This is a genomic window from Stenotrophomonas sp. Ste86, assembly GCF_024519465.1.
GTDB lineage: Bacteria > Pseudomonadota > Gammaproteobacteria > Xanthomonadales > Xanthomonadaceae > Stenotrophomonas.
The window spans coordinates 171705-228758 of the sequence record NZ_JALJRW010000004.1; the positions used below are offsets into that span (position 1 = coordinate 171705).

54 protein-coding genes and 3 tRNA genes (2 of these 57 running past the window's edge) are annotated in these 57054 nt (G+C 65.8%); 17 read left to right on the top strand and 40 right to left on the bottom strand.

The window, feature by feature from the left end:
• From NR101_RS06015 to NR101_RS06030, 4 genes are all read right to left on the bottom strand, one after another.
• On the bottom strand, window positions 1–765 hold the beginning of the coding sequence (locus NR101_RS06015) for an amidohydrolase family protein (RefSeq protein WP_256774686.1). Its footprint begins 1056 nt before the window's first position; the window shows 765 of its 1821 coding nt (coding positions 1–765); its start codon is at window positions 763–765; the stop codon falls past the left edge of the window.
• A 13-nt stretch (window positions 766–778) separates the two neighbouring features.
• Complete coding sequence (locus NR101_RS06020; RefSeq protein ID WP_256774685.1) at window positions 779–1780, bottom strand: FecR domain-containing protein; 1002 nt, start codon at window positions 1778–1780, stop codon at window positions 779–781.
• Window positions 1764–2348: an RNA polymerase sigma factor gene (locus tag NR101_RS06025; protein WP_256774684.1), complete on the bottom strand. Its 585-nt coding sequence runs from the start codon at window positions 2346–2348 to the stop codon at window positions 1764–1766. Before NR101_RS06025 ends, NR101_RS06020 begins: the two co-directional genes overlap by 17 nt.
• A gap of 61 nt (window positions 2349–2409) precedes the next feature.
• On the bottom strand, window positions 2410–5769 hold the full coding sequence (locus NR101_RS06030; RefSeq protein WP_256774683.1) for a TonB-dependent receptor: 3360 nt from the start codon (window positions 5767–5769) through the stop codon (window positions 2410–2412).
• Window positions 5770–6551: 782 nt separating this feature from the next.
• Here NR101_RS06030 and NR101_RS06035 point away from each other — a divergent pair.
• The 4 genes from NR101_RS06035 (at window position 6552) to dxs (ending at window position 11916) form a co-directional block, all read left to right on the top strand.
• On the top strand, window positions 6552–7040 hold the full coding sequence (locus NR101_RS06035; RefSeq protein ID WP_256774682.1) for an LEA type 2 family protein: 489 nt from the start codon (window positions 6552–6554) through the stop codon (window positions 7038–7040).
• Between the two features lie 45 nt (window positions 7041–7085).
• Window positions 7086–8879 (top strand): acyl-CoA dehydrogenase C-terminal domain-containing protein, encoded by a 1794-nt coding sequence (locus NR101_RS06040; protein WP_256774681.1) that lies wholly within the window; start codon window positions 7086–7088, stop codon window positions 8877–8879.
• Window positions 8880–9233: 354 nt separating this feature from the next.
• On the top strand, window positions 9234–9893 hold the full coding sequence (locus tag NR101_RS06045; RefSeq protein WP_256774680.1) for an HNH endonuclease: 660 nt from the start codon (window positions 9234–9236) through the stop codon (window positions 9891–9893).
• 112 nt (window positions 9894–10005) lie between these two features.
• On the top strand, window positions 10006–11916 hold the full coding sequence (dxs, locus tag NR101_RS06050; RefSeq protein WP_256774679.1) for a 1-deoxy-D-xylulose-5-phosphate synthase: 1911 nt from the start codon (window positions 10006–10008) through the stop codon (window positions 11914–11916).
• A 205-nt stretch (window positions 11917–12121) separates the two neighbouring features.
• Here the strand turns inward: dxs and NR101_RS06055 are convergent, their stop codons facing one another.
• The 3 genes from NR101_RS06055 to NR101_RS06065 form a co-directional block, all read right to left on the bottom strand.
• The gene (locus tag NR101_RS06055) at window positions 12122–12325 is read right to left on the bottom strand and encodes a hypothetical protein (protein WP_256774678.1); all 204 of its coding nucleotides are present in this window, start codon (window positions 12323–12325) and stop codon (window positions 12122–12124) included.
• A gap of 172 nt (window positions 12326–12497) precedes the next feature.
• Complete coding sequence (locus tag NR101_RS06060; RefSeq protein WP_256774677.1) at window positions 12498–13034, bottom strand: DUF3011 domain-containing protein; 537 nt, start codon at window positions 13032–13034, stop codon at window positions 12498–12500.
• Window positions 13035–13158: 124 nt separating this feature from the next.
• Window positions 13159–14331 (bottom strand): NAD(P)/FAD-dependent oxidoreductase, encoded by a 1173-nt coding sequence (locus tag NR101_RS06065; protein ID WP_256774676.1) that lies wholly within the window; start codon window positions 14329–14331, stop codon window positions 13159–13161.
• 78 nt (window positions 14332–14409) lie between these two features.
• Here NR101_RS06065 and NR101_RS06070 point away from each other — a divergent pair, with 78 nt between their 5' ends.
• Window positions 14410–14847, top strand: coding sequence for a MarR family transcriptional regulator (locus NR101_RS06070; protein ID WP_256774675.1), 438 nt, complete (start codon window positions 14410–14412; stop codon window positions 14845–14847).
• A 12-nt stretch (window positions 14848–14859) separates the two neighbouring features.
• Here the strand turns inward: NR101_RS06070 and NR101_RS06075 are convergent, their stop codons facing one another.
• Window positions 14860–15066: a hypothetical protein gene (locus NR101_RS06075; RefSeq protein WP_256774674.1), complete on the bottom strand. Its 207-nt coding sequence runs from the start codon at window positions 15064–15066 to the stop codon at window positions 14860–14862.
• 136 nt (window positions 15067–15202) lie between these two features.
• Complete coding sequence (locus NR101_RS06080) at window positions 15203–16261, bottom strand: linear amide C-N hydrolase (protein WP_256774673.1); 1059 nt, start codon at window positions 16259–16261, stop codon at window positions 15203–15205.
• Between the two features lie 174 nt (window positions 16262–16435).
• Between NR101_RS06080 and NR101_RS06085 the strand changes: the two genes are divergently transcribed.
• Window positions 16436–16678 (top strand): peptidase, encoded by a 243-nt coding sequence (locus NR101_RS06085; RefSeq protein WP_256774672.1) that lies wholly within the window; start codon window positions 16436–16438, stop codon window positions 16676–16678.
• 25 nt (window positions 16679–16703) lie between these two features.
• Here NR101_RS06085 and NR101_RS06090 read toward each other — a convergent pair whose 3' ends face one another.
• On the bottom strand, window positions 16704–18059 hold the full coding sequence (locus NR101_RS06090) for a HAMP domain-containing sensor histidine kinase (RefSeq protein WP_256774671.1): 1356 nt from the start codon (window positions 18057–18059) through the stop codon (window positions 16704–16706).
• Window positions 18056–18730: a response regulator transcription factor gene (locus tag NR101_RS06095; RefSeq protein ID WP_256774670.1), complete on the bottom strand. Its 675-nt coding sequence runs from the start codon at window positions 18728–18730 to the stop codon at window positions 18056–18058. Before NR101_RS06095 ends, NR101_RS06090 begins: the two co-directional genes overlap by 4 nt.
• A 112-nt stretch (window positions 18731–18842) precedes the next feature.
• Between NR101_RS06095 and NR101_RS06100 the strand changes: the two genes are divergently transcribed.
• The 4 genes from NR101_RS06100 (at window position 18843) to NR101_RS06115 (ending at window position 21242) form a co-directional block, all read left to right on the top strand.
• Entirely contained in the window at window positions 18843–19685 is an 843-nt protein-coding gene (locus tag NR101_RS06100; RefSeq protein ID WP_256774669.1) for a MipA/OmpV family protein, read from the top strand.
• Window positions 19686–19687: 2 nt separating this feature from the next.
• Window positions 19688–19927 carry a hypothetical protein gene (locus NR101_RS06105; RefSeq protein ID WP_256774668.1) on the top strand — a complete coding sequence of 80 codons (240 nt, stop codon included), beginning with the start codon at window positions 19688–19690 and terminating at the stop codon, window positions 19925–19927.
• A 43-nt stretch (window positions 19928–19970) separates the two neighbouring features.
• Window positions 19971–20396 carry a hypothetical protein gene (locus tag NR101_RS06110; RefSeq protein WP_256774667.1) on the top strand — a complete coding sequence of 142 codons (426 nt, stop codon included), beginning with the start codon at window positions 19971–19973 and terminating at the stop codon, window positions 20394–20396.
• A 75-nt stretch (window positions 20397–20471) separates the two neighbouring features.
• Window positions 20472–21242 carry a transporter gene (locus NR101_RS06115; protein WP_256774666.1) on the top strand — a complete coding sequence of 257 codons (771 nt, stop codon included), beginning with the start codon at window positions 20472–20474 and terminating at the stop codon, window positions 21240–21242.
• Between the two features lie 64 nt (window positions 21243–21306).
• On the opposite strand, the gene NR101_RS06120 is transcribed toward NR101_RS06115, so the two are convergent.
• Window positions 21307–21480 carry a DUF1328 domain-containing protein gene (locus NR101_RS06120; RefSeq protein ID WP_256774665.1) on the bottom strand — a complete coding sequence of 58 codons (174 nt, stop codon included), beginning with the start codon at window positions 21478–21480 and terminating at the stop codon, window positions 21307–21309.
• Window positions 21481–21576: 96 nt separating this feature from the next.
• Window positions 21577–22047, bottom strand: coding sequence for a GNAT family N-acetyltransferase (locus NR101_RS06125; RefSeq protein WP_256774664.1), 471 nt, complete (start codon window positions 22045–22047; stop codon window positions 21577–21579).
• 115 nt (window positions 22048–22162) lie between these two features.
• Between NR101_RS06125 and NR101_RS06130 the strand changes: the two genes are divergently transcribed.
• Window positions 22163–22636, top strand: coding sequence for a hypothetical protein (locus tag NR101_RS06130; protein ID WP_256774663.1), 474 nt, complete (start codon window positions 22163–22165; stop codon window positions 22634–22636).
• A gap of 367 nt (window positions 22637–23003) precedes the next feature.
• Here the strand turns inward: NR101_RS06130 and panB are convergent, their stop codons facing one another.
• Together panB and NR101_RS06140 are read right to left on the bottom strand one after the other, a co-directional pair.
• Window positions 23004–23855 (bottom strand): 3-methyl-2-oxobutanoate hydroxymethyltransferase, encoded by an 852-nt coding sequence (panB, locus tag NR101_RS06135; protein ID WP_256774662.1) that lies wholly within the window; start codon window positions 23853–23855, stop codon window positions 23004–23006.
• A gap of 107 nt (window positions 23856–23962) precedes the next feature.
• Entirely contained in the window at window positions 23963–24223 is a 261-nt protein-coding gene (locus tag NR101_RS06140) for a hypothetical protein (protein ID WP_256774661.1), read from the bottom strand.
• 464 nt (window positions 24224–24687) lie between these two features.
• On the opposite strand from NR101_RS06140, the gene NR101_RS06145 reads away from it, so the two are divergent.
• A complete protein-coding gene (locus NR101_RS06145; protein WP_256774660.1) occupies window positions 24688–25458 on the top strand; it encodes a hypothetical protein in 771 nt (256 codons plus the stop codon).
• Between the two features lie 762 nt (window positions 25459–26220).
• Here the strand turns inward: NR101_RS06145 and NR101_RS06150 are convergent.
• From NR101_RS06150 to thrS, 10 genes are all read right to left on the bottom strand, one after another.
• Window positions 26221–26424, bottom strand: coding sequence for a hypothetical protein (locus NR101_RS06150; RefSeq protein WP_256774659.1), 204 nt, complete (start codon window positions 26422–26424; stop codon window positions 26221–26223).
• Window positions 26425–26597: 173 nt separating this feature from the next.
• Window positions 26598–26674 (bottom strand) — tRNA-Pro (locus NR101_RS06155).
• 67 nt (window positions 26675–26741) lie between these two features.
• The gene (locus NR101_RS06160) at window positions 26742–27098 is read right to left on the bottom strand and encodes a MerR family transcriptional regulator (RefSeq protein WP_068853353.1); all 357 of its coding nucleotides are present in this window, start codon (window positions 27096–27098) and stop codon (window positions 26742–26744) included.
• Window positions 27079–27378, bottom strand: coding sequence for an integration host factor subunit alpha (locus NR101_RS06165; protein ID WP_005410432.1), 300 nt, complete (start codon window positions 27376–27378; stop codon window positions 27079–27081). Before NR101_RS06165 ends, NR101_RS06160 begins: the two co-directional genes overlap by 20 nt.
• Before the next feature lie 26 nt (window positions 27379–27404).
• On the bottom strand, window positions 27405–29786 hold the full coding sequence (gene pheT, locus NR101_RS06170; RefSeq protein ID WP_256774658.1) for a phenylalanine--tRNA ligase subunit beta: 2382 nt from the start codon (window positions 29784–29786) through the stop codon (window positions 27405–27407).
• Window positions 29787–29879: 93 nt separating this feature from the next.
• Complete coding sequence (pheS, locus tag NR101_RS06175) at window positions 29880–30875, bottom strand: phenylalanine--tRNA ligase subunit alpha (RefSeq protein WP_256774657.1); 996 nt, start codon at window positions 30873–30875, stop codon at window positions 29880–29882.
• A gap of 196 nt (window positions 30876–31071) precedes the next feature.
• Window positions 31072–31431, bottom strand: a complete 360-nt coding sequence (rplT, locus tag NR101_RS06180) for a 50S ribosomal protein L20 (RefSeq protein ID WP_017355264.1) — start codon at window positions 31429–31431, stop codon at window positions 31072–31074.
• Window positions 31432–31441: 10 nt separating this feature from the next.
• The gene (rpmI, locus tag NR101_RS06185; protein ID WP_017355265.1) at window positions 31442–31639 is read right to left on the bottom strand and encodes a 50S ribosomal protein L35; all 198 of its coding nucleotides are present in this window, start codon (window positions 31637–31639) and stop codon (window positions 31442–31444) included.
• A 471-nt stretch (window positions 31640–32110) separates the two neighbouring features.
• Window positions 32111–32650: a translation initiation factor IF-3 gene (gene infC, locus NR101_RS06190; protein WP_256774732.1), complete on the bottom strand. Its 540-nt coding sequence runs from the start codon at window positions 32648–32650 to the stop codon at window positions 32111–32113.
• Between the two features lie 48 nt (window positions 32651–32698).
• Entirely contained in the window at window positions 32699–34603 is a 1905-nt protein-coding gene (thrS, locus tag NR101_RS06195) for a threonine--tRNA ligase (RefSeq protein WP_256774656.1), read from the bottom strand.
• A gap of 366 nt (window positions 34604–34969) precedes the next feature.
• Here thrS and NR101_RS06200 point away from each other — a divergent pair, with 366 nt between their 5' ends.
• From NR101_RS06200 to NR101_RS06215, 4 genes are all read left to right on the top strand, one after another.
• Complete coding sequence (locus tag NR101_RS06200; protein WP_256774655.1) at window positions 34970–35299, top strand: hypothetical protein; 330 nt, start codon at window positions 34970–34972, stop codon at window positions 35297–35299.
• The gene (locus tag NR101_RS06205) at window positions 35299–35562 is read left to right on the top strand and encodes a hypothetical protein (RefSeq protein WP_256774654.1); all 264 of its coding nucleotides are present in this window, start codon (window positions 35299–35301) and stop codon (window positions 35560–35562) included. The genes NR101_RS06200 and NR101_RS06205 overlap by 1 nt, the downstream gene beginning before the upstream one ends.
• 10 nt (window positions 35563–35572) lie before the next feature.
• Entirely contained in the window at window positions 35573–37153 is a 1581-nt protein-coding gene (locus NR101_RS06210) for a PepSY-associated TM helix domain-containing protein (RefSeq protein ID WP_256774653.1), read from the top strand.
• A 132-nt stretch (window positions 37154–37285) separates the two neighbouring features.
• Window positions 37286–38362 (top strand): serine hydrolase, encoded by a 1077-nt coding sequence (locus NR101_RS06215; protein ID WP_256774652.1) that lies wholly within the window; start codon window positions 37286–37288, stop codon window positions 38360–38362.
• On the opposite strand, the gene NR101_RS06220 is transcribed toward NR101_RS06215, so the two are convergent.
• Window positions 38331–39902 carry a winged helix-turn-helix domain-containing protein gene (locus tag NR101_RS06220; protein WP_256774651.1) on the bottom strand — a complete coding sequence of 524 codons (1572 nt, stop codon included), beginning with the start codon at window positions 39900–39902 and terminating at the stop codon, window positions 38331–38333. The two genes, NR101_RS06215 and NR101_RS06220, sit on opposite strands and share 32 nt — an antisense overlap.
• A gap of 122 nt (window positions 39903–40024) precedes the next feature.
• Here NR101_RS06220 and NR101_RS06225 point away from each other — a divergent pair, with 122 nt between their 5' ends.
• The gene (locus NR101_RS06225; RefSeq protein WP_256774731.1) at window positions 40025–40408 is read left to right on the top strand and encodes a VOC family protein; all 384 of its coding nucleotides are present in this window, start codon (window positions 40025–40027) and stop codon (window positions 40406–40408) included.
• Here the strand turns inward: NR101_RS06225 and NR101_RS06230 are convergent.
• The 14 genes from NR101_RS06230 to nuoL all read right to left on the bottom strand — a co-directional run.
• Window positions 40396–41580, bottom strand: a complete 1185-nt coding sequence (locus NR101_RS06230) for a glycoside hydrolase family 18 protein (RefSeq protein ID WP_256774650.1) — start codon at window positions 41578–41580, stop codon at window positions 40396–40398. The two genes, NR101_RS06225 and NR101_RS06230, sit on opposite strands and share 13 nt — an antisense overlap.
• A 304-nt stretch (window positions 41581–41884) precedes the next feature.
• Entirely contained in the window at window positions 41885–43996 is a 2112-nt protein-coding gene (gene pnp, locus NR101_RS06235; RefSeq protein WP_256777714.1) for a polyribonucleotide nucleotidyltransferase, read from the bottom strand.
• A gap of 147 nt (window positions 43997–44143) precedes the next feature.
• Window positions 44144–44404 carry a 30S ribosomal protein S15 gene (gene rpsO, locus NR101_RS06240; RefSeq protein WP_128097467.1) on the bottom strand — a complete coding sequence of 87 codons (261 nt, stop codon included), beginning with the start codon at window positions 44402–44404 and terminating at the stop codon, window positions 44144–44146.
• 161 nt (window positions 44405–44565) lie between these two features.
• Window positions 44566–45489, bottom strand: a complete 924-nt coding sequence (truB, locus tag NR101_RS06245; protein ID WP_256774648.1) for a tRNA pseudouridine(55) synthase TruB — start codon at window positions 45487–45489, stop codon at window positions 44566–44568.
• A 118-nt stretch (window positions 45490–45607) separates the two neighbouring features.
• Window positions 45608–46033 (bottom strand): 30S ribosome-binding factor RbfA, encoded by a 426-nt coding sequence (gene rbfA / locus NR101_RS06250; protein ID WP_256774647.1) that lies wholly within the window; start codon window positions 46031–46033, stop codon window positions 45608–45610.
• Window positions 46034–46108: 75 nt separating this feature from the next.
• Entirely contained in the window at window positions 46109–48754 is a 2646-nt protein-coding gene (gene infB / locus NR101_RS06255; RefSeq protein WP_256774646.1) for a translation initiation factor IF-2, read from the bottom strand.
• 95 nt (window positions 48755–48849) lie between these two features.
• Window positions 48850–50361, bottom strand: a complete 1512-nt coding sequence (nusA, locus tag NR101_RS06260) for a transcription termination factor NusA (RefSeq protein WP_256774645.1) — start codon at window positions 50359–50361, stop codon at window positions 48850–48852.
• Between the two features lie 4 nt (window positions 50362–50365).
• Entirely contained in the window at window positions 50366–50956 is a 591-nt protein-coding gene (gene rimP, locus NR101_RS06265) for a ribosome maturation factor RimP (protein ID WP_256774644.1), read from the bottom strand.
• Window positions 50957–52072: 1116 nt separating this feature from the next.
• Window positions 52073–52149: transfer RNA gene (locus NR101_RS06270), tRNA-Met, on the bottom strand.
• 113 nt (window positions 52150–52262) lie between these two features.
• Window positions 52263–52601, bottom strand: a complete 339-nt coding sequence (locus NR101_RS06275) for a hypothetical protein (RefSeq protein ID WP_256777715.1) — start codon at window positions 52599–52601, stop codon at window positions 52263–52265.
• A gap of 26 nt (window positions 52602–52627) precedes the next feature.
• Window positions 52628–52704 (bottom strand) — tRNA-Met (locus NR101_RS06280).
• Window positions 52705–52825: 121 nt separating this feature from the next.
• A complete protein-coding gene (gene nuoN / locus NR101_RS06285; RefSeq protein ID WP_256774642.1) occupies window positions 52826–54286 on the bottom strand; it encodes an NADH-quinone oxidoreductase subunit NuoN in 1461 nt (486 codons plus the stop codon).
• A 36-nt stretch (window positions 54287–54322) separates the two neighbouring features.
• Window positions 54323–55831, bottom strand: a complete 1509-nt coding sequence (locus NR101_RS06290; protein ID WP_256774641.1) for an NADH-quinone oxidoreductase subunit M — start codon at window positions 55829–55831, stop codon at window positions 54323–54325.
• Window positions 55832–55854: 23 nt separating this feature from the next.
• On the bottom strand, window positions 55855–57054 hold the 3' portion of the coding sequence (gene nuoL / locus NR101_RS06295) for an NADH-quinone oxidoreductase subunit L (RefSeq protein ID WP_256774640.1). The gene runs 990 nt beyond the window's last position; only the last 1200 of its 2190 coding nucleotides appear in the window; the start codon falls outside the window, past its right edge; it ends in the stop codon at window positions 55855–55857.

Here is a 57054-nt window from a genome sequence, read left to right on the forward strand (position 1 = left end):
GTGCGCCAACGCATCCACGCCGGCCCGCGCGGCGGTCTTGCCGCGCTTGACCATCACCGTGTGGGTGAACACGCGCAGCTGCTGGCGGTGCGCCTCTTCCACGAGTGCGGCGAGGGTGTCCTCATCCATGCTGCTGTTGTCGGCTGCATTGGAATACCGCCAGCCGTCGGTGAAGGCCTTGATGAAGTCCGGCTTGTAGGCCGCCACCTGCTTGACCGCCGCCGTGGCCGATGCCGGCGAGTTGACCCAACGCGTGGTGTTCTCATCGCCCCAATCCGCGCCATGGCCGAGGGGCGTGCTCATTCGCGCGGCGAACTTCACATCCGGTGCGGCGATGCTGTGCAACCAGGCGCGGCGCGGTGCGTAGGCTTCAGGCGGCTGGTGGAAGTCGCTGACCGTGGTGACCCCGGCAGCGAGATAACGGTTGGCGATCTGCGGCAACGTCGATGGCTGCGCGTTCGGGGTCCAGTGGGTGTGCAGGTCGAACAACCCAGGCAACAGCGCCTGGCCCTTCGCATCGACCTGCCGGGTATGCGCCGGCGCCTTCAGGTCGGCCCCGATCGCGGCGATGCGGCCGCCCTGCACCAGCACGCTGGCTGCATAGGGCGCGCGTCCGGTGCCATCGAAAATCATCGCATTGCGGATCAGCACGTCATCGTCGGCGGCACTGGCCACCTGCATCGCCTGGCCACTGGCCAGCAGCAGGCCGGTCAACAGTGCCAGCCGACGGACGCGGCGCAGGGTGGACATCGAGGTCGGTTTCATGGGGCGTCCTGGTTCATTGCAGTGAGCGCGGCGCGCTGTAGGCGGCGTTGTGCGGTGCCCGCAGCCAGACATCGTTGCCCTCCTGCTCCACCGCCAGCCCCAGGCTGAGCGCGACGCTGCGCGCGAAACCGATCGGGTCGTTGGCCGAGTAAAGGCCGACGATGCGGCGGCTGCCGACCAGCGGGTCGTCGATCATGATGCGCACATCGCTGTAGCGCAGGAACTGCGCCGCCGCCACCGACAGCGTGTCGCCGTTGAAGGACAGCATCCCCTCGCGCCACGCCAGCTGGTGGTCCAGGTCATCGTGCTCGACGCTCTCGATGCGGATGCCGTGGGTGCGGTTGGCCAGCGCGCGGTGGTTGGCCTGCAGCCGGGTCGGTGCGATCGCGCCACTGGCATTGGCCACATCGACGATGCCCTCGCGCACCAGTACCTCCACCCCGCGTGTGCGCTGCTCGTTGAGGCTGACCGAGAAGCTGGTGCCCACGGCGGTCACGGCGGTATCGCGCGCCACCACCACGAAGGGGCGCGCGCGGTTCTTGGCGACATCGAACAGCGCCTCACCGCGCAGCAGGGTGATTTCGCGACGCTGCGCGGTGTAGTGCACCCGCACCGCCGCGCCCGAATCCAGGGTCACTGCCGAACCATCGGCCAGTGGCACACGCAGGATCTCGCCCTTGCGGGTCAGGTGGTAATCACCGGCATCGCTGTGCTCATGCACGCCCAGCGCCAGCAGGCACAAGCTGGCGGCGAGCCCGAACGCCCATTGCAGGGGCGGTCGCGGCCGCGCTGCGCGGGTGGCGGGCGGTACGCGGTCGGCACTGCCCAGCGCGCGTGCGCGTCCGGTACGCGCATACACCGCGTGTGCCCGCGCGTAGGCGCCGAAGTGGCGGCGGTCGGCCTCCAGCCAGCGGTCGCGCTCGGCCAGCTCGGCCGGCTCCAGTGCACCGCGATCTTCGCGGGCCACCCAGCGGGCGGCCTGGTCATCGATCGGGTTTTCAGCGGCGCCTTGCATGGACGGCCTCCGTATTGTCCGGTTTCCCTGTGGACCCTGCATCACCCGCATCCTGTTTCATCGACTCCATCAACAACCGAATACCCTTGCAAACGTGCTTTTCCACCGTGTTCTCGCTGATCTGCATTCGCTCGGCGATCTCGCGTTGCGAGAAGCCTTCCACGCGCCGCAGGATGAAGGCCTGGCGGCACTTGTCCGGCAGCTGCGCGATCAGCGCGGTGACCTTGTTGAGTTCCTGGCGCGAAGACGCCAGCCGTTCCGGTGAAGCATCCTCACCGGTGATCGGCAGCCGATCGAAGTCGGCCACCATGTCCATCGATACCACCTGGGCGCGACGCAACTGTTGCAGCACCACCGATTGCGCCACCTGGTAGACGTAGGCACGCGGTTGCCGCACGTGCGACACGTCGGCCAGCGCCGCCAGGATCGCGTAGGTCTCCTGCACCACATCGTCCACGTCCTGCGCCTGCGCCATGCGCCGCCGCAGCCAGTCGCGCAGGCCCCGCTCGTACGGCAGGACATGCTCGGCCAACCACAACGCCCGCTCTGCTGCCAATGTTGCGCCCATTCAAACTCCTGCTGCGCTGCCCGGCATTGGCCGGGCAGCGATGTAAGGATGAAACCGCGGATCAGAACGCCTTGGTCACGCTCGCATACCAGTAACGCGGGTAGGCCTGGTACACCGCCGAGGAATACCCGTAGCTGTCATCGGACACCGGCGGCCGCTTGTCGGCGATGTTGTTGGCGCCCAGCTTGACCGACACCCCGTTGAACACGCCCTCGCGGTTGAAATCGTACTTGACGAAGGCGTTGGCCAGGGTCTGCGACGTCACCGTCCACGGCGTGCCATCGGCCAGGGTCAGGCTGGTTTCATGGTAGCTGCTGGCATAGCGCGCGCTCGCCCCGACGGTGATGTTCTGGTACCGCCAGGTGAGATTGCCGCTCCATTTCCACTGCGGGTTGCCGCCGTCACCGATCAGGTCGCCGCCCCCGGTGATGGCGATCGAAGGATCGACCAGGCCGGTGGCCTTGGCGTCTTCCAGTGCCTGCAATGCCGGCGAACGATCGCGGTAGAACTCGATCAGGCGGGTGCCGTTGATGCCGATGTCGAAGCGGCCGACGCGGGTTTCCGGCGACGTCCAGGCCATGCTGTAGTCCACCCCGCGCACGGTCTGCGGCTGCATGTTGACGTACTGGTCGGTGACATAGAGCACCTTGCCGGCCGGGTCCAGACCGGTGCCGGCGAAGCGGGCAATGTCATCGGCGGTCGGTGCGGCACGCACCACGTTGGCATTGCTGCCGCCCTGCTGGCGCAGCAGGTAGTCCAGGATCAGTCCGTTGCCTTCGCCGAACAGGCCGATGATGCCTTCCTGCGCGTACTTGTAGTAATCCACCGCGAAGGTGAAGCGGCCGAAGTCTTCCGGAATGAACTGCGGCTGGAACACGATGCCGGCACTGGTGTTGGTCGAGGTTTCCGGCTTGAGGTCCGGGTTGCCCGATCGCCGCGCGGTGGTGGAGGAACGGTAGGTGGTGCCACAGGCGTTGATCGAGGCCAGCGCGCCGGAGCGCACATCGGCTTCGCACTGGATGTAATCGGTGCGCGTGTTGGAGCGGCTGACCACCGTGGCGTTGACCTGTTCCAGGTTCGGCGCGCGGAAGCCCTTGGCCCACGATGCCCGCACCGTCAGCCCGTCGACCACCGTCCAGCCCAGCGCCAGTTTCGGCTTGGTGACGTTGCCGAAATCGCTGTAGTGCTCGGCGCGACCGGCCACCTGCAGGTCCAGCGCGCGCACCAGCGGAATGCCCATCTCACGCGATACCAGTGGCACCGAGAATTCGGCGAACAGGCCGGCGACGGTGCGCGAGCCTTCAGTGTCCGGGGTCGGGCTGACGCCGTACATGTCGCTGGGATAGGCGATGCCGGTGATGCGGTCGGTGTAGGTAAGTGTACCGTCCACGCGGGCATCGCGGTCGTCGCGCTGGGTTTCGCGACGCACTTCCAGCCCGGTGGCCATGCCGACATCGCCGGCCCAGGTGCGGAACAGGTCCGGACGCGAAGCCTTGATGTCCCACAGGTACAGCTCGGTCTGGCTCTTGCGCGTGGCCTTGTAGAAGAAGCTGTCGAGCTTGCTGTAGTCGTTGCAGCCGCCGCAGAACGGGTTGTAGGCCGCCGACGTGGCATCGGCCAGCGCCTGCTGGAACAGGGTCATGCTGACCGCATCCTGGGTGTCCACCACCTTGGCCTTGGAATACAGTGCCGCCGTTTCCCAGTCGAAGCCGAAGTGGAACCCGCGCAGGCCGCCGAGCGCACGCAGCTGGGTGTTTTTCACCTCGATCTGGGTAGGACGCTCGAAGCGGTAGCTGCTGATGCTGACCGGAATACCGCCTGCGGCGACGTTGAGATTGGCCAGCCGGTTCGGGTTGACGCTGCCGTCGGGCAGGCGGGTGGCACCGAAGGGGTTCCAGTAACTGCTGGCAGCCACGGTCATCGGCAGCGCGGCGATGGTGTTGACGCCCGATTGCAGGCTGCGCGCCTCCGACTGGTACCAGCCAGCTTCGCCGAAGGCGGTGATGCCGTTGTCGAAATCATGCTTGCCGGTCAGGAACAGATTGACCCGGCGCACGTCCGGGGTGATCGACAGCGGGAACTGCGCCTGCTGGTTGTCCAGCAGGTTACGGTCGGCACCGGCAGTGGCCTTGCTGCCGGACTGCACGCACAGGCCCTGGCCAAGGCTGGCGTTGCAGCCTTCGTTGGTACCGGGCTGTACATGGAACGCGCCGGCGGCAGTGGTCAGGAAGGTGGTGCCCTGGCGCACGCGCGGACCGATCGCGGTGAAGTTGCCCCACGGGCTGTTGCTGTTGCGGTTGTCGGTGCCGCTGAGCCCTTCGAACGGGGTGCCGACGAAATCGGCGGCGCGGTCGGCGCTGCGGGTCCAGTCCTGGTCCAGCGAGTTCAGGCCGGTGGTGGTGTAGTAGTTGAACGCCAGGGTGACATTGCTGCGCAGGTCGTCGGAATTCCTGCCAACCAGGCCATTGATGCCCAGATCGCGCAGATTGGTGCCCTCGCCGATCCCACGCTGCACGCTGACGGTGCCGCCGTGGACGTCGTCGCGCAGCACGTTGTTGACCACACCGGCCACCGCGTCGGTGCCGTAGATGGCCGCCGCGCCGTCGAGCAGGACTTCAACGCGACGCAGGTTGGCGACCGGGACGGTATTGGCGTTGTAGGTCAGCACCGGGACGAGGTTGCCGTCGGCCTGGCTGGTGGGGTGGACCACGGTGCGTCGGCCGTTGATCAGCAGCAGCGTGTTGCCCACACCCAGGCCGCGCAGGTTGACCGAGGCGATGTCGCCGCGGGCGTAGTTGGAGCTGTTGCCGCCGTTGGTGCCACTGAAGGACACATCGCCCATCTGCGGAATGGAGCGGTACAACTCGTCGCCGGATACCGCGCCGGTGGCCTCGATCTGTTCGGCCTGGAGCGTGGCGACCGGCAGCAGGGCAGCGGTTTTTGCGCCCTTGATCTGGGTGCCGACGACAGTGACCGAATCAAGCGTGACCGGCACATCGCGGGCCGGTTCGGCCGGCGGCGGCTCGGCGGCGACGGTGCTGGCCGAGGACTGCGCAGCCAGCAGCGCGCCCGAACCCAATGAGGCGAGCAGCGGACGATCGGCACGCAGTGTAATGGTACGGCCATCATCGGAAGCCACACTGAGCCCGGTCCCGACCAACAGCTGGCCCAGCGCCTGACGGGCGTCCATCTGGCCCTTGAGCGCGGGGACGGCAGCGGCTTTTTCGCGGTCGCCGACGGCCGGGCTGATGATCTGGATGCCCGCCTGTCGCGCGAACTCCGGCAATGCGTCTTCGATACGCCCCCCGGCGATATCGAAACTGGCCTGCTGTGCCAGCGCGGGCGTGACCATGCCCAGCACCGACACCATCAGGCCTCCGCGGATGGCGCGGGCCAATGGCTGCAACTTGTACGAACGCATGGATACTTCCCCGTGAAAGTGAACATGAGCGGCGATGTTTCGTACCCCCCTGAACAATCCAGATGCACCGGCGCGCGTGTTCCGCCATCGCGGTGTGGATGTTCGTTGCTCCCAGGTCGACTTTACGGGGTTCGGTTCTGGAGCGGTGAGCTGAAGAGCCGAAGCGCGCTGCTGCAGGGGTACTGCCCTGGGTCGGGCCGCATGGGCAGGCAGGACACGCCGTAAACCCATCCTTGGGGGCTCGCAGGCGCCCTCCATGGCGCCTGACGGTCCCGCCTACCCACGCGCCCCAACCCTCGACAGTTGCCGGATACGCAGGCGCGAGCGTCGGTCATTCACTGCTGTGAGCGGCGTGCAGTGCTCTGTTTGTTGATCCATGCCGAGCATGGCTCGGCACTACAGAGCCCTCTCCCAGCCCCCGTCTCCATCGGTAGTCCGCCCCACTACCCGTCCATCGCCGTTGCCCTCCCAACCGCGTCCGTAACGTCTGCGGGGTGGGGCTGGGTGGGTTGGCGGGACCGTCAGGCGCCATGGATGGCGCCTGCGAGCCCCCATGGACGGGTTCACGGCGTGTCCCGCCAACCCACCCAGCCCCACCCTCCCCCAGCAACCCGGAAGCCGCGCTGGCTCCGGCCCTGGCTCCGGCCTTGGCCTTGGCCTCGAAAAAAACAATCCAACCCCCACACCCACTACCCTTTACAACACCGACCTCAACGCCGGCACAACCACCATACGCCGTAGTATGCTTTGACCCACGCAGCACCCGCCCAAGGATTGCGCCCATGCACCACCGCCTCCGTACCTCCCTCACCGTCGCCCTGCTCGCCGGCACCGCCCTGGCCCTGGCCGCCTGCAACAGCGGCGTCGTCAAGCGCGTCTCGCCCCCGGCCGCCAGCGTCCAGCAGCTCACCGTGCGCGCCGATGGCGGCTGGGATATCGCCCTGCGGCTGCAGAACTTCAGCTCCATGCCCATGACCTTCGACAGCGTCAGCCTGACCCTCAGCGTCGGCGACGAAGCGGCCGGCACCCTCACCACCCGCCCCGCCCTGTCCATCGGTGGCGTCTCCGCCGACGTCATCAACGTGCAGCTGCAGCCCAGCTCCAACGCCCGCCTGGTCGTCGCCGATGCCCTCGCCGGCAACCGTACCCTCGCCTACGCGCTCAAGGGCACGGTCAGCGCCACCCCGCAGGAAAAGAAACAACGCAGCTTCGACGTCGACAACCACAGCACCCTCAACCAGGCCCCCGGCCTGCCCGGCGTGCTGCGCTGACCGGCGCACTTCCCGTATCCCTTTGCACCTGATCGAGACCTGACGATGAGCAGCTACACCGCACCGCTTTCCGATATCCGTTTCGCCCTGCATGACGTGCTCAAGGTCGAACCGCTCTTCGCCCGCCTCGGCTTTGCCGACGCCACCGCCGACGTGGTCGACGCCGTGCTCGAAGAAGCCGGTCGCTTCAGCACCACCGTGCTGGCACCGCTGAACAGCGTCGGTGACGAAATCGGCTGCGCGCTCGACCAGGCCACCGGCGAAGTGACCACGCCGCCGGGCTTCAAGCAGGCCTACGCACAGTTCGTCGAGGGCGGCTGGACCGGCCTCACCGCCGCGCCGGAACTTGGCGGCCAGGGCCTGCCGCACACCCTGGGCGTGCCGCTCAATGAAATGATCAACGCCGCCAACCTGGCCTGGGGCAACTTCCCGCTGCTCTCCCACGGCGCCATCGAAGCGCTCAAGCAGCACGGCGATGCCTGGCAGCAGGACGCCTTCCTCAAGCCGCTGATCGAGGGCCGCTGGACCGGCACCATGTGCCTGACCGAACCTCACTGCGGCACGGACCTGGGCCTGCTCAAGACCAAGGCCGAGCCCAACGCCGATGGCAGCTACGCCATCACCGGCACCAAGATCTTCATCACCGCCGGCGAGCACGACCTCACCGACAACATCGTCCACCTGGTACTGGCCAAGCTGCCCGACGCACCCGCCGGCGCCAAGGGCATCTCGCTGTTCGTCACCCCCAAGTTCAAGGTCGACCGCGACGGCAAGGTCGGCGAGCGCAACGCGCTGCGCTGCGGCTCGATCGAACACAAGATGGGCATCAAGGGCTCGGTCACCTGCGTGATGAACTTCGACGGTGCCCAAGGCTACCTCGTCGGCCAGCCGCACAAGGGCCTGCAGGCGATGTTCACCATGATGAACACCGCGCGCCTCGGCGTCGGCCTGCAGGGCATCGGCCTGTCCGAGCGCGCCTACCAGAACGCGCTCAAGTATGCCCGCGAGCGCCTGCAGTCGCGTTCGCTGAGTGGCCCGAAAAACCCGGAAAAGCCGGCCGACCCGATCCTGGTCCACCCGGACGTACGCCGCATGCTGCTCACCATCAAGTCGCTGGTCGAAGGCAGCCGCCTGCTGGCCCTGCACGCAGCCACGCTGGTCGATGTCGCCCACCACGCCGAGGATGCCGGCGAGCGCGAGCGCGCCGACACCCTGGTGAGCTTCCTGACCCCGATCTCCAAGGCCTGCCAGACCGAATGGGGCATCGAAAACACCTACAACGCCCTGCAGTGCTTCGGCGGCCACGGCTACATCCGTGAACACGGCATGGAGCAGCTGGCCCGCGACGCGCGCATCACCACCCTCTACGAAGGCACCACCGGCATCCAGGCGCTGGACCTGATCGGACGCAAGACCGCCTCCAGCCAGGGCGCCGGGCTGAAGCTGATGCTGGCCGAGATCGAAACCTTCGCCAAGGCCAATGAGGGCAATGAAGCGCTCGCCGAGTTCATCGCTCCGTTGCGCGCCAAGGCCGACGAATGGGGCAAGCTCACGATGGCCACCCTGCAGCGCGCCGCCGGCAACCCCGAGGAACTGGGCGCGGCCAGCTTCGACTACCTGTTCTATTCGGGCTACGTGGTGCTGGCCTACTGGTGGGCCCGCAGCGTCGCCGCCGCCGATGCCTCCGCGCAGAGCGAGGCGTTCAAGCAGGCCAAGCGCGAAACCGCCCGCTTCTACTTCGCCCGTGTCCTCCCGCGCACCCTCAGCCACGCCGCCGCGATCCAGTCCGGCGCCGCCCCGCTGATGACCATGGAAGACGCACATTTCGGCGAGGCCTGAGCACCGCACCGGCCCACCGACCCACCGACCCACGGTCGGTGGCCATTGGGCGATTCGATCCACCGACCAACGGTCACTGAATACCGCCACCGCTGTGACTCCGACAGGTGCCGACCGCTGGTTGGTACCACCGACACCCCATCTGGAGAAAAGCCCCCTTTTTGTTAAAGGGGGCGCGCCAACGGCGCGGGGTTTAGGTGGAATGCGCGGAACGCGGTCGCCACCGGCGGCCGCGTTGGGCGCGCCAACGGCGCGGGGTTCAGGTGGAAGGCCCAACCGAATCGTTGCATTTTGTGTATGGGCGCAAGCGCCTATACACAAAATGCAACGATTCGGGTATAAGCTGTTTTCCCGATGGAGACAGACACTACACGCTTAGGTCTGATCGATACCGGAGCCTCGTCCGCCCCGGTCGACGAAGTGTCGCCCATTGCCACGCTGCATCGGCCCGGCAGCGTCCGCCTGCTCTCGCTGGATGCCCACGGCAGAGTCCTCGACTGGATCAACTGGCAGGATGCGGCCTGCCTCTACGCCCGTGATGCCGTCGCCTGGACCCTGGGCGATCCCTGCCTGCACATCCATGGTGGCATCAGCCGCCTGACCGGCACGCGCAGCGGCATGGACCTGCACCCGATCATCGCCGCGCGCGGCCACGCCCGTTCACGGTCGCTCGATCCCACCCCCAATTTGTCCAACCAGGCGCTGTTCGCCCGCGATGCGCACCTGTGCCTGTACTGCGGCCAACAGTTCCACCGCCCCCAACTGACCCGCGACCACGTCATGCCGATCTCCAAGGGCGGCCTGGATGTCTGGGAGAACGTGGTCAGCGCCTGCTTCCACTGCAACTCGCGCAAGAGCGACCGCACCCCGCAGCAGGCCGGCATGCCGCTGCTGGCGGTGCCGTACCGGCCCAGCTGGATCGAGCACATGATCCTGTCCAACCGCAACATCCTGGCCGACCAGATGGCGTTCCTGCGGGCACAGCTGCCCAAACGCTCCAAACTGGCCGCCTAGCCTGCGACCAACTGACGCAGGCACCGTCACCGTTTAGTCACTGAAAAGGCGGTTTGCTTGCCCCACCCGTATTTGGGGGGGAAAATAGGCGCTCAGAAGAAGCGCGATAAACATGATCGATTCCGCACGCTATCCCCGCCTGTCGCGCATCCAGTCACCGGATGACCTGCGCAGGTTCGACGAGTCCGAACTCCCCGCCATCGCGGATGAACTGCGTGCCTACCTGATCGAATCGGTCGGCAAGAGTGGCGGCCATTTCGGCGCCGGGCTGGGCGTGATCGAACTGACCGTCGCGCTGCACTACCTGTACCAGACCCCGGTCGACCAGCTGGTCTGGGACGTGGGTCACCAGACCTACCCGCACAAGATCCTTACCGGCCGCCGCGACGAGATCCATACCGTCAAGCAGAAGGACGGCGTGGCGCCGTTCCCCAAGCGCGAGGAAAGCGAATTCGACACGTTCGGCGTCGGCCATTCCTCAACCTCGATCTCGGCCGCGCTCGGCATGGCCATCGCGCGCCAGCAGCAGGGCGACGACCGCAAGGTGGTGGCGGTGATCGGCGACGGCGCGATGACCGCCGGCATGGCCTACGAGGCGCTCAACCATGCCGGTGGCATGGACAGCGAACCGAACCTGCTGGTGATCCTCAACGACAACAACATGTCCATCTCCGAGGCCGTCGGCGGGCTGACCAAGATGCTCGGCCGCGCCACCGGCAGCCGCACGCTCAACGCGCTGCGCGAAGGCGGCAAGAAGATCCTCGGCGACAAGAAGAACAACCCCACCGCGCGTTTCGTCAAGCGCTGGGAAGAACACTGGAAGGGCATGTTCGTGCCGTCCACGTTCTTCGAGGAGATGGGCTTCCACTACACCGGCCCGATCGACGGCCACGATGTGCCGGCACTGGTGGCCACGCTGAAGACGCTCAAGGGCCTCAAGGGCCTCAAGCTGCTCCACGTGATGACCACCAAGGGCAAAGGGTATGAGCGCGCCGAGGGCGACCAGATCGGCTACCACGCCGTCGGCCCGTTCGATCCGGACAAGGGCCTGGTCTCCAAGGGCGGCGCCAAGAAGCCAACCTACACCGATGTGTTCAGCGACTGGCTGTGCGATGCCGCCGCCGCCGAACCCAAGCTGATGGGCATCACCCCGGCGATGCGCGAAGGCTCGGGCCTGGTGCGTTTCAGCAAGGAATACCCGGAGCGCTACTTCGACGTGGCCATCGCCGAGCAGCATGCAGTGACGTTGGCGGCGGGCATGGCCACCCAGGGCGCCAAGCCGGTGGTGGCGATCTATTCCACCTTCCTGCAGCGCGCGTATGACCAGTTGGTCCACGACGTGGCGGTGCAGCAACTGGACGTGCTGTTCGCGATCGATCGCGCCGGCGTCGTCGGGCCCGATGGCGCCACCCACGCGGGCAACCTCGACCTGAGCTTCCTGCGCTGCGTGCCGCACATGGTGGTGATGGCCCCGGCCGATGAAGCCGAATGCCGACAGATGCTGAGCACCGGCCTGCGTTACGCCGGTCCGGCCGCGGTGCGCTATCCGCGCGGCAGCGGCACCGGCGTGGCCGCCGGCACCGACCTGTCCACGCTGGAGATCGGCAAGGCCGACCTGCGCGTGCAGGGCAGCCGAGTGGCGCTGCTTGCCTTCGGCAGCACCGTGCCGGCCGCCGAAGCGGTGGGTCGCGAACTGGGCCTGAGCGTGGTCAACATGCGCTTCATCAAGCCGCTCGACCGCACCCTGCTGCTCGAACTCGCGCGCACCCACGATGGCTTTGTCACCATCGAAGACAACGTGGTGGCCGGTGGCGCCGGCTCCGGCGTGGCCGAGCTGTTCAATGCCGAGGACGTGCTCAAGTCGATCCTGCACCTGGGCCTGCCCGACAGCTTCCAGCACCATGCCAGCCGCGAAGACCTGCTTGCCGAAGCCGGTATCGATGCGGTCGGCATCCGCGCGGCGGTGCTCAAGCGCTGGCCGGCGCTGGCCGGGCAGTCCCATCCGCTCAGCGCTGCGGGCTGAGGTACGGCAGCCGACCAACGGTCGGCTCTACGCGGAACGAGCGGTCGACCAACGGTCGGCTCTACCGGGAACGAGCAGCCGACCAACGGTCGGCTCTACGCGGAACGAGCGGTCGACCCGCGGTGGGGTCGATGCCCGACGTCGAAAGGCCGCGTCCCATCGACGCGGCCTCCTGGTTTGCGGTCTGTCCTGCGCCGCGCTGGCCTCAGCCGTAGCGCACCGCCTCCACGTAGGCCCCGCTCGCCTCCACCCGCACCGAACTGCGGTGGCCGGTCTCGGCATGGTGCAGGCGCGCCAGCGCATCGGCGAAATCAAAGGCTTTGGCGCTGTCGTTGAAACGGAACGACTCCAGCTTGTCCGGATGCAGCACCCGCCACAGGCGGTGTTCCAGTTGCAGGCGGATCAACATGCGGTGCTCTCTCCATGAGGCGGCATATCGGGCGAGGCCGGCGCCCGCCATCGCGACGGACGCTGCCCCTGTCATTGGTGAAGCCGGGACTTCCCGCTCCGGACAATACCCAATCAAAAGTGTGATCTGTATCAGATTTTTCTGATTTAGCGCATCACTTGAACCAGACGGATCAATTGACTTGGAATTGGCCGCGGCAGCCGCCGTCCACCCAGACGCCCGTCCGGTCCCAGCCCCAGGTGCGCCCCTCGATGCAGGCAGTGCGCGAGGTCTGGCGCACCAGTCGCGCGTCCCGACGGACATTGGCGACGCAGCGCTGACGGCGATGATCATTGGAATCGCAGGTCAGGATCTGGCCGCGACCGCCGCCATTGTTGCCCCAGCCGCCGCCGCCGCCATTCCAATGACCACCGCGGCCGCCTTCGGCGATGAACTCGGCCCGGCAGCCCTGGGTCACCCAGACACCGCCACGGGCCTGGCCCCAGGTCTGGCCCTCCACGCAGGGCGTCCCCGAAATCTGCCGCACCAGGCGTGCGCGTCCCTCCAGCGGACACTGCTGGGTGCGGCCCTTGTTCGACTCGCAGCGCACCGGCCCGCTGTTGTACCCGTCATCGCGATAGCGGTCGTACTGCTGCGCGTGCGCGGTGGCGCCCAACAGCAGCATCGAGGGCAGCAGCGCCCACAGCCATTTGTGCTTTCCGTGCCCCATTGCCTTGCTCCTCATGCCTGCCTCATAACCGTGTGTGGTGGTGGCGCACAGGATGTGGCAAAGCGCCCGCGCGCGACATAGGCCGAAAGTCGCTGATTTCATGCCCTATTTAGGTAACCGACGCTTACCTGACTGGGGGTGCCTGGGCTAGGTCACATCCGATTTGCGCCGCCACCGGGCCAGAGCTAGCGCGCGCGACGGTCTCCAGATCGCCGCGCATTTCCGCCAGCATCTGCACGACCGAGCCCGCCACCAACATTCGCTGCGCCGCCGCCGCGCTCTCTGCCGCGCGCGCGACCATCCCCTGTTCGTGGACCTGCACTGCCGCACGCCAGTCCGGGGTGCACAGTGCGTCGGCCAGGTCGGCCGCATCGCGCAACGCCAGGTTGGCGCCCTCCCCTGCCGGGGGCATCACGTGCGCCGCATCGCCAATCAGGGTCACCGCGCTGCGGTGGTCCCAACGGTGCCCGACCGGCAGCATGTGGATCGGCCACGGCCGCACTGCGGCGTCGGCCTCGGCGATCAGACGGCGCAGGTCCGGGTGCCAGTCCGCGAAATGCGCAAGCAGGCTCTCCCGCGTTTCCCGGGGTGCGGGTGCACCGTCGGCGAGCACCTGCGGCAGCGAGGCATACACGCGCACCCGGGCGTCGGCGTTGCGCTGGGCGAACAGCGTCCGCGCGCCGCCCTTGGCGACCAGCGTGCCCCGTCCTACCAGCGCCGCCAGCTGTGGATGGTCGACATCCACATTGCGCAGCGACAGTTCGTACAGACTGATGCCGGCGTGCCGCGGCCGCACGTCGGTGAGCAGCGGGCGCAGCCTGGACCAGGCGCCGTCGGCGCCCACGGCCAGATCGAAACGCTCGATCACCCCGTTGCCGAACTGCAGCACGACCTCCTTCCCGTCGACCACCGCCTCGCGCAGTGCGTGGCCCCAGCGCACGCAATCGGCCGGCAATGCGCCCAGCAGCAGGTCGCGCAGGTGGCCGCGGTCGATCTCCGGACGGTCGCCCTCCAGACCGTCGTCGTCCAGCAGCAGCCGGCCCTGCGCGTCGAACATGCGCAGGCCCTGGTCCTCATAGCGCGCCAGCTGTTGGAAGCGCTCGAACAGCCCGGCGCTGCGCAGCGCCGCCTGCCCGGTCGCCGCGTGGAGATCAAGCATGCCGCCCTGCCCACGGGTATCGGGCCCGGCATCGGCTTCAAACAACTGGAACGGGATGCCGGCCTGGTGCAACCGGCAGCCCAGCAGCAGCCCGGCAGGACCGGCGCCGACGACCGCGATGCGGGGAAGAAGGGACACTAAAGGTCTCCGGGGCTTTAACATAGGCTCCTATGATTATCATCATAGGCCCCTATGTCAAATACCCGGAGTGAACGCATGGACCGCCCCGACCCGAGGAACGTGCCGTCCTTCCTGATCAAGCGGGTGGCGCGCGAGCTGACCCGGATGGCCGAAACCAAGCTGCGCCCGCTTGACCTGGGCATGGCCAGCCTGCCGGTGCTCGAAGCCCTCCGCCAGGGCAAGGCGGCCACCCAGTCCGAGCTGGCGCGGCTGCTACGCGTCGAACAGCCCTCGATGGCGCAGACCCTGGCACGGCTGGAGCGCGATCAGCTGATCCTCCGCTCCCCGGACCCACACCGCCCGCGCGCGCAGCGCATCGAACTCACCCCGCTTGCGCTGCAGCGATTGCCGCAGGCGCGCGAAATCCTCAACGAAGGCAATACCCGGATGCTGGCCGGCTTCAGCGTGGACGAAACCATGCTGCTGGCCACGTTCCTGCAGCGGCTCAGCGCCAACCTGGATCGCGACGCGTAACGCGCAAGCGCGTCATCCGCCGTAGCGGACCGCGTCAAGGAAGTTCTCCAACGCCTCCACGCGCACCGCACTGACCACGCCGGTTTCGGCGTGGTGCTCACGCGCCAGCGCGTCGGCAAAATCGAACGCCGTCGCGCCGCTCGCAAATGCGATCGGGTCCGGACGGGTCGGGTGAATCACCTGCCAGTGGTGGTCCTGGCACTGCACCTTGATCAACATGCTGATGGCTCCTGCTACGGCATCGGGCGTTCCATCCCTTGATCAGCACCATACGTCCGGCAGCAACGCCGGGATATCGGATTCGTCTGAAATCAGGACGCCTCTGACCGGCTGAAGCGGCGTCCCCTGATGGCGGTCAGCCGCCCGTGCCGAGGAACGCGAACGGTGCCGACGGCTGGAACTGCCCCAGCGCATCACCGGAGAACACATTGCGCTGGTCGGCGCCCAGGTCGAGCTTGAGCACGCGCGCGCCCTTGGAGAAATCGGCCTTGTTTAGATCCACCCAGAACGTATTGGGGGTCAGCGCTGACTCGAAGAAGTACAGCCTGCGCTTGTGGTCGGCCACGGTGCGCCATCGCGTGGAAGAAATATTGGGCTCATCCGGCGTGGTGATCCCAAAGGGCACCGACACGTTGCGGATAACGCTGAAGACACTGGCCAGCGCCACCACCGGGTCCTCGGCCTTGGGAATCGCATGAATGTAGAACCGGGCACGCGCGAAACGATCGGCGGAGCGGTTGGTGCCAGGCAGCATCACCGTGCCGCCGATCTGCTGCCAGTACGCGTCGAGCGCCAGTTGCTGCGCAAACACCGGCGAGTTGGTCATCACCTGGTAGGCGCGATCGTGGTGAATCACCTGCCGGCCATCGACGTACTCGACGATCGCACTGTCGCCGCTGGCATCGGACAGGGACAGATGCAGTGTCGCCAGCCGCGACTCGCCCGGCAGTTTGTCGGTCACCAGTGAATACGGCTCGCGCTGCAGTGCCGCCACCGCCTCGGCAACGGTGGCGAAATTGTCGAGCATGTACTGCGCCCACAACGAGATGGCCAGGCCTGGCTTGCGGCCGCGCTGCGCGGGGTATTCCGACTCGGCCAGCCATAGCAGGTTGGCCGACAGACCGGCCTCGTTGAGCCCATCGGTGGTGGAAATGTCGTAGCCGCTGGCGACCACGCTGCCGTACTTTGCCGTCCAGCGGATCGACTGCGGGCCGGCCTGCCCGGTGCGCGTGATGCCGCGCGGCAGTACCCACAGGTTGGTGGCGATATCGCTCTTCCAGTCCATCGAGCGCGCCGTGATCACATCCTGGTTGTCACCCAGGTAGACGACCCGCGTGCACGCGTCCACCGGGGGCGCGGCGCAGACCAACGCGAGGGCAAGCAGGGAAATGCGCATACATGCGAATGACGTCATGGTCGTCTCCTGACAGGTCAATGGGCCGCCGCGCCGGTCCCTTCCCACTCCGGCCGATGGCCCGGATCACACCGGAGCGGCGGTGATGGAGGGGTGAATCACTCCCTCGGATCGCGTCCTCACCCAACATTGCCAGCGCCGGGCTACGCTGCGCGCACGCCCGGGAGTGCCGCCATGAAACCACTGTTCATTGCCTGCCTTGTCCTGATCCTGTCCGCCTGCAGCAGCCCCGCCCCGGTCCGCACCGCGATGCCCGGCGCCGATCGCGACCCGCATGGCTGCATCGGCTCGGCCGGGTACCGCTGGTGTGCGCGCACCCAACAGTGCGAACGGCCGTGGGAGCTGGCCAAGGCGCAGCAGCTGGACAACAGCGCCGTCGCCTTCGATGCCTACTGCGAAGCAGCGCCCGCCCGCTGACGCTGCACCGGCAGGTCGCGCCGGCTCAGCCCGTCGCTGCGCCCTCGCGATCCACCGGCAGCGCCACCACGAAGCGGGCGCCGCCGCCCGGCGCGCTTTCTGCTGCAATGCTGCCGCCGTGACGCAACATGATTTCGCGCGCCAGATACAGCCCCAGCCCGCTGCCACTGCCACTGGGTCGCAGGCGGTGGAACGGCTCGAAGATCGCCTGACGCTCCTGTTCGGGTACCCCGGAGCCTTCGTCGGTCACCGCGAGCACGCCATCGGGCTGCAGCGTCATCGCAATCATGCCCTGGTCGCCGCCGTGGGCGATCGCGTTCTGCAGCAGGCTGGCCACGACCCGGTGCAGGGCGTGGGGATCGCCCTGCACCCAGACCGGCGTGTCGGGCGCGTCAACCGAGAACGCATAGCCGGCGTCGACCACCAGCGGCGCCACGTCGGCGGCGACCTCACGGGTGAGCGCGGCCAGGTCGATGCGCTGGGACTGGCTGCGGTGGTGATCCAGCCGCTGCAGGTCCAGCAACTGCTCGGCGATGTTGCCGAGCCGGCTCAGGTCGCGCTGCAGGCGCGAGCGCGCCGGACCGATCGGCAGATCGTCGATGCGCGTGGCCAGGATCGCGATCGGCATGCGCAGCTCATGCGCCGCACCGACCAGGAAACGATCCTGCGCGTCGTAGCTTTCACCGATGCGCCGTACCGCGGCATTGAACGCATCCACCAGCGGGAAGATCTCCGCCGGCACCGCGTGCGTATCCAGGCCACCGCCACGCTCGTTGATCTGGATCGCCGCCGCCTGCGCGGCCACCCGGTTGACCCCGCGCAGCGAGCGGTGGATCGCCCACGGCGCCACCACCAGCGTGATCACGATCAGCGGCACGGTGATCCAGCCGCCGAGGTAACCGATCACCACCAGCATCTGCCGCCACAACCCGCGGTGCGGCATGCCGCCGATCATCACGTGCACGCGTCCTTCCGGCGTGTCGTTGACCCAGATCCGCATCGCCAGTTCGGCCGCGCGCGTACGCGTGCGGATGTCGGTGGGCTCCAGGTATTGCAGCTGCGCCACCAGCGGGCGGAAGACCTCCGGCACGGTGCCGTGGCTGAGCTGGCGGCCATCTTCATCGGTGGCGGCGAACCAGAACGTGGCGGGACGGTCCTGCGCGGCACGGTCCAATGCCGCCCAGTCCACGTGCAATGCATCGCCGCGGATATGGATCGACTTGGCGATCGATTCGCTCATCTTCCAGTCGATGTAGCCGGCACCGCTGTCGCCATACATCAGCACCATGCCCATCAGGCCGACAGCCACCATGGTGATCTGGATCAGGATGATCTTCCAGGCAAGGCTGAAGGACAACGACCCGGGCTTGAGGAATTTCATGCGATGTCCTTCAACAGGTAGCCGATACCGCGCATGACGTGGATTTCCACCTGCGCCTCCGCCTCGGCCAGTGCCTTGCGCAGCTTGGATACGTGCGCGTCCAGCGCATTGGACTGGATCGCGTCATCGAAGCCGTACACCGCTTCAAGCAACGCCGCACGCGCGACCGTGCGGCCCTGGCGTACCGCCAGCGCCTCGAGCACCAGCAACTGCCGGCGCGGCAACGCCAGCAGCACGCCATTGACCGTCGCCTCGCGCGCGACGAAATCGAAGTGCATCCGCCCCAGCGCCAGCACCGGCAACGCAATCTGCGAAGGTCGCCGCGAGATCGCGCGGATCCGCGCCAGCAGTTCTTCCACCGCGAAGGGTTTGGTCAGGTAGTCGTCGGCGCCCACGTCCAGCCCGACCACCCGGTCGGCCACCGAATCGCGCGCGGTAAGCATGATCACCGGCAGGTTGGGCACCAGGCTGCGCGCCACGCGCACGAAGTTGGCGCCATCGCCGTCCGGAAGCTGCCGGTCCAGCAGCAGGATCTGGTGCACGCCGGCTTTGAGCGCTTCGCCAGCCTGGGCCATGCTGGCCACCACGTCCACCACCATCCCATGCCGGCCCAGGCTGGCCTGGATGGCATTGGCCAGTTCCGGATCGTCTTCGAGCAGCAGGATGCGCATGGGCGTAAGGACAGGGGCGACGGCTGCCGATGGTACCGCGCGGCCCGACGCAACGTTCCGACAATGTAGCGCGGGCACCATGTCCCCTTGGTATTCCCAGTGTGGCAGGTACATGCACGTGCGTTGCAAGGAAGATTCCCCCCGGGCAGGCTGCTGCCCCACCGTCGCCAATGAAGGCGCCCAGCGGGCCATCGGCCCCTATCTGGTTGCCGTCGCCCTGGCCACCGTCGCCTGGCTGGCCACCGGCAGCGCCCTGGCCCAGGCGCCTGGGGCAAAGCCGCGCAGCAGCCTCGGCGTGGCCGTGGTGGCGCTCAAATCGCCCTACACCGGCTACAAGACCGACACCGTCGGTGCGCCGGTGATCAGCTACGAAGGCCGCCGATTCCATTTCCGTGGAGGCAGCTTCGGCTACACGCTGTTCGACAACGACAGCACGGAACTGTCGGTGCTGGCCGCGCCGTACATGATGCGCTTCAAACACAACGACAGCGACGATGTGCGCCTGCGCCAGCTGTCCAATCGCGGCTTCTCGGCGATGGCCGGCGTAGCCGTGCGGCACACCGCGCCGTGGGGCCTGGTGCAGGCCAACGTGCAGGCCGAAGTGAGTGGTCATGGGGGCGGCGTTTCCGCCGACGCCAAGTACGCCTATCCATTGCCCACCGGCCGCGTCACGCTGGTGCCCGGGGTCGGTGTGAACTACGCCGGCAGCGCCCTCAACGATTATTACTTCGGCGTCAGCGAAGCCGAAGCGCGGCGCAGCGGCCTGGCCCGCTATCGTGCCGGCAGCGGCGTATCGCCCTACATGGACCTGACCGCCGTGATGCCCCTCGGTGCGCACTGGACCGCGACCGCATCGGTACGCCGCTCCATCCTGTCCACTGCCGTCGAAGACAGCCCGATGACCAGCGGCAAGCACATGGACTCGGCCGCTCTTTCACTCAGCTACGGGTTCTGAGCATGCGCCAGGGAATCGTTCGTCGTGTCGCCGAACTTGCCTTGCGCATCGAGCCCGATCGCAGCGCCGTGCTCGAGTGGATCCTGCACACCCCGCTGCCGGCATTGGGTGGACAGACCACCTTCGAGCTGGCCTGCAACGGGGAAGGCGAGCGCGTGATCGCGCTGTTGAATGACGTTCTGCGGCAGCCGACCGATGCCATTGCGCAGCTGCCGCAGGCCCCAATGCAGGCGATGCACTGAGCTGCCCACCGCCCGCCCCTGGCCTTGCCAAACGGAGCCCCCCATGAGCCGCCCTTTCCCCATGATGAGCACGCCCGACGCCGACGATGCCCCCGTGCTGGCGCAGGCACTGGTCGATTTCGATCATGCTGTGCAGACACTGATCGCGGCCGATCCCATCACGCACGGGCGCTTTTCGCGCGCCTATGTCACCGCGGTCTTCCGTGCCTGCCTGACCCCGGAGGGCCCCGGCCCCGGCGCGCCACGCGGCCGCCCCGACCCGGAGATCGCCCAAGCGCTCAAGCAGTGGATACAAGGCCGCCTGCTGCTGCACCCCGGCGAAGCCAGGGACCACCGGCTCACTGCCGCACGACGGGCCGCACACGGCTTCTGGCTGCAGTCGCTGGCCGACCCGATCGACGTCGACGGCCGTCCGCGCGCCAACCGTCTGCTCGATGGCCTGCTGGCGCTGACCCACCGCGAGGCATGAGTCGCACCCGGCGATCTCCTCACGGGTTCTTGTCGCACACTCTCCGAAGCTGCGCCGCTCACCGGAGATTGCACCATGCGTTTGCCTGCCGCCCTTGCCCTGCTATTGATCGCCTCGCCTGCCTTTGCCCAGGACGACGCTGCCGAACCACCGGCGTTCGACCGTCCCGGCATCGGCTTTGCACCGTCCACGCTGCCGCGTGGCAGCGTCGCGGTGGAGTGGGGCCTGCCCAGCCTGGAGCGTGACCGCGACGACGACGGCACCCGTTCCACCCAGTACAGCAGCGACCTCAATCTGCGCATCGGCCTGGCCGAACACGTCGAGTTGCAGGTGTTCAGCACGCCCTGGAACCACCTGCAATTGAAGCCGCGCGGTGCGCCGTCCAGCAGCGCCAACGGCGCCGGCGACAGCGGCCTCGCCCTGAAGGTCGCGCTGCCCCTGCCCTCGGACAAACATGCACTCGCGTTGCTGGCCAGCAGCAGCTTTGCCACCGGCACGCGCGACTTCAGCGAAGGTGGCACCCAGTACGCGCTTGGCGCCAGTTACGAATACAGCTTCAACGACCGCTGGAGTGGCGCGCTGTATGCCAACGCCACTCGCGGTGCGGGCGAGGACAGCTTTACCTGGTCGCCGAGCTTGAGCGTGGCGCTGACCGACGATGTCAGCAGCTATATCGAAGCCGGCTTCACCCGTACCAACGGCGAACCCTCTACCGCGATCGCCGGCGCCGGCGTGACCTGGATGGTGGCCCGCAACGTGCAGCTGGACGCCTCCTTCGACCTGGGCCTGGACGACGACAGCCCCGACGTGCAGGCCGGGCTGGGCGTGTCGTTCTTCTTCCGCTGAAAAGCAAAAGGCCTGCGCATCGCTGCGCAGGCCTTGGTGTTCCACCACTGCGATGTTGCTGCGGTCAGGTGACCTTCTTGGCGATGGTCATGCCCAGCAGGAACAACACCACCGCGATGATGATGCCGGCCCAGAACAGGAATTTGGCGATGCCGATGGACGCACCGGCGAGGCCGCCGAAGCCCAGTGCACCGGCAATGAGGCCGATGATGGCGAAGATGATGGCCCACTTGATCATGTTGATCCTTACCCGCAACCGGGATGACTGACAGACCTTCAACATAGTCGCGCGGCTGTCCCGCGCTCGTGAACAGTTCGCGCGAACCGCGTGAAGTCAGGCGGCGGTGACTCCGTTGGCGGCGTCGATGATCGACCGCTCCATCGGCTGGTAGACCAGCCCGGCCGACTCGCCCACCTCGCCCATGCTCCGGAATCCGTTGCGTGCATAAAAACCCACCGACGGCAGCGAGGCGCTCACCGTCAGCAGCCCGGCGTGCGCCTGTTCGACCAATGCCGCCAACAACGCCTCACCGATGCCCTGTCGTTGGCAGCCGGGGTCGACGAACAGCATCGCCACATGGCGACGTTGCTTCAGCTCAGCCACGCCTTTGATCCGCCCCGCATCCTCGTAGACGAGCTGCAGGTTGTCCTGCGCCCTGCGCTGTGCGAAGCCATCGGGCGCTGCAATCAGGCGGAAGGTGTCTACGCCGAACGATGACAGCGACGGCGCCACCGCCGCCAGGAACGCGCGCATGCAGATCGCGCTGGCGGCCTTCTGGTCGCTCTCGAGCATTGTCCTGATCATCCTGTCTCCTGACGCATCTACGCACGGAGCATCACTCTAAGCCACGCGCGCACGACAGTCGCCAAACCCGGTGAAATCTGCTGAGATTGCCCGCCGCACCGCGCAGTCCCGCCCCATGTCGCTCTCTCCTGCCGAACCCGCATCGAATGTCGCGCGAGGTGTGCGCCACGCCGGTATCGATCTCGTCGTGCTGTTGGCCACGTCCATTGTCTTCGCGTGTGTGCTGACCGCCCAGCTCAAGACCGAGCGGCTCGGATGGATGTGGCCGTCGATTCCCTACGATTACGAACGCGGCGACGTGCTGGTGCATGCGTTGCTGGCAAGCCTGGCGGTGATGCCCGGGTTGGTGCTGGTTGGCCGGCTGGCATGCGTGCGCCGGTCATTGCGCTGGCAGGACCTGACCTTCGTCCTGGCCACACTGGTGGTCATCCGGCTCGGCCCGCCGGCTGCGCAGGTATTCGGTAACACCTGGAGCCAGTGGGAAATCACCGCCGGCTTGTTCCTGCTGCAATGGCCGATTGTGATCCCGCTCACCCTGGCGGCGGTCGTGCTGCGGCGTCTGATACGGCGGATGCTGGGCCCGGGCTGAGCGCACCGGTATCGGCTGCCAAGGGCAAAACGGCCTGCCGGGGCCTCCATCGCCCCGTCGATACGGGGCTGGGTGAGTTGTAGCTTCTTGCTGAAAATCAGTTACTTGGAGCACCTTTGAGGATGCGGCGTCAGCGTCCCTCACTTCGCTAAGTGCATTTAATTTGTGATCATTGCCACAAATTCACACCTCCGTCACAATCGAGGCGTCCACCCAATCTGCCCACGCCCATGCGCGCGATTATCACCAAGCAACATCCGGCTTTGCTGAAGTTCTACTTCGTTGCCTGTTACGCGGTTCTGATCGAAGAAGTGCTGCGCGCCATCGGCTAGGACGGCCAACGACGCGCCCACCCCTCCCAGGCCGGTTACGACTGGAACGCGTGTTCCGGCCCGGGGAATACACCCGACTCGACCTCCGCCGCGAAGTCGCGCGCGGCCTTCTGCAGCAGCCCGTGCATGTCCGCGTACTGCTTGACGAAGCGCGGCAGCTGCCCGGTACGCAGACCGGCCATGTCCTGCCAGACCAGCACCTGCGCGTCGCAGTCGCTCCCTGCGCCGATGCCCACCGTGGGCACGGCGACCGCTGCGGTGATCTGCGCGGCGACGTCGGCTGGCACCATCTCGATCAGCACCGCGAAGGCACCGGCCGCTTCGAGGGCGCGCGCCGCTTCCACCAACACCGGGCCACTGTCGCCACGGCCCTGCACGCGGAAGCCGCCCAGCTGATGCTCCGATTGCGGGGTGAAGCCGATGTGCGCCATCACCGGAATACCCGAGCTCACCAGCTTGCGCACCTGCGGCACCATTTCAATACCGCCTTCGAGCTTGACCGCGTGCGCGCCGCCTTCCTTCATGAAACGCACCGCCGTATGGAAGCACTGCTCCGGCGAGGCCTGGTAGGACCCGAACGGCAGATCGGCAATCACCAGCGGACGGCGCGTGCAACGGCTCACCGCGCGCACCAGCGGCATCAGCTCATCGACGGTGACCGGCAACAGACTGTCGTTGCCGAATACGTTGTTGGACGCCGAATCCCCGATCAGCAGCACCGGAATACCGGCATCCTCGAAGATCGCGGCGGTGTACATGTCGTACGCGGTGAGCATCGCCCACTTTTCGCCACGCTCTTTCATCTGCTGCAGGTGCGGAATGCGCACACGCTTGGCCTGGGCCAGCGGACTCTGCGGGGGGGCGTACGGCGGGGGTTGTTCGTTCATGGCAATACCCTTGGATGTAGCGCCGACCGTGGATCGGCTGCGTTACGAAAAACGTCATGGCATCCGCAACGCCGCGCGACCGCGCGGCGGGTCCGGCATTCCGGTCGTCAGCGTTGGCTGGACAGCGTCTGTGCAACGTCCTTGATCAGCCCGGTAATCTCGTTGGCCAGGCGGCGGCTGTCGGCGATGGAGCCGAAGAAGCGGATCGTCCTCCCGTCGATTTCCACACCGGCAAGGCCGAGCGCGCCTTTCAGCGCATCCACATGCGCATGGAAAACCTCGAGCCACGCCGCAGACGGCGCGACATCGAGCATGGCCACGATGGCCTCGTCCTCGGTCTGATCAACGCGGGTGTGCAGGTCGGGCACGTCGAAGCCAAGCAGCCGCGGAGCGCCTGGATCGGGGGAGTGAGTGTTCATGGCCCATGGTATCGCCTATGCCGCGGCGGAAGCACTTGCGGGTGCCCCAAAAGAAAAAAGGCCTGCGCATCGCTGCACAAGCCTTTGATCGAATCACCAACATTGGTCGGGACGGCCGGATTTGAACCGACGACCCTCTGCCCCCCATACAGATGCGCTACACCGGGCTGGGCCATTGACTGGGTGCGGCCGATTCGTCCAGACCCCATCCGTGATGCCGCCAGACTCGGCTTCCGCCAGCTGGTGGGCGACCTGCTGTCGATGCCGGCCAGCTGTAGCCTGGCGCCGACCAAACGCGCCAGCCTCGTGTTGAAACACACCGGCAGCCGCGCCATTGACAGATTCAGCGAGACAAAAGATATTTTGTCGAGTTGTTCAGCTTAAGTTGTTTTTCCATAAGGATTGGACGCAGCATGAAACGCAAGATGATTGCGCTTGTCTCTGTCGCCGCAGCTACGGCGATTAGCGCTGCAGGCTTTTTCCTGATCAGGAATGAAACGAAGTCGGTGCCTTCTGAGATCATCCAGTCTCCCGTTAGCGATCGGCGGACTCCATCTCCCAACGAAGAAACCGGTCTTCAGCCCGCATCTACGGCGAGCTCACTTCAGAAGCATCCCGCCCCTATAGCAGCGCAGACAGATGCCGAGACGGCATATGAACTCGTTGAGATCAACCTGCGTTGCCAGATCGACCGCGAAGCAGCTCTAGGTAGTGGGCATCTTCGGAGCACATCTGAAAGCCTTTGCAAGGATCTGTCAGATAAGCCAATGAGCCGAGAAGAGATATTCAAGGCGATTACTTATGCTGCTGAACATGGAAGCACCAAGGCTCAGCTCGACTATTCTCTATATGCGTCCAGAATTTTTGAGGACGAGAAGTACTCACTCGATACAGATCTGATTCGGGAGTACAAAGATAATACGGTCAGATTCCTCGAGACCGCTGGAAGCTCTGGGCAACCCCAAGCATACGTCCGACTGAGCGACATATATAAGAATGGCGTACTCACCTCGAAAGATCCGGTGATGGCGTATGCATACGCGGAGGCATACGTCCGCACGGGTTCAAGTCATTATGGCGCGTCTTTCTTAAGCAGCGCCTCTTCTGGCTTGGATGGCGCTCAACTGCGCCGAGGCAAGGAAATCGCCAATCAGATCCTTAACAAAAGGAGTTCGTCGAAGTGATTCAGGATGAAGCGGCCACGCGGGCTACGGGGAATTCGAGAAGAAAGCGTCATTGGTTAATCGCCGGTGTAATCGTACTGGCGATCGCTGGAGTTGCGATAGCGGCCAGCGCCGGAAAGTACTACTGCCAGGAATGCACGTTCGATGAGCCGGCAGCGTTCGGCGACACCGAACTGTTCATACGCAGCGAAGTAAACAAGTACGTCAATTCATGGGTGGACAGCAAGGGAGCCCCTTTGGATGTAACCATCTGCAATGGATCGCAGTGCGCCACCTATCAATACGTCAAGCTTAGCTCGCTTTTCCTTCTCAAAAAGAAGGAGGAGAGTAATTGGCAGGGTAGCGTCGGTGGTGGTGGCGGTGAGGGTCATGACGGGGGCGGAGCTGCAGGAGGCAACGGAGGGGTGAACCCTCCAGGTAGCAACTGGGGAAGCGGACCTCCGATGTGCGATCGTGGTCCCTGTAGCGGAACAGTAACCGTCGGAGGCTAGCCACAGGTATACCAATTGATGCGATGAGTGGCATTGACGCTCATCGCATCAACCACTGGCCCTACGCCCCTCGCAATACCCTCGGGTCAAAGGTGTGCCACCCCTCTTCCAGACGGTCATAGACCTTAATGCGTGCCAGCATGTGACGGTGACGGCCCGTCACCGCCACGCGATTGAAATTGCATACGCTGAGTGTCAAGCGCGCGGCCTGGTGCAATGCGGACAGTAAGCCCCACGCACGCTTTCCGTGTCGATTACGCCGAGACCTCTATCAGCGGCAGGTAGGCGCTACATCAATCACCCGCCCGCCGCGCACCCACACGTTGTAGGGAATTGCCCTCCCGATGATGCCCATCACAGGAATTTGCGCACCATCGTAAGTCGTCAAGCTGCTGGTGGCGCTAGGGTTGTGCGCGGTCACCGTCACGAGCAAGCGCGGGCTCAAATTGAGCAAGGCCTGGATGGGAATGGACAAGGCAGGAGCCGTCGCCGCTGCCAAAAAGCTCAAGGCCTTTGAGCAGACGGTGCGGAGCGCATTCTTCTAGATCCATTACCGCCACTCCAAGCGACGGATAGGATGGGAATAGGGTGTGGAAAGAAAAAAAGCTCGCACCGCGAAGTGCAAGCCTTTGATCTGATTACCAACATTGGTCGGGACGGCCGGATTTGAACCGACGACCCTCTGCCCCCCAGGCAGATGCGCTACCAGGCTGCGCTACGCCCCGATGATGCTGGCAATGTCCCCGCCTCTCAGCGGGCCGACGAGTATAACGGTTTTATCCGCGTATTTGTTCAGCGACGCAGCAATTGGAGCACTTCTTCCAGCTCCATCCGCGTCTGCTTGATGATCTGGTTGCTCAGTGCCGATTCGTCGCGGGCACCGGCACCTTCCAAGCGCAGCCGGGCGCCGCCGATGGTGTAGCCCTGTTCGTAGAGCAGGCCACGGATCTGGCGCACCATCAGCACGTCATGGCGCTGGTAGTAACGTCGGTTGCCGCGGCGCTTGGCCGGCTCCAGGCTGGGAAACTCGGTCTCCCAGTAGCGCAGCACGTGCGGCTTGACGTCGCACAGCTCGCTGACTTCACCAATGGTGAAGTAGCGCTTGGCCGGTATCGGCGGAAGTTCGCGGTTACTGCCCGGATCCAGCATATGCCTCTACCCTTTCCTTGAGCTTCTGGCCCGGACGGAAGGTGACCACCGTACGGGCGGAAATCGGAATTTCCTCACCGGTCTTCGGGTTGCGGCCCGGGCGCTGGTTCTTGCGCCGCAGGTCGAAATTGCCGAAGCCGGACAGCTTCACCTGACGTCCCTGTTCCAATGCCTCTCGCAACACATCGAAGAACGCGTCGACAAATTCCTTGGCTTCGCGCTTGTTCAGACCCACTTCGTCGAACAGCTTCTCGGCCATCTCAGCCTTGGTCAATGCCATTGCCTGCTACCCCCCATGCTGCCCGCTCAACCGCGGATCCGGGCGTGGTGTTCACGCTCCATGGCAGAGACTGCCTCGGCCACCACGGACTCCACGTCGCGGTCCGTCAGAGTGCGCGACTTGTCCTGCAAAATCAAGCCCATAGCGAGACTCTTGAAGCCCGGCTCGACCCCCTGGCCGACATAGCGGTCGAACAGGGTGACCTGGCGCAGCAGCGGACCCACGGCGCGGCGCAGGGTAGCTTCCAGGTCGGCCCAGGCGGCGGCTTCGGGGACCAGGAAGGCCAGGTCGCGGCGTACCGACGGGAACCGTGACAACTCGGCGGCACGCGGCAGCTGGCGGGCGGCCAGCAGGGCCAGGTCCAGCTCGAAGGCGAATACGTCCACGTCGATGTCCATGGCCTTGGCCAGGCGCGGGTGGATCTGGCCGATCCAGCCCAGGCTGACACCGTCGCGCAGGACCTCGGCCGAACGCGCCGGGTGCCCGTACGGACGCTGCGAAGGCTGGAACGCCAGCACTGCGCCGGAGGCGGCCGCCAGCGACTCCAGGTCGCCCTTGAGGTCGTGGAAATCGACCTTGCGGGTGGCCAGGCCCCATTGCTGCGGGTCGGCATCGCCGCACACGGCAGCGGCCACGCGCTGGGTTTCCAGCGGCGCCGGCGTGCCCTCGCCCGCCTGCGGGTGGAAACTGCGTCCCAGTTCAAAAAGGCGCACGCGACCCAACTGGCGCGCGGCATTGCGGCCCAACGTGGCGACCAGCCCCGGCAGCAGCGACGGGCGCATCACCGCCAGTTCGGCCGACAGCGGATTGGCCAGCGCCACCACGTCCTGGTGCAGGTGCCAATGGCCCAACAGACCCGCGTCGACGAAGGCGTAGTTGAGGGTTTCCTGCAGGTCGCGGGCGACCAGCTGGCGGCGCACGGTGAGATCGTCCAGGCGCGTTTCGCTGGGCATGGCGATGCGCGAGGCACCGCCCGGCAGCGTGGTCGGGATCTGCTCGTAACCGTGGATGCGGGCCAGCTCCTCGATCAGGTCTTCTTCGATGGCGATGTCGAAACGGCGGCTCGGCGCGGTCACCTGCCAGCCCTCGGCGACGGCGGCCACGTCCATGCCCAGCGCGCGCAGGATGCGCTCGACGTCGGCATCGGCGATCTGGATGCCGAGCACGCGGGCGATACGCGCGCGGCGCAGAACGATCGGGGCGATCGCCGGCAGGTCGGCCTCGCGCACGGCCTCGGTGACCGGCGACGGGGTGCCGCCGGCCAGGTCCAGGACCAGGCGGGTGGCGTACTCGATCGCGGTCCGCGGCAGCGCCGGGTCAACGCCACGCTCGAAGCGGTGCCCGGCATCGGTATGCAGGCCCAGCTTGCGGCCACGGCCCATGATCGCGGCGGGCGCGAAGTGCGCGGCCTCCAGGAACACGGCGGTGGTGTCATCGGTGACGCGGGTGTCGAAGCCGCCCATCAGGCCGGCCAGCGCGATCGGGCGGTCGGCGTCGGTGATGAGCAGGAAGCTGTCGTCCAGCGTCGCGTCGCGACCATCGAGCAGCTTCAGGGATTCACCGGCGCGCGAGCGACGCACGCCGATGCTGCCCTGCAGGGCGCCCAGGTCGAAGGCGTGCATCGGCTGGCCCAGTTCCAGCATCACGTACTGGGTGATGTCCACCAGCAGCGACACCGGGCGCACGCCACTGCGGCGCAGGCGTTCGGCCATCCACAACGGGGTCGCGGCACGCGCATTGATGCCCTCGATGACGCGGCCGACATAGCGCGGCGCTTCGGCGCCGGCGTCCAGTGCGACGGTCAGTTCGCGCGTGCCCACCGGCACCACTGGCGCGGCCTCGAACGGCACCACTTCACTGGCGCACGCGGCGGCCACGTCGAAGGCGATGCCGCGGATGCTGAAGCAGTCGGCGCGGTTGGGGGTCAGCTTGATCTCGATGCTGGCATCGGGCAGGCCCAGGTACTCCACCAGCGACTGGCCGACCGGCGCATCGTCGGGCAGTTCGAACAGGCCCGAGGCATCGCTGTCCAGGCCCAGTTCCTTGGCCGAGCACAGCATGCCGTTGGAGTCCACGCCACGCAGCTTGGCCGGCTTGATCGCCAGCGTACCGATCTGCGCGCCCACCATCGCCAGCGGCGCGACCAGGCCCGGGCGCGCGTTCGGTGCGCCGCAGACGATCTGCATTTGTTCGCCCTGCCCCGCGTCGACTTGGCAGATCTGCAGGCGATCGGCTTCGGGATGGCGTTCGGCCGAGACGATCCGCGCCACCACCACGTGGTCCAGGCCCACGCCGAGCGCGTCGACCGCTTCCACTTCCAGGCCGATGGCGGTCAGCACCGCGCCGAGTTCATCGCGCGAGACGGCGGTGGGAACGTGGCTGCGCAGCCAGTTTTCAGAGAATTTCATGGTGTCACCCTGGTGGGCCCGGCGCATGCGCCTGGGCCGTAATGGTCTTGGATCCAATCCCGCCGGGCATGGCCCGGCGTTACGCTGACGCGCTTACGCGAACTGCTTCAGGAACCGCACGTCGTTCTCGAAGAACGCGCGCAGGTCGTTGACGCCATACCGCAGCATCGCAAAGCGCTCCACGCCCAGGCCGAAGGCAAAGCCGGTGTAGCGCTCCGGATCGATGCCGACGTTGCGCAGCACGTTGGGGTGGACCATGCCGCAGCCGAGCACTTCCAGCCAGCGGGTGCTGCCGTCGGGCTGCTGCCAGGCGATGTCCACTTCCGCGCCGGGTTCGACGAAGGGGAAGTAGCTGGGGCGGAAACGCATCTCGAAATCGCGCTCGAAGAACGCACGCACGAACTCGGACAGCGTGCCCTTGAGGTCGGCGAAGGTCGAGTGCTCGTCCACCAGCAGGCCTTCGACCTGATGGAACATCGGCGAGTGGGTCTGGTCGCTGTCGCTGCGGTAGACCTTGCCGGCGGCGATCATGCGCAGCGGCGGGGCGTGCTCGCCCATGTAGCGCACCTGCACCCCGGAGGTGTGCGTACGCAACAGGCGGCCATCGCCGAAATAGAAGGTGTCGTGCATCGCACGCGCCGGATGGTGCGGCGGGAAGTTCAGGGCTTCGAAGTTGTGCCAGTCATCTTCGATCTCCGGGCCTTCGGACAACTCGTACCCGAGCCGGCCGAATATCTCGGTGATGCGCTCCAGGGTACGGGTGACCGGATGCAGGCCAGCGCGATCGGCGCGGCGTCCCGGCAGGGTGATGTCGATGGCTTCGGCGGCCAGGCGCACGTCCAGCGCGGCGTCTTCCAGCACGGCCTTGCGTTCGCCCAGCGCGGTGGTCAGCGCATCGCGGGAACGGTTGATGGCTTCGCCGGCGGCCTTGCGCTCATCGGCCGGCAACGCGCCAAGCTGCTTGAGCTGGGCGGTGATGCTGCCGTTCTTGCCAAGCAGTGCAACGCGCAGGGCTTCCAGCGCATCGGGGCTGCTGGCGGCGGCCACGTCGGCCAGCGCCTGGGTGGTCAGGGATTGGATGTCACTCATGGATAGCCGGGACCTCGCGTCGGTATGCCTTCGCGATACACGCCGGGCCGACACCCGTCGCCACCGCTGTCGGGTCGATGGCACGCTGCCGGCCACCGCCACCACAAAAAAGAATGGGGAAGGACTTGCGCCCTTCCCCATGCATTTGCCTTACCCACCACCGCTGCGCGAAAACGGCAACGGCAGGGGAATGGACTTATGCCGCCAGCGCGCCCTTGGCCTTTTCGGCCAGTGCAGCAAAACCGGCTGCGTCGTGCACGGCGATGTCAGCCAGCACCTTGCGGTCCAGGGTGATGCCGGACTTGAGCAGGCCATTCATGAAACGGCTGTAGCTCAGGCCGTTGATGCGGGCAGCCGCGTTGATGCGGGTGATCCACAGCGAACGGAAATTGCGCTTCTTCTGCTTACGACCGATGTAGGCGTACTGCTGTGCCTTGATCACGGCCTGCTTGGCAACGCGGAAGACCTTGCGGCGAGCGTTGTAGTAACCCTTCGCCAGGGTCAGAATTTTCTTGTGGCGGCGACGCGCCTGTACGCCACGCTTTACTCGTGCCATGGGTCAGTCCTCAGAGGTAGGGAAGCATACGGTTCAAACGGCCTGCGTCTTCTGCACGAACATGGTTCGTCTGACGCAGATTGCGCTTCCGCTTGGTCGACTTCTTCGTGAGGATGTGGCTACGGTTGGCATGGCCAGCCTTGAACTTGCCGGAGGCGGTCTTGCGGAAACGCTTGGCCGCCGCCCGGTTGGTTTTGATCTTGGGCATTGCAATGTCCTTGATGATGTTTTGTCACTGACCAGGGCGGTGGCTTTCACCACGCTTTCCGTCCATGCCCTTGCCTGCTTGTAAGCCCGGGATCCCCAATGGGAACCAGGCCGGTCCTGTTGCCGTTGAAACAGCGTGTAACCGTTCAAAACAGCGCCCCGAAAAACGGGGCCGCCCATTATGCCCGTCTAAACGGGAGGTTGCAAACCTTTGATCGGGCGTGTGTTTGCCGCGGGCGGCCGAACCTGAACGGAGCGGCCGGTGGGCCAACGCCATGCCGGGCCGCGCACGCGGGAAACAGCAGAAGGCGCCGGTGGACGCCTGCTGTGGGGTGCGCGAAGCGGGAAGCGGGACGCCGAGCAACGCTCGGCTCTACCTCGCCCCTTGGGTGTGCAGCCGAGCAACGCTCGGCTCTACCTTGCCCCTCGGGTGTGCAGCCGAGCAACGCTCGGCTCTACGCCCGATGGCCGGTTACTTCTTCTTCGGCGCGATCATCATCACCATCTGCCGGCCTTCAAGGCGCGGACGGGACTCGATCACGATGTCCTCACCCAGATCGCCTTCGATCCGGTTGGCCATCTCGCGACCCAGTTCCTGATGGCTCATTTCGCGACCACGGAAGCGGATGTTGACCTTGATCTTGTCGCCCTCTTCCAGGAAACCGCGCATTTTGCGCAGCTTGATCTGGTAGTCGCCTTCATCGGTGACCGGACGGAACTTCACTTCCTTGATCTCGACCTGCTTGGTCTTCTTCTTGGCCTCGTTGGCCTTCTTCTGCGCTTCGAACTTGAACTTGCCGAAGTCCATGATCTTGCAGACCGGCGGATCCGCCTGCGGCTGGATCTCGACCAGGTCCAGACCTTCGTCTTCGGCCTTCGACAGCGCTTCGTCGCGCGTCAACACACCAATCATTTCTCCGTCGCTGCCGATCACGCGGACGCGCGGCACCCGGATTTCCTGATTCTTGCGGTTCTGTTTGTTGTCAGGGGTACTGATATTGCAATCTCCCAGAGGAATCAAACCGGCCCTCAGCGGAGGATCCGCAGGGCCGGGACTTTCTTACACGGACTGTTCTGCCTGCAACCGCTCGATGAAGGCTTGGACGGACATGCTGCCCAGATCTTCGCCAGAGCGCGTACGCACGGCCACGGCGCCATTTTCCTTCTCACGGTCGCCGACCACCAGCAGGTACGGGACCCGCTGCAGCGTATGCTCGCGAATCTTATATCCGATCTTCTCGTTGCGCAAATCGGCGTTTACCCGGAAGCCTTGATCTGCAAGGGTTTTCCTCACCTGGCTTACGTATTCAGCCTGGGCGTCGGTGATATTGGCCACCACCACCTGGGTCGGGGCCAGCCAGGAGGGGAACGCCCCGGCATGGTGCTCGATCAGGATGCCGATGAAACGCTCCATCGAGCCCACGATGGCCCGGTGCAGCATGACCGGGTGCTTCTTCTGGCTGTTTTCGTCCACGTACTCGGCGCCGAGGCGGCCGGGCATCATGAAATCGACCTGCATGGTGCCCAGCTGCCAGGTACGGCCGATGGCGTCCTTGAGGTGGTACTCGATCTTCGGGCCGTAGAAGGCGCCCTCGCCCGGCAGCTCCTGCCACTCCACGCCGCAGCTGCCCAGCGCCGCGCGCAGCGCGCCTTCGGCCTTGTCCCAGGTGGCGTCATCGCCCAGGCGCTGTTCCGGGCGCAGCGCGATCTTGATCTGGATGTCCTCGAAGCCGAAGGTCGTGTAGACCGCCAGCGCCTGCTGGTGGAACGCCGTCACTTCCGCCTCGATCTGCGACTCGGTGCAGAACACGTGGCCATCGTCCTGGGTGAAGCCGCGCACACGCAGGATGCCGTGCAGCGCGCCGGACGGCTCGTTGCGGTGGCACGAACCGAACTCGCCATAGCGGATCGGCAGGTCGCGGTAGCTGTGCAGGCCCTGGTTGAACACCTGGATGTGGCCCGGGCAGTTCATCGGCTTCAGCGCGTAGGTGCCCTTCTCCGATTCGGTGAAGAACATGTTGTCCTTGAAGTTGTCCCAGTGCCCGGACTGCTTCCACAGCGCCACGTCCAGCACCTGCGGGCAGCGCACTTCGCCGTAGCCGGTCTTGCGGTACACGCCCCGCATGTACTGCTCCACCACCTGCCATAGCGCCCAGCCCTTGGGGTGCCAGAACACCATGCCCGGCGCCTCTTCCTGCAGGTGGAACAGTTCCTGCTGCTTGCCGATGCGGCGGTGGTCGCGCATTTCGGCTTCTTCGATGCGCTTGATGTAGGACTCCAGCTGCTTCTTGTCGGCCCACGCGGTGCCGTAGATGCGCTGCAGCTGCTCGTTCTTGGCATCACCGCGCCAGTAGGCACCGGAAATGCGGGTCAGCTTGAAGGCCTTCAGGAAGCGCGTGTTGGGCACGTGCGGGCCGCGGCACATGTCCACGTATTCCTGGTGGTAGTACATGCCCATGGCCTGGATGTCCGGCGACATGTCGTCGATCAGGCGCAGCTTGTAGTCCTCGCCACGCGCCTTGAAGATCTCGATGACCTCCGCGCGCGGGGTGACCTTCTTGATGACGTCGTAGTCCTGCGCGATCAGCTCGCCCATGCGCTTTTCGACGGCGGCCATGTCCTCGGGCGTGAACGGCCGCTCGGAGTAGATGTCGTAGTAGAAGCCTTCGGCGATGACCGGGCCGATCACCATCTTGACGTCCGGGTACAGCTGCTTGACCGCGTGGCCGACCAGGTGGGCGGCGGAGTGACGGATGATCTCCACGCCCTCCTCGTCCTTGGCGGTGATGATGCGCAGGGTGGCATCGCGATCGATCATGTCGCTGGCATCGACCAGCACGCCATCGACCGAACCGGCGATGGTGGCCTTGGCCAGGCCGGCGCCGATCGACTGGGCGACGTCCATGACACTGACGGGGTTTTCGAACTCACGGCGGCTGCCGTCGGGGAGCGTGATCGCGATCATGACTGGGCTTTTTCTGGTGGGCCTGCAACGCAGGCCGGGGAGACAAATTCGGGAAGGTGGGCAACGAGGCGTGGCCGGTCGGCCATAAAAAAAGCGCCACGAAGGCGCCTGCGAGGGGCCGTCGGGAGCATTCAGCGGTGGGCGATGGTAGTGCTCATGTCGCACGCTGGACCGGCGCTGGGCGCGGGCCACCTTGTTGCCTTGATGTGGATGCCCATGATCTTAAACCAAACATCGGGTTTTTGCTCCACGCACTGGATCCAGCGCGCCTGAACGCCAGCCTGTGGCGGACGAAAACCGCAATGATTACCATCTGCGGATTGCCGCTCTGACCCGGCAATGCTTCCTCCCCCAAGGATCTGCCATGTGTTCCGCCGTCCGTTCGATGGGCTCTCCGTGTTGAGCGGCAACGCCCTGGCCCTGCTTTACTGCGCCGTGGCCACCGCCGCATCGGCCTTCTCGGCACTGGCCTTCTACGCGGCTTCGCCGCACTGCCGCTGGCCGCGACTGCGTCGTGCCGGGCGCCTGGGCCGGCAGATCGGGCTGATCGCGTCAGCCACCTCGCTGTGGTTGTGGATGGGCCAACTGGGCCTGGCGACCGGGCTGTGCGTGACGCTGGCCGGCTGGATGCTCACCGCGCTGGTGCTGCCCTACCTGGCCGCGTGGACAGGTCCGGAACGTGAGGCGCGGCGCTGATGTGGGCACGTGCGCTGGCCGGGCTGGTGGCCGGTTTCTTCGTCGCTGCCGCCGCGGCCGGGCTGGTGGTGTGGCTGCCGTCGGGCCCGTGGCAGGCAGCCATCGTGCCCAGCCTGATCGCCTTCATTCCGTTCTGGATGCTGGCGGCGTTGTGGGCGTTTGCGTTCCGCACCGGCCTGCGCGCCTGGATCTGGCTGGGGGGCACCGCGCTGGCCGGCTTGGCGCTGCTGTGGTTGCTGCGCGTCAATCACTGGGTGGTATGAGGGTGTCCCGATGAAATTCAGCTCGCTCACCCTGCGCACGTTCACCACGGTGCACACCTGGGTCGGCCTGGTCGCCGGCTTCGCGCTGTTCGTGGCGTTCTATGCCGGTGCGATTACCGTGTTCCACCACGACCTGCCGTTGTGGCAATCGCCGCATGCCATGGAGCAGCCGGCGCAGACGCTGGATGATGCCCAGCGTCTGCTGGACGGCGTGCTGGCCCGGCACCCGGAGGCGCGCAAGCACATCGGCATGACCTTCCCCGGTGCCGAGACGCCGCAGGCGGTGGCCTACTGGCAGGATGCCAAGGGCACTTGGCTGTTCGCCTGGGCCGACCAGTACGACGGCAGCCCGACCCCACCGCAGGCGGGGTTGGCCGAGCTGGTCAACGAACTGCACTACACGCTGGGACTGCCGGTGGCCGGCATTTACCTGATGGGGGTGGTCAGCCTGCTCTACGGGCTGGCATTGCTCTCCGGGCTGGTGATTCACCTGCCCAAGCTGGTGGGCGACCTGTTCGCGCTGCGCCCGGGCCGCAACCTCAAGCAGATGTGGCAGGACGCGCACAACGTGATCGGGGTGCTGAGCCTGCCCTTCCACCTGCTGTTCGCGGTCACCGGTGCGCTGCTGTGCCTGGTGTTCCTGCAGATGGCCGCGCTCAATCCCCTGATCTACGACGGCAAGCTGATGGCGGCCCTGCCGGCGGCGATGGATACCGCGCCAATCCGCGCCCCGGCTGGCGAGACGGTGCGCTCCGGCAGCCTGGGCATGCTGTACGCGCGCGCGATCGCGGTAGCCCGTGACCAGGGTCAGAAGCGCTTCGAGCCGGCGTACCTGAAGCTGGCCAATGCCGGCGATGCCAACGCGGTGATCGAGATCACCGGCGATGGCGGGGTCTCGCTGGGTCCGCTGGGTGCGGTGGCACTGGATGCCAACACCGGCGAGGTGCTGCACACCCAGTTACCGGGCAGGCGCGATGCCAACCACGCCACCCTGGCCGCTGCCTATGCGCTGCATTTCGGCGAGTACGGCAACGCGCTGGTGCCGTGGCTGTACTTCGCGCTGGGACTGGGCGGTGCATTTCTGTTCTATTCGGGCAACCTGCTGTGGATCGAGTCGCGCCGCAAGCGTCGCCAGCAGGTGCAGGGACGTGCGCAGATCAACATGGCGCGGGCCACCGTCGGGGTGTGCATCGGCCTGTGCGTGGCGGTCTCGGCCGCGTTCGTCAGTGTGCAGGCGCTGGAGTATCTGGCCCCGGCCCACGCCGACGCCGGCATGCGCTGGACCTGCTTCCTGGTCTGGGGCGGCTGCGCCTTGTGGGCGGCCCTGCGTGCGCCGTGGCAGGCCGCACGCGAACTGCTGTGGGCAGCGGCGATCACCACCGCGCTGATTCCGCTTGTCCACGGCGCGATGAGTGGGCTGTGGCTGTGGACCAGCGCGCAGCGCGGCTACGGGCCGCTGTTCTGGGTGGACGGGGTGGCGCTGGCGATGGCGATCGGGTTCGCGGCCATGGCCCGGGCGAGCAGTCGCCGGGCGATCCACGGCGAACCGAACAGCGTGTGGTCGCGCCCGACGGAGCAGGCGGCGCGCTGATCCAGTGCGCGCGGGCAGCCGCGCGCATCGGAAAGCCCCGGCGTATCACGCTTTCAGAATTCTTCAGCCGCGTTTCCAGCACTTCAGACGCTGCTCGGGCCTAGTCGGTTCCTCATCCCGAGGAACTCACCCATGCACCGCACCCTACCCCGTTTGGTCCCCCTGATCCTGTCGCTGGCCACCGCCCTGCCCGTCGCGGCCCTCGCGGCGTCGCCAGCGTTGGACGCATCCCGGATCGCCGCCCTCGAAGCGGCCATCGCCAGTGACGACATCAAGCAGGTCACCAGCGTGCTGCTGACGGTGGACGGCAAGATCGCCTACGAAGGCTATTTCAATGGCGGCAGCGTCGAGATGCTCAATGACGTGCGCTCGGCCAGCAAGAGCGTCACCGCCCTCATGGTCGGGGCGGCGATTGGCGACGGCAGCCTGCCCGGCGTCCAGGCCAAGGTCTACGACTACTTCCCCGAGTTCACCGCGCGGCATCCGGTCGATCCGCGCCTGCGCGCCACCACCGTGGAAGACCTGCTGACCATGAGCAGCCTGTGGGAGTGTGACGACCAGAACGCGTTTTCTGCCGGCAACGAGGAGCGCATGTATGTCACCGAGAAGTGGCTGGACTTCGCCCTGTCGCTGCCGGTCAAGGGCTTCGCGCCGTGGATGACCCGGCCTGAGGACAGCCCGCACGGCCGCGCGCATGCCTACTGCACAGCCAACTCGTTCGTGCTCGGTGCGGTGCTTGAGCGTGCCACGAAGATGCCGCTGGCCGACTACGCGGCCAAGGTGCTGGAACGTCCGCTCGGCATTTCAGCCAGCCAGTGGAACCGTTCCCCGGAGGGCATCGGCATGGGCGGCGGCGGCACCCGTTACCGCAGCCGCGATCTGGCGCGGCTGGGCGAACTGGTGCGCGACGGTGGCCGCTGGCAGGGCCGGCAGCTGGTCCCGGCCAACTACGTGCAGGCGATGGTCAGCGCGCAGGCGCGCACCGACGATGGCAGCGATTACGGCTACCAGTGGTGGGGCCTCAAACTGCCGGTCGACGGTGGCGAACAGACCGTATGGACGATGTCCGGCAATGGCGGCAACTATGTGTTCGTGATGCCGGAAAAGAAGCTGGTGGCGGTCATCACCAGCCGCGCCTACAACCGCAGCTACGCCCATCCGCAATCGCGGCGCATCCTCACCGAGTTCCTGCTGCCCGCGCTGCGCTGAAACCGCCCAGGTCGTCGGGACGCCACGGGGCCGCCAGCACCTGCGCACGCTGTGCGGCCACGTCGGCATCGATTCTGGCCAGCAGCTGCGGCCATCCTGCCGCATCGTGCAGGGGCGCGAACAGCGGCGTGGCACGCAGCCAGGCGGCATCACGGAAGCCTGCATCCACGGCGCGATGCAGGTCGGCCAGGGCGGCGACGGCGTCGCCCTGGGCCTGGTGCAGCAGCGCACGTTCCAGCGCGGTGTCCGACCAGCCATCGTCAGCCTGCCCGTGCAGTGCACGCAGGCGCGCGGCGATCCAGTCGGGCGTGGCCGCTTCGACGCCGTGCAGCCCGGCCAGCGTCTGCCCCATCGACTGCTGTGGACGCAGTTGGCGGCTGCGCTCGAAGGCCTGCGCGGCGCCCGCGCGGTCACCGTCCAGCAACCGCATTTCGCCCTGCAGCCGCAGCAGTTCCGGATGCGGGGTGCCGCGCGCCAGGGCCTGCTCCAGGACCGCGCCCGCCCTGCCCTGTTCACCCATGGCCAGCAGCGTGCGGGGCCAGGCGATGTTGGCGAACACGTTATCCGGATACAGCTGGAAATTGCGCTCGTGGCGGCGTGCGGCGGCCTCCTTGAAGCCGAGCAGTTCCAGTTCGCGCGCCACCTGCACATCCAGGAAGCGGATCCGTTCGGGCGCACGCAAGGCGAGGTTGTTCTGCAGCGCCAGCGCGAGGTGGCCCTGCTCCTGGTGCAGATAGGCCAGCGAGGCGCGGGTGCGCTCATCGTCCGGGTCGCGCTGCAGCGCCTGCTGGTAATCGGCGATCGCCTGCGGCATTGCCCCGAGGCAGTCATGCGCATAACCGCGCGCGGCGTACGCGGCGGCATCATCCGGCACTGCCTGAAGCGCCTGCCCGGCCAGCACCAGCGCTTCTTCCGCACGCTCGCGGCTGCCATTGAACAGGCAGGCATCGGCGGCAAGCGCGCGGGCCAGCCCGCGACGGGCGACCCGCGAATCCGGGTCGATCTGCAACGCCTGCCGATACAGCGCAATGGCGCGCGTGTTGTTGCTGGCCTGTCCGATACCGGCGTAATAGCTGGCGCGCTCCAGCACCGGGTCGGCCGGCGAGGTCGGCGCGCGCGTGGGCCATGCCAGGATGACCACGCCCGCCGCGACGAGGGCGGCCATCGCTGCGGTGGGCCATATCCAACGACGTGTCCGCGAGGGTCCGATGGCGGTGGCCTCGGGGGGTATCGGCTGCAACGGCGCGCACAGCTGATAGCCCCGCCCGCGCACCGAGCGCACATAGCGTGGCTGACGGCCGTCATCGCCCAGCGCCTGTCGCAACAGCTTCACCCGTTGACTGATCGCATCCTCACCGACCACCGCCGGTGCCCACACCTGCGCGGCCAGCGTGTCGAAGTCCACCACCGCATCGCCGTGGGCGAGCAGGCAGTCCAGCAGGCGCCAGCTGAGCCCGGTGACCGGCAGGACCACGCCGTCGCGTCGCACCTGTTGCAGGGTGCGATCGATATCCAGGTCCAGCAGGCGAACAATCTCCATGCCGGCAAGCATAGGGCACAGCAGACCGTGCCGGATGTGGCCGATTGCACCCCATCACCGCCCAGTCGCCACGGCGCAGCTACAGTGCCTTGCCCCTTCTCGCCCGCGCCGCCATGACCGACCTGCACATCGACCGCCTCGACCACCTTGTCCTGACCGTGGCCGACATCGCCACCACCTGCGACTTCTACCAGCGCGTGCTGGGCATGGAGGTCATCGACGTTGGTGCGGGGCGCAAGGCCCTGCGTTTCGGGATGCAGAAGATCAACCTGCATGCGCACGGCAAGGAGTTCGAGCCCAAGGCCGATCGCCCCACGCCGGGCGCGGCGGACCTGTGCCTGATCACTTATGCGACGATGGAGGAGATCCTCGCGCACCTGGATGCGCAGGGCGTGGTCGTGGAAGAAGGACCGGTGCAGCGCACTGGCGCGACCGGTCCGATCCTGTCCGTGTACGTCCGCGACCCCGACGCCAACCTGATCGAGGTCGCGCGTTACCTGGACTGAGGCAGGAACGGCGCGGACATGGCCTGCAACAGGCTGCCCTGCGCATCATCGCCGGTCAGTTCCCAGGTGAACACGCCGCGCAGCTGCGCCTGCTTGGCGTACGCCGCGCGCACACCGATCGAGGTCGGGTCTTCGTAGCTGATGAAGATGCGCTCGGCCGGGTTGTACAGCCATGGCGTCTGCGCCACCGGGTGCCAATGCCGCTGCCAGCCCGGCTGGTCGAGGAAGTCGCTGCGGATGCGCCGCCAGTCGCCGGCATCGAACGGCGCGCTGTAGGGCTGGTACAGCCCCTCACCCGCGTCGGTGGTGACACGGAAACCGCGCCCGTAGAACGGCACGCCCAGCACCAGCTTGTCGGCCGGTACACCGTGCTGCTGGTAGTACTGCACCGCGCCTTCGATGTTGTTCCAGCGGCGCAGCGCCGGGTCCAGCGGATCGGTCGGCACTTCCCGCAAGGGCGCGTTGAAAGTGGACACCTTGGAGAAGCCGGTGCCCATGTCATAGCTCATCAGATTGATGAAATCGAGCGCGCTGGCGAGTGCCTTCACGTCATAGCTGAGCGCCGGGTCATAAGGGCCGTCGGTCTGCACGCGACCGGCCGGCAGCGCGGCCGTGAGCAGCAGTGACTGCGCGCGCGGCTTGCCGACCGCATCGAGCTGACGGCGAAACTCCTGCACCAGCAGGGTCATGTTGCGGCGGTCTTCCGGGCGGTGGGCGATGTCGGTTGGACCGCCCGACACCGGAAATTCCCAGTCGATATCCACGCCGTCGAAACTGCCGCGATGGCGTTCGAAGAACAGCGCCACACAGGAGGCCACGAAGCGTGTGCGGCTGTCGGCGGTCAGCGCGGCATCGGAGAAACCACCGGCGTTCCAGCCGCCGATGGAGATAAGCGTGTGCAGCTTGGGGTGCGCACGCTTGAGCGTGGCCAGTGCCCTGAAGTGCGCCTCGGCCTGTGATCCGACCACGCACTGCCCCTGCTCGATGGTGGCGAACGCGTAGAACAGGTGGGTCAGCGTGTCGGCCGGGATGCGCTCGACCGGATAGCGCTCGGCCGAACCGCCGGGGTAATACGCGCCGACCACCCTGGGTGCCGATTCCGCAGCAGATGCGGCACGCGGTAGAAGGCTGGCAATCAGCACGGCGAGCACGGCCACGGAATGACGGAACATGCGAACTCCCGGTTGAAGGCGAGGCCACGTTAGCAGACCCGCAGGGGGCGGAAATGGGTTTGTACGGCGAGTCCTGCAAACCTGTCCTGCAGACACCACCGCGCCTGCGTGAGGGGTCTTATCGGACACCATGCCGGGTAAAACACAGTCAACTGCGGGGCATGCGGCCGCGTCCCGGGGATCCGATGCGACCCCGCATGGCGCGCAGCCGCAGGCAAAGAAAAAGCGGGCCGAAGCCCGCTTTTTCTGTTCGAAAGCGTGAGGACCCACGGTCCTCAGCTACCAGGCGATCAGCGTGCGCCGATTACTCGGCGGCGACGGCGCCTTCGCCTTCTTCGACGGCCTTCATCGACAAGCGGATACGGCCCTGCTTGTCCACTTCCAGCACCTTGACCTTGACCACATCGCCTTCCTTAAGCACGTCGCCGACCTTCTCGACGCGGTCGCTGGAGATCTGCGACACGTGCACCAGGCCATCCTTGCCCGGCAGGATGGTGACGAACGCACCGAAGTCCATGATCTTGGCGACCTTGCCTTCGTAGATGCGGCCCGGCTCGACGTCCGAGGTGATCTGCTCGATGCGGGCCTTGGCGGCCTGTGCAGCGATGGCATTGACCGAGGCGATGACGATGGTGCCGTCATCCTGGATGTCGATCTGGGTGCCGGTTTCCTTGGTGATGGCCTGGATGGTGGAACCACCCTTGCCGATCACTTCGCGGATCTTGTCCGGGTGGATCTTGATGGTCAGCAGGCGCGGCGCGTAGTCCGACAGCTCCTGACGCGGCGCGGTCAGGCCATGGGCCATTTCGCCCAGGATGTGCAGACGGCCCGCCTTGGCCTGCTGCAGTGCCTGCTTCATGATCTCTTCGGTGATGCCTTCGATCTTGATATCCATCTGCAGGGCGGAGATGCCCTCAGCGGTACCGGCAACCTTGAAGTCCATGTCACCCAGGTGATCTTCGTCACCCAGGATGTCGGACAGGACGACGAAGCGCTCGCCTTCCTTGACCAGACCCATGGCGATACCGGCCACCGGCGACTTGACCGGCACGCCGGCATCCATCAGGGCCAGCGAGGAACCGCAGACCGAAGCCATCGACGAGGAGCCGTTGGATTCGGTGATTTCCGAGACCACGCGGATGGTGTACGGGAAGGCTTCCAGCGACGGCATCACTGCCAGCACGCCGCGCTTGGCGAGGCGGCCGTGGCCGATTTCGCGACGCTTCGGGCCCATCATGCGGCCGGTCTCGCCCACCGAGTAGGGGGGGAAGTTGTAATGGAAGAGGAAGTTGTCCTTGTACTCACCGGACACGGCATCGATGACCTGGCCATCACGGGCGGTGCCCAGGGTGATGGTCACGATGGCCTGCGTTTCACCGCGGGTGAACAGCGCCGAACCATGGGTACGCGGCAGGATGCCGGTCTTCACGGCGATCGGGCGGACGGTGTCCAGCGCACGGCCGTCGATGCGGACCTTGGTGTCCAGCACCGAGTTGCGCATGGTGCTGTATTCCAGCTCGCCGAATTCCTTCGACAGCTCGGCCGGGTTCCAGCCTTCGGCGGCCACGCGGCCAGCCAGCGACTCGACCACGTCCTTCTTGATCGCCGAGATGGCGTCACGGCGCTGCAGCTTGTCGCGCACCTGGAAGGCTTCGCCCAGACGCGGGCCGATGGCTTCCTGCAGGGCGCTGATCAGCACGTCGTTCTTGGCCGGGGCTTCCCAGGTCGACGGCTTGGTGCCGGCTTCCACGACCAGTTCGTTGATCGCGTGGATGACCTTCTGCATTTCGCGGTGACCGAAGGTCACAGCGCCCAGCATCACGTCTTCGGACAGCAGCGCGGCTTCGGATTCGACCATCAGCACGGCGTTGGCGGTACCGGCGACAACCAGTTCCAGCTCCGAATCCTTCAGTTCGGTCACGGTCGGGTTGAGGATGTACTCACCGTTCTTGTAACCCACCTTGGCGGCGGCGATCGGACCCTTGAACGGGGTGCCGGCCAGCGACAGCGCAGCCGAGGCACCGATCAGGGCAGCGATGTCACCATCGATGTCCGGGTTCAGCGACATCACCGTGGCGATGATCTGCACTTCGTTCTTGTAGTCTTCCGGGAACAGCGGACGGATCGGGCGATCGATCAGGCGCGAAATCAGCGTCTCTTTTTCGGTCGCGCGGCCTTCGCGCTTGAAGAAACCGCCCGGGATACGGCCACCTGCGTAGAACTTCTCCTGATAGTCGCAGGTCAGGGGGAAGAAGTCCTGGCCCTCACGCGCGCTCTTGGCGGCAACGGCGGAGACCAGCAGCACGGTGTCGTCGAACTTGACGATGACGGCACCGCCCGCCTGACGGGCGATTTCGCCGGTTTCAAGCGTGACGGTGTGCTTGCCGTACTGGAAGGTTTTGGTGATTTTTGCCACGGGGGTTTCCTTGGATGATGCTTTCTTCAATGGACCGCGGGCGACCCTTGCCGCCGACGGGTGACCGGTTGTCCGGCCCATACGTTTGATGCGGTACTGCCAAAACAAAACCGCGGCGCATTCCTGCGCCGCGGTGGGGGTTCGTACTTAGCGACGCAGGCCGAGCTTTTCGATCAGGGCCTTGTAACGCGGAGCGTCTTTCTTCTTCAGGTAGTCGAGCAGGCTGCGGCGGCGGTTGACCATCTGCAGCAGACCGCGGCGGCTGTGGTGATCCTTCTTGTGGGTCTTGAAGTGGCCGGTCAGCAGTTCGATGCGGGCGGTCAGCAGAGCGACCTGGACTTCCGGGGAGCCGGTGTCGGTGGCGCTGCGCTTGTTGTCTTCAATGACTTTCTGGGTGTCGATCGACATTTTATTTTCTCTTGGATGCGTGGCCCGCAGAAACGTCCCATTGACGTACCGCGTGACTCGCCGTGAACGAAAGGATGAACCCGCAGAACGCGGGAAGCCTGAAAAGGCCGCGAAATTGTAACGGGCGCAGCCGTCCGGGACAAGGACCGGCTGCGCCGGGGTCAGCCCTGGCCGGCCAGGTTGAAGCGCCGCTGCGGTGCCAGCCGGCCGTTCTCGTCGACCTTGCCCAGGCCCTGGATGGCCTCGTCCGGACCGTATACCACCACCGTGCCCTGGGCCCAGGCCGGGTCGCGCAGGCGCTGGCCCACGCAGAAGCGCGGGGTCTGTTCAGCATCCAGGGTGACCCGTGGATAGTGGGCCAGGCCGGCGTCCAGTGGCAGCAGCAGCGCATCGATGGCGGCTTCGTCGCCCTGCTCCACCAGAGTCCGCAGGGTGTCCAGGGACACCATCGGCACGTCGCGGAAGGGGTCCACCCACAGCCGACGCAGGCCGGCGATGTGTGCCCCACAGCCCAGGGTTTCCCCGAGGTCGCGGGCCAGGCTGCGGATATAGGTGCCTGAACCGCAGGTCACGCGCAGGCGCAGCCGGGTCGGTTGCTGCTCCAGTACCTCAATGGCGTGCACCTCCACCTGGCGCTCCGGCGCCTCGATGACCTCGCCGCGGCGCGCCTTCAGGTACAGCGGTTCGCCGCCCTGCTTGAGCGCTGAGTAGATCGGCGCGCGCTGCAGGATGCGCCCCTTCAGCGGTACCAGCGCGGCCTCCAGCGCTTCGGCGCTGATCGGCGGGACCGGCCGTTCGCGCAGCACCGCGCCATCGGCGTCATCGGTATCGGTGGTCTGGCCCAGCACCACCTCGGCGTCGTAGGCCTTGGCCGAGCCCAGCAGCAGGCCGGCAATCTTGGTGGCCTCGCCGAAGCACAGCGGCAGCAGGCCGGTCGCCAGCGGGTCCAGGCTGCCGGTGTGGCCGCCCTTCTCGGCGCGGTACAGGCGCCGCGCGATCTGCAGCGCGGCGTTGGAGCTCATGCCGCCCGGCTTGTCGAGCAGCAGAATGCCGTCCAGGCGACGGAATGTGATTCGGGATGCCATGTCGTGGTTTCAATCGGCGCCATCTGGCGCTGCCGGCAGTCCCGGCGGTCGACGGTGCGGTCGTTGTCGACCCGGGCACCGTCCCATAAGACAACAGCCCTTGCGGGCTGTTGGTCCATCAATCAGATTTCTTGTCGCTTTCGTCCGCGTCGCCATCCTCTGCGTCGTCCTCGGGCTGTCGGCTTTTTTCAGCCGCCAGCGTATCGGGCAGGTCACGCAGAATGTTGTCGATGCGCTCGCCGCGATCCACCGAATCATCGTAGTGGAAGTGCAGCTCGGGCACGTGGCGCAGCTTCATGGCACGCGCCAGCTCCATCCGCAGCTCCCAGGCCAGTTCCTTCAGGCCCTTCATGGCTTCTACCGAACGTTCGGGCATCAGCGCGGTGACGAAGATCTTGGCATGCGCCATGTCACGGGTGATTTCCACGTCGGAGACGCTCACCGAAGGCAGGCCGTGTACACGCACGGCGTTGTGCACGAGCGTCCCCAGTTCGCGGCGGATCTGGGCGGAAACACGGTCGGTTCGATGGAAGGTCTTTGGCACGGTAGGCGGACTCGTCTTGAAGGGTGGTACGTAAGCGAAAAAGCCGGACCGCGCGAAGCGATCCGGCCTGGAACATTACAGGGTGCGCGGCACTTCGATACGCTCGAAGCACTCGATCTGGTCGCCCGGCTTGACGTCGTTGTAGGCCTTCACGCCGATACCGCATTCGGTACCGTTGCGAACTTCCTCGACGTTTTCCTTGAAGCGGCGCAGCGATTCCAGCTCGCCTTCGAAGACCACGACGCTGTCGCGCAGGACGCGGATCGGCTTGCTGCGCTTCACGGTGCCTTCGATGATCATGCAGCCTGCGACCGCACCGAACTTCGAGCTGCGGAACACGTCGCGGACCTGGGCGATACCGATGATCTCTTCGCGGATTTCCACGCCGAGCAGACCGGACGCCACCTGCTTCACCTGATCGATCACGTCATAGATGATCGAGAAGTAACGCAGGTCCACGCCATTGGATTCGATGATGCGACGCGCGGAGGCATCGGCACGCACGTTGAAGCCGATGACGGTGGCCTTGGAAGCAACCGCGGAGTTGGCATCGGACTCGGTGATGCCGCCCACGCCGGAGTGGATCACGTTGATGCGGATGTCTTCGTTGGACAGCGCGACCAGTGCCTGGCTCAGTGCCTGCACCGAACCCTGCACGTCGGCCTTGATCACCAGGTTCAGCACCTGCTGGCCATCGCCCTTGCCCAGGGTCGCCATGATGTCTTCCATGCGGCTGCCGGCAGACTGCACCAGGCGCGATTCACGGCGCTTGATTTCGCGCTGCTGCGCGACGTCCTTGGCCAGACGCTCGTCTTCGACAACGACGAAGTCATCGCCGGCATCCGGCACGCCGGACAGACCCAGCACCTGCACCGGGATCGACGGACCCGCCTGCTCCGGCTGCGCGCCGGTTTCGTCGAACAGGGCGCGCACGCGGCCGTACTGGATACCGCAGACCAGGTAGTCGCCCTTCTTCAGCGAACCCTGCTGCACCAGCACGGTGGCGATCGGGCCACGGCCCTTGTCCAGCGAGGACTCGATGACCACGCCGCTGGCGCGGCCGTCGGCCACGGCCTTCAGTTCCAGCAGTTCGGCCTGGACCGAGATCGCCTCGAGCAGGTCGTCGATACCCAGGCCAGCCTTGGCCGAGATCTCGACCATCTGGGTGTCGCCACCAAAGTCTTCGGACACGACCTGCTCGGTGAGCAGTTCGTTCTTGACCCGCAACGGGTCGGCGCCGGCCTTGTCGATCTTGTTGATCGCCACGATCAGCGGCACACCCGCCGAACGGGCGTGCTGGATGGCTTCCTTGGTCTGCGGCATGACGCCGTCGTCGGCAGCCACCACCAGCACCACGATGTCGGTCAGCTTGGCACCGCGGGCACGCATGGACGTAAACGCCGCGTGGCCCGGGGTATCCAGGAAGCTGATGACGCCCTTGGGCGTTTCAACGTGGTACGCACCGATGTGCTGGGTGATGCCACCGGCTTCGCCCGTGGCAACCTTGGTGCGACGAATGTAATCCAGCAGCGAGGTCTTGCCGTGGTCGACGTGGCCCATGATGGTGACCACCGGCGGACGTGCCACCGGGTCGCCGTGGTTGCCAGCGGACTGCGCCAGCAACGCGTCTTCGGCATCGTTGGTGTTGGCACGGATCACGTTGTGGCCGAGTTCTTCGGTCACCAGCGCGGCGGTGTCGTGGTCGATGGTCTGGGTGATGGTCGCCATGACGCCCATCTTGAACAGCGCCTTGACCACATCGCCGCCCTTCAGGGCCAGCTTCTGGGCCAGATCGGCCACGGTGACGGTATCGCCGATGGTCACATCACGCACGATCGGGGCGACCGGACGCTCGAAACCATGGGCACCCCCGCCGCTGCGCGACTGGTTGCTGTCACGGCGGCTGCCGTGCTGCACGCGCCCGGTCGGACGACCGCGCGAGTTGCTGTTGTTGCCACGACGGGCGCGATCGGCGGCCGACAGATGCAGCTGACCGGCGAAGCGGTTGCCACCATCGTCGTCGCGCTTGGCGCCCGGGCGGTTGTTGGCGTTGTTCGAATTGCGGTCGTCCGAACGCGGGGCCGGACGTGCAGCCGACGGCGCCGACGGACGCGGATTGCGCGCCGGGGCATCGTTGGCGGCCGCAGGCTTGGCTGCAACCGGGGCCGGGGCCGGCGGTGCATTCTTGGCCGCTTCGGCAGCGGCTTCGGCCGCCTTGCGCTCGGCTTCGGCACGTTCCTTGGCGTCGATTTCGTCCTGACGCTTGCGGGCGATTTCTTCATCGCGCGCACGGTCCTTCTCGGCCAGTGCGCGCTGCTCGTCCAGATTGCGCTGGCGGGATTCCTCCAGCTTGCGCAGGATGTCGGCGCGCTCCTCATCCGCGGTCATCGGCTTGCCGCTGGCGTCCTTCATGTAGGTGCGCTTCTGGCGCACTTCGACGTTGACGGTGGTCTTGCTGCGGCCGGCGCTGACCGTCACTTCCTGCAACTTGCGACGGTTGAGGGTGATCTTCTTGGCGGCCTCGTCGGTGCTCTCGACGGGCTGCTCGGTCTTGCCGTGCGAACGACGAAGGAAGCCCAGGAGCTTCACCTTCTCGGTGCTGGTCACGACCTGGTCGGGACCGCTGAACTTCATGCCGGCTTCGGCAAGCTGTACGAGCAGTTTATCGACAGGCGTGTTGACCAGTTCGGCAAGCTTACGGATGGTGGTTTGCTGCGACATTCGGATCCTATGATCTGGTTGGCGCTCCCTCGAAACGTGCGAAGGCAGCGCGGAGTCTAAGCCCTGATCGGGTCAGGGCACTGTTCATCGCTGGCTCATTCGCCGCGCTCCAGGCGGGCGATCTCCTCGGCTCGGGCGGCAAGGATCAGGGCGGCGGCGCGCTCCTGGTCCATGTCCTCGATACCGAACTCGAGGATCTCGTCGGCGGCCAGGTCCGACAGGTCCTCACTGGTACGCACGCCATGACCGGCCAGGGCGTAGGCAGTCGCCTCGTCCATGCCTTCCAGGGCGAGCAGGTCTTCCGACGGCGAGCCGTCCTCCAGACCTTCTTCCACCGCCAGCGCTTCATTGAGCAGCGCATCGCGGGCACGGGCACGCAGCTCTTCGACGATGTCTTCGTCGAAGCCTTCCACGGCCAGCAATTCGCCGACCGGGACGTAGGCGATTTCTTCCACGGTGTTGAAGCCTTCGGTCACCAGGATGGCGGCGATTTCTTCATCCACTTCCAGCTTGTCCATGAACAACTGGCGGGCAACGGTCTGCTCTGCCTCGGACTTGGCGGTCACCTGGTCCTGGGTCATCACATTGAGCTGCCAACCGGTCAGGCGGCTGGCCAGGCGCACATTCTGGCCGCCCTTGCCGATCGCCTGGGCCAGACGCTCTTCAGCGACGGCCAGGTCCATCGAATGCTTTTCTTCGTCGACGATGATCGACTGCACTTCGGCCGGCGCCATCGCGTTGATGACGAAGTTGGCCGGGTTCTCGTTCCACAGCACGATGTCCACGCGCTCACCGTTGAGCTCGTTGGACACGGCCTGCACACGCGAACCGCGCATGCCGATGCAGGCACCGATCGGATCGGTGCGGGCGTCGTGGGCGAGCACGGCGATCTTGGCACGGTCGCCCGGATCACGTGCGCAGGCCTTGATCTCGACCAGGCCCTGGCCGACTTCCGGCACTTCGAGCTTGAACAGTTCGATCATGAATTCCGGCGCGGCGCGGCTGATGAACAGCTGCGGGCCACGCGGCTCGGAGCGCACTTCGGCCAGGTAACCGCGGACGCGGTCGCCGGCACGCAGGACGTCGCGCGGAATGCCCTTGTCCTTCGGGATGAAGGCTTCGGCGTTGCCACCGAGGTCGACATAGATGTTGCCGCGCTCGGCGCGCTTGACCACACCGGTGACCAGCTCGCCGACACGATCCTTCCACGCATCGACGACCTGCTGGCGCTCGGCTTCGCGCACGCGCTGGACGATCACCTGCTTGGCGGCCTGTGCGGCGATACGGCCGAAGTCCGGGTTTTCGATCTGTTCTTCGATGTAGTCGCCGACTTCCACGCCTTCGGCTTCGTCGATGGCATCCATCAGACGGATCTGGCGGTCGGGCGATTCCATCACCACGTCATCGGCCACCACTTCCCAGCGGCGGAAGGTTTCGTAGTTGCCGTCCTTGTGGTCGATCGACACACGGGCCAGCACTTCTTCATCGGGGTAGCGCTTCTTCGCCGCCGACGCCAGTGCTGCCTCGATGGCATCGAAGATCACTTCACGCGGAACGCCCTTTTCATTGGCGACCGCATCCACTACCAGCAAAAGTTCCTTGCTCATTGGCTCACTCCGCGCGCGGCTTTTTGGCCGCCGGCTCGTTGGATGGTTTCTTGTTCGCCTTGCCACCCTGCTTGGGTGCCGGGCCAGTCGGTTTGGTCGGAGCGAGGCCGAGGGCGGCCCAGTCCGGCATGATGCGTGCCTTGTCGATATTCTCGACATCGGCGGTGAACGGGGAATTGTCGACCTTGAAGGTGACGGTGCCCTGTTCGATGTCCACAGCGAGGATTTCACCCTGCAGTCGGCGACGGCCGTCCTGCGGGAGTTTCAGCGTGACCTTGGCCGATTCGCCGATGGCGCGCTCGAACTGCTCGCCGGTGAACAGCGGGCGGTCGACGCCAGGCGAGGACACTTCCAGGGTGTAATTGGCGGTGATCGGGTCTTCCACGTCCAGCTGTGCGGAGACTTCGCGGCTGACGCGTTCGCAGTCGTCGATGTTGACGATGCGCTCGGGCTGTTCGGCCAGCGGCACGTCGATATAGAGGCGCAGCGTCGCACCACCCGGGGCAGTGAGGTATTCCACGCCCAGCAGCTCGAGACCCAGCGACTGAACGGTGGGGGCGAGCAGATTCGCGATTTCGGTTGCCTTGTCGCTCACAGTCTGCCTTGTTCGTTGAAAGAGATACGGGCTTGGTCCGGCGAACGGACCACCTTCCGGAAACAACAAAGGGCCCGCTGGGCCCCTTGTCCGGTACAACTCCGGTCATGCTGGATTCCGGTAGCGGGAACACACGCGGTGTGCGTTCCTGCGAGCCCAGCGTTCCGGGGGGTCACGGCGGCCTGGGTACAGGTTGCCGTTCCTGGAAGCCGGTTGCGGGACCCTTCTCATCCGTTGACGGGATGGGAGTGGTCAATCCGCTAAGCCACTGATCATAGCCGTTGCACCGCGCTGGTGCAATGGCTTGGGATGCTTCCGGCTGCCCTATTGTAAAAGCTGAACAGCAGGGGCTGACGGCCACGGCCTTGCCTCTGCGGCTGCGTCGCGGGTATCGGCACTCGGCATCTCGGCTACGTCGCGGGTAAGGCACTCGGCATCTCGGCTACGTCGCGGGCGTCGGCGCGGGCGGGATGGCGGGACACGCCGTAAACCTATCCCTGGGGGCTCGCGGGCGCCATCCATGGCGCCCAACGGTCCCGCCATCCCACCCGCACCGCCACCTGGAGAGTTGGCCGGTGAGTTATTGGGCTCAAGAGCGGATCAGTCGGGGAGCGAGGAGGCCTGACGCATTCCGAATCCCCGAATTCCGAATCCCGAATCCTTCAATTCAGATCCCGAATCCACCAACACCGCAACCTTCGATCCGCCAGCCAGTGCAAGCAACGCCAAAAATAATGCCGCGCCTTTGATCTCCGCGGGGCACCGACGTACTACGAGGTGCTGGCGTGAGTAAGTTTGCGGGGCCCTGAGCCGCATGGAGGCGGCTCAGGAGCTTACAGGGGTGAGGGAGCATTGCGGCGAGGCACTGCCTCGCCAGCGTCCGAACGCCCAGCCGCCAGCGGCTGGGCCGAGGCGGGCCGCGGGGCGGGATTTGCAGCGTGCCCCGCGCACTTACTCATGCCAGCGCCCTTCCAGAAGCCTGCGCACCTAATTTGACCTGGCACTGGCATTTGGCCTGGGTTACGCCTTCAAAAAACCAAACCCCACCAACGAAAAAAGCGACCCCGTCACCGGAATCGCCTTTTCGTCTACTGCATCTGCACTGCAGATTTTCTGTGGTAGCGGGGGCAGGATTTGAACCTGCGACCTTCGGGTTATGAGCCCGACGAGCTGCCAGACTGCTCCACCCCGCAGCAGAAGCGGAATTGTAAGGGAGTTTTCATCCCTGCGCAACCCCTGTTGAAACATGACCCATTTGACCCGCAGATGCGAAGCCAGAGCAAGAGCAGCCGACCATGGATCGGCTCTACCCTGCCCTCGCCGGCATCGGCATCGGCACCGCATCGGCACCGCATCGGCACCGCATCGGCATCGGCATCGGCATCGGCGTCAGCGCCGGCGTCAGCGCCGGCGTCAGCGCCAGCATCAGCATCAGCATCAGCATCACCACCGGCATCAGCGCCAGCACCAGCACCACCACCACCACCACCACCGGCATCAGCGGCTTCGGCTTCGGCTTCGGCTTCGGCTTCGGCGTCGGCGTCGGCGTCGGCGTCGGCGTCGGCGTCGGCGTCGGCGTCGGCGTCGGCACCGGCCACACAACGAAAAAAGCGACCCCGTTGCCGGGATCGCTTGATTCGTCCACTGCCTCCGGCTTGCACCGGAGCTATATGGTAGCGGGGGCAGGATTTGAACCTGCGACCTTCGGGTTATGAGCCCGACGAGCTGCCAGACTGCTCCACCCCGCAGCAGAAGCGGATGAGTGCGGAAGACCCGGAGGGCTTCCAAGCAACGATGTTCTGGCGAAACCGCTGCATCAACAACTCAGGAGATGAATATTACACGAGTTGCGCACGTTTGTATCGTTTTTTATGAAATATGTGCAAATGCCTGCTGGCACCAGACCATGATCGGGTTCCATGCCAGGCCCAGGCCCAGCAGCGCCAAGGCGTTCACGCCCAGCACCACACCCAGCACGCGGTCGTGGTTGGCCGGCAGCGGCTCGCCCACCGGCTCATCGAAGTACATGACCTTGATCACGCGCAGGTAGTAGAAGCAGCCCACCACCGCGGCCAGCACGCCCAGGATCGCCAACCACAGCATGCCGCCGTTGATCGCCGCGCCCAGTACCGCCAGCTTGGTCCAGAAGCCCAGGAACGGCGGAATACCCGCCATCGACGCCATGATGCACAGCACCAGGCCGGCCATCCACGGATTGCGTGCGTTGAGGCCCTTGAAATCTTCGATCTTCTCGGCCTCGAAGCCGCTGCGCGACAGCGCGATGATCGCGCCGAAGCCGGCGGTCGACATGATCGCGTAGCTCAGGGCGTAGAACAGCGCCGCCGAGTACCCGCGCTCACCACCGCCGGCGATGCCGAGCAGCAGGAAGCCGATGTGCGATACGGTCGAGTAGGCCAGCATGCGCTTGAGGTTGGTCTGCGCGATCGCCATCAGGTTGCCGATCACCAGCGACAGCGCGGCCAGGCCGGCGATCAGGTACTTCCACTCATCCGACAGCGGCCCCAGGCCCATTTCCAGCAGGCGATAGGCCATGCCGAACGCGGCCAGCTTCGGTGCCGAGCTGATGAACAGCGCGACCGGCGCCGGGGCGCCCTGGTACACGTCGGGCAGCCACATGTGGAACGGGGCCGCGCCGAGCTTGAAGGCCACGCCGGCGATCATGAACACCGCACCGGTCATCAGCAGCACGCGCTCTTCCGAGTGCGGAATGGCGGCCTGGATCGCGTCCAGATGCAGCGAGCCGGTGGCGCCGTAGATCAGCGACATGCCATACAGCAGCAGCCCCGAAGCCAGCGAACCGAGCACGATGTACTTCATCGCCGCTTCCGAGGCCAGGCCGTTTTCACGGTTGCTGGCCACCAGGGCGTAGGAGCACAGCGCCAGCAGTTCCAGGCCCAGGTAGACCATCAGCAGGCTGCCGGCGGACACCAGGATCATCATGCCGGCGGTGCCGAACAGGATCAGCACCGGGATCTCGCCCTGGTACAGCTTGCGCTCGCGCAGGTAGCTCCAGCCATAGACCAAGGTCAGGCCGCTGCACAGCACGATGACGGTCTTCATGACGTCGGCCGCGGTATCGCGGACGAACATGCCGTGGAAGACCTCGCCCTGCCCGCCCACTCCGGTGGCGAGCATGAACAGCACCGCGGCCAGCGCGGCGACCGACAGCAGATGGGTCCAGATCTTGTTCTTGTCGCTGATGAACAGATCGAGGATCAACAGGGTGAACGCACTGGCGATCAGCACCAGCTCGGGAGCGAGCGGGGGCAGGTCAGCGGCGGTCAATGGCAACAGCGGCGAGGTGGTCATCATCAAATCCTGGAATCAATACTCTCGACGGCCCGATTACAGCAGCTTGCTGGATGCAATCTGCATCACGAGCTTCGCGATCGAGGGCTCCATCAGGTCGGTCAGCGGCTTGGGGTACAGGCCCAGGGCGAGAGTGCCCACGGCGAATACACCCAGCACCAGCCATTCGCGACCGTTGATGTCCTTCAGTTCGGCGACATGGGCATTGGCCACTTCACCGAAGAACACGCGCTTGTACAGCCACAACGTATACGCCGCCGTGATCACCAGGGTACTGGCCGCACCCAGCGCCAGGGCCGGATGACGCTGGAAGCTGGCCATGATGATCATGAACTCGCCAACGAAACCGCTTGTGCCCGGCAGGCCGGCATTGGCCATGAAGAACAGCATGGCGAAGGTGGCAAACCACGGCATCACGTTCACCACGCCGCCGTAATCGGCGATCCGGCGGCTGTGCATGCGGTCGTACAGCACGCCCACGCAGGAGAACATGGCGCCAGAGACGAAGCCGTGCGACACCATCTGCACCATGGCGCCCTGCAGACCCAGACGGGCCGCATCCGGGCTGCCGGCGTCACGCACCAGCCACAGCGCGATGAAGGTGCCCAGGGTGACAAAGCCCATGTGCGCGATCGACGAATAGGCGATCAGCTTCTTCATGTCGTCCTGGACCAGGGCGACCAGGCCGACATAGATCACCGCGATCAGCGACAGCGTGATCACCAGCCAGGCCCATTCCTGGGAGGCGTCGGGGACGATTGGCAGGTTGAAGCGCAGGAAACCGTAACCACCAATCTTCAGGGCGATGGCGGCCAGGATCACTGAACCGGCGGTCGGCGCCTCGACGTGGGCGTCCGGCAACCAGGTGTGGACCGGGAACATCGGCACCTTGACCGCGAACGCGATCAGGAACGCGAAGAAGATCCAGGTCTGCTCCTTGCCCGACAGCTGCAGCTGGTACAGGTCGGCCAGCTGGAAGCTGCCACCCTTCAGGTACAGGTAGATCAGCGCCACCAGCATCAGCACCGAGCCGAGGAAGGTGTACAGGAAGAACTTCAGCGCGGCGTAGATGCGGCGCGGGCCGCCCCAGACACCGATGATCAGGAACATCGGGATCAGCATCGCTTCGAAGAACACGTAGAACAGCATCGCGTCGGTCGCAGCGAAGATGCCGACGGTGACGCCTTCCAGGATCAGGAAGGCGGCCACGTACTGGTTGACGCGCTTGTCGATCGCGCTCCAGGCACCAATCAGGGCCAGCACCGAGACCAGCGTGGTCAGCAGGATCAGCGCGATGGCGATGCCATCGACGCCGAGGTTGTAGCCGATGTCGTAGGCGGGGATCCAGGCGCGGGTCTCGACGAACTGCAGCGCGTCGTTCCCCACGTCATAGCCGCTGAGCAGCGACAGGCTGGCCACGAAGGTCAGCACCGCTACACCCAACGACGCCCAGCGGGCGGTGCGGGCATCACGGATGGCAAGGATCAAGGCACCGCCGAGGATCGGCAGCCAGATGAGAACACTGAGTAGAGGCCAGTTCGACACGTCTTCTTATTCCGTACAGGTCATCAACGCAGGTAATGCATCAGGACGCCCAGGAGGGCAATCAGGCCGATGATCATCGCGAAGGCGTAGTGATAGAGGAAACCGGATTGGGTGCGACGCAGCAGGTTGGCCGCCAGATCGATCAGGCGCGCCGAACCGTTGACCACCACACCATCGACGATGTTCGTGTCGATCGCGCGCGAAACCTTGCCGAGCTTGATGCCGCCGCCGGCGAAACCGCCGATCCAGAGTTTGTCGAAGCCGTACTTGTTCTCCAGTACCGATACCAGCGGTGCGAAGGTCTTGCGGGCCTTGCCCGCCAGCTCCGGCTTCCACAGGTAGAACAGGGCTGCCAGCAGGAAGCCGGCCACGGTCAGGAAGAAGGCCGGGGCCATCATCCCATGGAGCGCGAAGGCCACCGGACCGTGGAACTCTTCCGCCAGGGCACCAATGGTGTTGCGTGCCGGGTCGTAGAAATCGACGATGCCGGTGAAGAACGAATGCACCTGGCCCGGGACCGCGTGGTCGGCATGCTTGCCGGCCCAGTCGGTGCCGTACAGCATCGGACCGATGCTGAAGAAACCGATCACGATCGAGGGGATCGCCAGCAGGATCAGCGGCAGGGTCACCACCCAGGGGGTCTCGTGCGGCTCATGCGGACCGTGGCCATGGCCATGGTCGTCATGGTGCGCGTCGCCGTGGTGGGCGTCGGCGGCGTGTGCGTCAGCATGATGGTCGTCATGGCCGTGGCCGTGGTCATCATGCGCGTCGCGGAAGCGTTCCTTGCCATGGAAGGTCAGGAACAGCAGGCGGAAGCTGTAGAAGCTGGTCACGATCACACCGCCCAGCACCGCCCAGTACCCGTAGGTGGCCACCCAGCTGTTGGACACGTGCGCGTGGTGCTGCGCCGCTTCGATGATGGTGTCCTTGGAGTAGAAGCCGGAGAAGAACGGCGTCCCCACCAAGGCCAGCGTGCCGATCCACATGGTGATGAAGGTGATCGGCATGTACTTGCGCAGGCCGCCCATCTTGCGCATGTCCTGCTCGTGGTGCATCGCGATGATGACCGAGCCGGCACCCAGGAACAGCAGCGCCTTGAAGAAGGCGTGGGTCATCAGGTGGAACACGGCTGCCGAATAGGCCGACACGCCCAGCGCCACGGTCATGTAGCCCAGCTGGGACAGCGTGGAGTACGCGACGACGCGCTTGATGTCGTTCTGCAC

What these genes read in the sequence shown, in the direction of transcription:
- NR101_RS06020 (WP_256774685.1), bottom strand. Translation starts at nt 1,780, where the DNA reads ATGCAAGGCGCCGCTGAAAACCCGATCGATGACCAGGCCGCCCGCTGG.
- NR101_RS06025 (WP_256774684.1), bottom strand. Translation starts at nt 2,348, where the DNA reads ATGGGCGCAACATTGGCAGCAGAGCGGGCGTTGTGGTTGGCCGAGCAT.
- NR101_RS06030 (WP_256774683.1), bottom strand. Translation starts at nt 5,769, where the DNA reads ATGCGTTCGTACAAGTTGCAGCCATTGGCCCGCGCCATCCGCGGAGGC.
- NR101_RS06035 (WP_256774682.1), top strand. Translation starts at nt 6,552, where the DNA reads ATGCACCACCGCCTCCGTACCTCCCTCACCGTCGCCCTGCTCGCCGGC.
- NR101_RS06040 (WP_256774681.1), top strand. Translation starts at nt 7,086, where the DNA reads ATGAGCAGCTACACCGCACCGCTTTCCGATATCCGTTTCGCCCTGCAT.
- NR101_RS06045 (WP_256774680.1), top strand. Translation starts at nt 9,234, where the DNA reads ATGGAGACAGACACTACACGCTTAGGTCTGATCGATACCGGAGCCTCG.
- dxs (WP_256774679.1), top strand. Translation starts at nt 10,006, where the DNA reads ATGATCGATTCCGCACGCTATCCCCGCCTGTCGCGCATCCAGTCACCG.
- NR101_RS06055 (WP_256774678.1), bottom strand. Translation starts at nt 12,325, where the DNA reads ATGTTGATCCGCCTGCAACTGGAACACCGCCTGTGGCGGGTGCTGCAT.
- NR101_RS06060 (WP_256774677.1), bottom strand. Translation starts at nt 13,034, where the DNA reads ATGGGGCACGGAAAGCACAAATGGCTGTGGGCGCTGCTGCCCTCGATG.
- NR101_RS06070 (WP_256774675.1), top strand. Translation starts at nt 14,410, where the DNA reads ATGGACCGCCCCGACCCGAGGAACGTGCCGTCCTTCCTGATCAAGCGG.
- NR101_RS06075 (WP_256774674.1), bottom strand. Translation starts at nt 15,066, where the DNA reads ATGTTGATCAAGGTGCAGTGCCAGGACCACCACTGGCAGGTGATTCAC.
- NR101_RS06080 (WP_256774673.1), bottom strand. Translation starts at nt 16,261, where the DNA reads ATGACGTCATTCGCATGTATGCGCATTTCCCTGCTTGCCCTCGCGTTG.
- NR101_RS06085 (WP_256774672.1), top strand. Translation starts at nt 16,436, where the DNA reads ATGAAACCACTGTTCATTGCCTGCCTTGTCCTGATCCTGTCCGCCTGC.
- NR101_RS06090 (WP_256774671.1), bottom strand. Translation starts at nt 18,059, where the DNA reads ATGAAATTCCTCAAGCCCGGGTCGTTGTCCTTCAGCCTTGCCTGGAAG.
- NR101_RS06095 (WP_256774670.1), bottom strand. Translation starts at nt 18,730, where the DNA reads ATGCGCATCCTGCTGCTCGAAGACGATCCGGAACTGGCCAATGCCATC.
- NR101_RS06100 (WP_256774669.1), top strand. Translation starts at nt 18,843, where the DNA reads ATGCACGTGCGTTGCAAGGAAGATTCCCCCCGGGCAGGCTGCTGCCCC.
- NR101_RS06105 (WP_256774668.1), top strand. Translation starts at nt 19,688, where the DNA reads ATGCGCCAGGGAATCGTTCGTCGTGTCGCCGAACTTGCCTTGCGCATC.
- NR101_RS06110 (WP_256774667.1), top strand. Translation starts at nt 19,971, where the DNA reads ATGAGCCGCCCTTTCCCCATGATGAGCACGCCCGACGCCGACGATGCC.
- NR101_RS06115 (WP_256774666.1), top strand. Translation starts at nt 20,472, where the DNA reads ATGCGTTTGCCTGCCGCCCTTGCCCTGCTATTGATCGCCTCGCCTGCC.
- NR101_RS06120 (WP_256774665.1), bottom strand. Translation starts at nt 21,480, where the DNA reads ATGATCAAGTGGGCCATCATCTTCGCCATCATCGGCCTCATTGCCGGT.
- NR101_RS06125 (WP_256774664.1), bottom strand. Translation starts at nt 22,047, where the DNA reads ATGATCAGGACAATGCTCGAGAGCGACCAGAAGGCCGCCAGCGCGATC.
- NR101_RS06130 (WP_256774663.1), top strand. Translation starts at nt 22,163, where the DNA reads ATGTCGCTCTCTCCTGCCGAACCCGCATCGAATGTCGCGCGAGGTGTG.
- panB (WP_256774662.1), bottom strand. Translation starts at nt 23,855, where the DNA reads ATGAACGAACAACCCCCGCCGTACGCCCCCCCGCAGAGTCCGCTGGCC.
- NR101_RS06145 (WP_256774660.1), top strand. Translation starts at nt 24,688, where the DNA reads ATGAAACGCAAGATGATTGCGCTTGTCTCTGTCGCCGCAGCTACGGCG.
- NR101_RS06160 (WP_068853353.1), bottom strand. Translation starts at nt 27,098, where the DNA reads ATGCTGGATCCGGGCAGTAACCGCGAACTTCCGCCGATACCGGCCAAG.
- NR101_RS06165 (WP_005410432.1), bottom strand. Translation starts at nt 27,378, where the DNA reads ATGGCATTGACCAAGGCTGAGATGGCCGAGAAGCTGTTCGACGAAGTG.
- pheT (WP_256774658.1), bottom strand. Translation starts at nt 29,786, where the DNA reads ATGAAATTCTCTGAAAACTGGCTGCGCAGCCACGTTCCCACCGCCGTC.
- pheS (WP_256774657.1), bottom strand. Translation starts at nt 30,875, where the DNA reads ATGAGTGACATCCAATCCCTGACCACCCAGGCGCTGGCCGACGTGGCC.
- rplT (WP_017355264.1), bottom strand. Translation starts at nt 31,431, where the DNA reads ATGGCACGAGTAAAGCGTGGCGTACAGGCGCGTCGCCGCCACAAGAAA.
- rpmI (WP_017355265.1), bottom strand. Translation starts at nt 31,639, where the DNA reads ATGCCCAAGATCAAAACCAACCGGGCGGCGGCCAAGCGTTTCCGCAAG.
- thrS (WP_256774656.1), bottom strand. Translation starts at nt 34,603, where the DNA reads ATGATCGCGATCACGCTCCCCGACGGCAGCCGCCGTGAGTTCGAAAAC.
- NR101_RS06205 (WP_256774654.1), top strand. Translation starts at nt 35,299, where the DNA reads ATGTGGGCACGTGCGCTGGCCGGGCTGGTGGCCGGTTTCTTCGTCGCT.
- NR101_RS06210 (WP_256774653.1), top strand. Translation starts at nt 35,573, where the DNA reads ATGAAATTCAGCTCGCTCACCCTGCGCACGTTCACCACGGTGCACACC.
- NR101_RS06215 (WP_256774652.1), top strand. Translation starts at nt 37,286, where the DNA reads ATGCACCGCACCCTACCCCGTTTGGTCCCCCTGATCCTGTCGCTGGCC.
- NR101_RS06220 (WP_256774651.1), bottom strand. Translation starts at nt 39,902, where the DNA reads ATGGAGATTGTTCGCCTGCTGGACCTGGATATCGATCGCACCCTGCAA.
- NR101_RS06230 (WP_256774650.1), bottom strand. Translation starts at nt 41,580, where the DNA reads ATGTTCCGTCATTCCGTGGCCGTGCTCGCCGTGCTGATTGCCAGCCTT.
- rpsO (WP_128097467.1), bottom strand. Translation starts at nt 44,404, where the DNA reads ATGTCGATCGACACCCAGAAAGTCATTGAAGACAACAAGCGCAGCGCC.
- truB (WP_256774648.1), bottom strand. Translation starts at nt 45,489, where the DNA reads ATGGCATCCCGAATCACATTCCGTCGCCTGGACGGCATTCTGCTGCTC.
- infB (WP_256774646.1), bottom strand. Translation starts at nt 48,754, where the DNA reads ATGTCGCAGCAAACCACCATCCGTAAGCTTGCCGAACTGGTCAACACG.
- nusA (WP_256774645.1), bottom strand. Translation starts at nt 50,361, where the DNA reads ATGAGCAAGGAACTTTTGCTGGTAGTGGATGCGGTCGCCAATGAAAAG.
- nuoN (WP_256774642.1), bottom strand. Translation starts at nt 54,286, where the DNA reads ATGACCACCTCGCCGCTGTTGCCATTGACCGCCGCTGACCTGCCCCCG.